Genomic DNA, 55,369 nt, shown 5'->3' on the forward strand with positions numbered 1-55,369 from the left:
AAAACCCGCAGCCGCGGGCGATGATCTTCAATCATGTCGGCCTCCAAATCACCGACACACTTGAATCAGACTCGTGAAATTTCCGAAATACCCGTTAACCCGAGTTCAGGGCCGTGGGACGTATATGGAAAAATCGGCCAGGATATTTCCCGCCGTTTTGTCTGTACTCCTGTCAGGCGGCAAACGTGTCCCATGCCCATAACAGCACCGCGTAACGCGCTGCCTTGCCGATCGTCACATAGATGAGGAAGACGGTGAAAGGCGTGCGCAACAGGCCGGCCACCAGCGTCAGCGGGTCGCCGACTATTGGCAGCCATGAGAACAACAGGATAGGCCGGCCATAACGCCCAAATAGCGCCTCCGCCCGTTTCCGGTTCAGGGGGCTGACCGGAAACCAGCGACTGTTTTCGAAACGAAGGAGAAAGCGGCCGAGCACGAAATTGACGATTGCGCCCAGCACATTGCCCGCCGTCGCGGCCAGAAAAAGGGCAATGAGTTGCGCATCCGGTTGCCTGGAGGCAAGGATCAATGCGGCTTCCGAGACGCCGACCAGCAACGTGGCCGAAAGGAAAGCGGCGCTGAAAACGCCGAAAAGCAGGCTTATGGTCAAGGCATCAGGTCCGGTCGGTGTGGCCGAGATCACGCGCAGGTTCGATCACGTCGCGGACACGCTGCTTCAATTCCTTCGGCCCCGGGAAACCGCCGTCACGCTTGCGCTCCCAGATCAGCGTCTCGCCGGCATGGATTTCAAAGTTGCCGCCGGTGCCGGGAATGAGGGCGACTTCGCCCAGGCTGTCGCCAAATGTGGAGAGCAGTTCCTGTGCCATCCAGGCAGCCCGCAGCAGCCAGTTGCACTGGGTGCAATAGAGAATAGCGATGCGCGGCTTATGAGACATGTCGGTTCCGTGATGGTTTGGGTTGGCGCGGACGTTATCCACCGACGGGCCGGGCCGCAACACCACACAATCAAGAATATCTCACGAAATTGTTAACTCAGTTTATCAGGTTTTAGCGGGGGCATCCCTTGATCGTCGTGATTTTCGCAGCAACAGAATGCTGCGTTGCAAAAATCAAGAGGAGCCAACATGACTGACCTTACATCGACGCGGCCGCCAGCGATGCTGCCTGCACTGCAGCGGTTCTACCTGCCGCTCGATACGACGGCCGAAACGCTGCTGCGGGTGGTTGCCGGCGTTCTGCTCGTCACCCACGGCTATGGCAAGATCATCAATCCCTTTGGCGCTGCCGGCATGGTGGAAAGCCTTGGGTTCTATCCCGGCGTCTTCTGGTCGCCGCTTCTGGCGGCTACGGAATTCTTCGGTGGCATCCTGATTGCAATCGGCCTGTTCACCCGCCCCGCATCTTTTGCCGCCATGATCGTTCTGCTTGTCACGGTCTATTTCCACGGCATCGTTAAGGGCGAAGGTCTGGCTGGCGCCGAAAAGTCGATCCTCTGGGCCGCGATCTTCTTTTTCTTTGCCATTCGCGGATCGAATTCCCAGTCCGTCGACGCCAAGATCGGCCGCCAGATTTGACAGCAAGCGCTGCGGCCGAAAGCTGGCTGCAGCGCTATTTCCCGATCTTCAGATTCAGCGGCTTGTAGGTGTCGATCTCGACGCGCTCCGCTGCGATGAGGTCCAGTGCCACCCCCTTCGCCGTCCCCGTGGCAGCGACAATATCGAACCCCTCGACATTGCAGTCGGTCTCGATCTTCGCCGTATTTCCCGCATTGACGGCCGATCCGCCCAGAACATCGAACGTGATGGTTTCATCCGGCAATGGCGTGTTGCCGGTCGCGGTGTTCTCAGGGTCGAATTGCGGCCGCAGCGTCAGCGAAATATCCGTCAGTTCTTCGCCGCTTTCCAGAACGGCAAAGTCATAGGCGCAATAGCCTTGCCCGCCGAACCAGGTGAATGTGTTGATCAGGGTGATGGCGAGGAATTGCGCGAGCATGTGAACCTTCCGAACGGTTGAACTCCAGCAAGGTAGGCGCTGCCACCCGCCGCCGCCATATCCATTTTCAGGTGGATCGCCCTGTGGGAGTGCTTTTCGCCCAATGTTGGATCCCAGACAGCAAAATGGCGGCCGGAGCCGCCATTTTCATTAGTGTCTTTATCAGACCGGAAGCGCTTACAGCGTGCGGGTAATGTGCTCGACGCGGAAGCACTCGATCGTGTCGCCGGCGCGGATGTCTTCGTAATTCTCGAAGGCCATACCGCATTCCTGGCCCATCGGCACTTCGGAGACTTCGTCCTTGAAGCGCTTGAGGGTCTTGAGCTTGCCTTCGTGGATAACGACGTTGTCGCGAACCAGACGCACCCCTGCACCACGTTCGACCTTGCCTTCGATGACGCGGCAACCCGCGACCTTGCCGGTCTTGGTGATGTTGAACACTTCCAGGATTTCGGCATTGCCGAGGAAGGTTTCGCGGCGTTCCGGCGAAAGAAGACCCGACATCGCTGCCTTCACGTCATCCACCAGATCGTAGATGATGTTGTAGTAGCGGATCTCGATACCGGCGCGCTCTGCGGCGGTGCGGGCCTGGGCGTTGGCACGAACGTTGAAGCCGATGATGGCCGCGTTCGAGGCTTCCGCCAGAGAGATGTCGGACTCGGTGATACCACCGGCACCCGAATGGACGATGCGGGCACGAACCTCGTCGGTTCCCAGCTTGTCGAGTGCGCCGGCAATGGCTTCGATCGAGCCCTGCACGTCGCCCTTGATGACCAGCGGGAATTCCTTGAGGCCGGTATTCTGCAGCGTCATCATCATCTGTTCCAGCGAACCACGCTGGCCGGATGCACGGGCAACAGCCTTGTCGCGGGTCAGGCGCTGACGATATTCCGAGATTTCGCGGGCTCGGCTTTCGTTTTCGACGACGGCGAACTTGTCACCTGCCAGCGGCGTGCCGGAAAGACCGAGAATCTCGACCGGCATCGACGGAGGCGCTTCCTTGACGTGTTCGCCCTTGTCGTTGACGAGGGCGCGGACACGGCCCCACTGATCGCCGGCGACGATGATCTGGCCAGGCTTCAATGTACCCTTCTGAACGAGAACGGTGGCAACTGCACCACGGCCGCGATCAAGCTGGGCTTCAACGACGGTACCTTCTGCCGTGCGGTCTGCATCGGCGCGCAGGTCGAGAATTTCGGCCTGCAGCAGGATGGCTTCGAGCAGCTTATCGATACCGAGACCGGTCTTGGCCGAGACTTCGACGTCGAGCACTTCACCGCCCATGGTTTCCACGAACACTTCATGCTGAAGCAGCTGGTTGCGCACCTTCTGCGGATCGGCTTCGTGCTTGTCGACCTTGTTGATCGCCACGATGATCGGAACGCCGGCAGCCTTTGCGTGGCTGATGGATTCGATCGTCTGCGGCATGACGCTGTCGTCGGCCGCAACCACGAGGATCGCAATGTCGGTCGCCTGGGCGCCACGGGCACGCATCGCCGTAAAGGCGGCGTGACCGGGGGTGTCGATGAAGGTGATCTTGTTGCCGTTCTGCTCGACCTGGTAGGCGCCGATATGCTGGGTGATGCCACCGGCTTCGCCCGAAACGACATGGGTCTTGCGGATGGCGTCGAGCAGCGAGGTCTTGCCGTGGTCGACGTGACCCATGATGGTCACGATCGGCGGACGCGGCTGCAAATCGCCATCGTCCTTGCCGTTGAACAGGCCTTCTTCGACGTCGGATTCCGAAACGCGCTTGACGGTATGGCCGAATTCGCCGGCGATGAGTTCTGCAAGGTCGGCGTCGATGACGTCGCCCGGCTTCATCATCTGGCCTTCCTTCATCAGATACTTGATCACATCGACGGCCCGTTCGGCCATACGCTGCGACAGTTCCTGAATGGTGATGGTTTCCGGCAGGATCACTTCGCGCATGACCTTTTCGCGGGTTTCCTGCATCTGGCTGCGCCGAAACTTTTCCTGCCGGCGGCGCATGGCAGCCATCGAGCGGCCGCGCGGATTGCCGTCGTCGTCGAGAGCGGCAGTCAGCGTCAGCTTGCCCTTGCGGCGTTCCTCTTCCGTCTTCGGACGGGCAGGGGCCTTGGCAGGTTCCGGGCGAACGACCTTGCCGCGAACCGGTGCGGTGGCGCCGCGGTTCGGACGGGCCTCTGTCTCTTCGCCTTCCGCCTTGCGGCGGGCGGCGAGTGCCGGGGTAATTGTCGAAGGTGTCGTTGCAGGCTTTGCGGCCTCGGCGCGCGCCTGATCTTCCGCCTTGCGGGCGGCAACGGCTGCTGCCTCCGCTTCGGCGGCAAGCGCTGCCTCTGCGGCTGCCTTTTCGGCGGCGCGTTCCGCAGGCGTCCGGGCTGCCTCCTCGGCGGCGAGACGGGCTGCTTCAGCCTGTTCGGCCTTCAGACGTTCGGCCTCGGCGGCCTGACGGAGTGCCTCATCGGCAGCGCGGCGCTTGGCGTCTTCGGCGTCGCGGATCTGGGCTTCGGCAAGCGCGCGGCGGCGTGCGTCGATCTCACCAGCGGAGAGCTGATTGAGAACCACACCGACCCGCGGCCGGTTGTTGTTGTCCTGGCGATTATCCTGCTGGCGCGGCTGCTGTTGCTGAGGAGCCGGACGCGCAGGCTGTTGCTGCTGCACGGGCGCCGGCCGCTGTGGTTCGACCACGCGCGCTACAGGGGCCACTGGTGCGGCTGCAATCGGCATGACCGGCTTTTCGTCTTCCGGCCGCATCGGCCGCCGCTTGCGCGTTTCGACCACGACTGCCTTCGTCCGGCCGCGACCCATGTCCTGGCGAACAGTTCCCTGGCTCACCCCGGAAGGCTTCAGGGTCAGCGTCTTCTTGGCTCCGCCGAATGTCTTGTCGTCGTTGTTGTCGGTCATTCCGTTCCGTTCCTAAGATCAGGGCCGGATGCGTATCACCAGACCCCGCCGTTCAATTTCTGTTTTGCAATCGCGGTTGTGCCGGCCTTCGCCGGTGACCCGCGTCATTGTGTCGGCAAGCCAGATTCGGCGCCAACGGCTCGAGCGGGGACGGTTCCCCGGTATCTTTCGAGCATGTTTGCGCGCTTCACTACACCCTCACCCGCCTGCCCTGCAAGCGCTGCGGCATGGATAAAAGCATTCTGGCCTAAAAGCCCTTCCATTTGCGCCTCGGTGAAGAAGCGAAAGGAGGGTATTTCCTGTCCGTCATCGACGACAAAGCTCATCGCCTTGCGCGCCTGGTCTATCTTGCGCACCCCGTCCGCTGCGGCATCCACCGCATGGAAGGTGGCGAGCGCAGCCAGTCCACGGACGGCCTGCTCGACTTTCGAAGCGCCGCTGATGAACTGCGCGGCTTTTCGCGCCAGGTTCATCATGCCGCCCAGTTGCATTGACAGGAGCCGGTCGACCTCATCGGCAAGCTCCGGTCCGGCCGTCACATCCGTCCGCTTCAGTCCGCGGGCAAACAACTTCTTGGCGATCGCCTTCTCGACGATAGCCCGTTCGGCGCTTACCCAGCAGCCCCGGCCCGGTAGCTGTTTCTTCAGGTCGGGTACCACCCGGCCATCAGGCCCAGCAACAAAGCGGATCAGCGTTTCCGGAGTTCCGCTCTGCCGTGTCACGATGCACATGCGGCCGTTCACTGCTTCACCATCGATGTCCCCGGCAGGGTCCTTGTCTTCAATCAACATGGCGATTTTCAAGCAGCATCAGCTTGGATCACGGTCAGCAACGCCTTATCAGGCGTCCTGTTCCGCGCCTTCCACGACTTCGAGCGCTTCTTCTTCACGCGCCAGATCTTCCTCGGTGATCCAGCCCGCAGCAAGACGCGCCTGCAGGACCATGCGTTCGGCATCGACACGGGAGATTTCGAGCTTGGAAAACAGGCCTTCAAACTTCTTCGTCTCGCCGTCCTTGCGTTCCGACCAACCGACGAGATCGTCAGCGGCGCAGCCCGCAAAGTCTTCCATCGTCTTGATGCCGTCTTCACCGAGCGCAACCAGCATCTGGCTGGTCATGCCGTTGATCGTGCGCAGTTCGTCGGACACGCCGAGAGCAATACGCTTGGCATCCAATTCGCCTTCAAGCCGATCGAGATATTCGCGAGCGCGGGTCTGCAGTTCGCTGGCAGTGTCCTCGTCGAAGCCTTCGATCGAAGCAATTTCGTCAACCTCGACATAGGCAAGTTCTTCGACAGCGGCAAAGCCTTCCGATGCCAGAACCTGGCCAACCATTTCGTCGACGTCAAGGGCTTCCATGAACAGCGCCGTGCGTTCGTTGAATTCCTTCTGGCGGCGCTCGGATTCTTCCGCTTCCGTCATGATGTCGATATCCCAGCCGGTCAGCTGCGATGCGAGGCGAACGTTCTGGCCGCGGCGGCCGATGGCCAGCGACAGCTGTTCATCCGGAACCACCACTTCGATGCGCTCTGCGTCTTCGTCAAGAACGACCTTGGTGACTTCAGCCGGCTGCAGCGCGTTGACGATGAACGATGCGGGGTTCTCGTTCCAAGGGATGATGTCGATCTTCTCGCCCTGCAATTCGCCGACAACGGCCTGAACGCGCGAGCCGCGCATACCGACGCAGGCACCGACCGGGTCGATCGACGAATCGTTGGAGATCACGGCGATCTTGGCGCGGGAACCCGGGTCACGGGCAACCGAACGGATCTGGATGATGCCGTCGTAGATTTCCGGAACTTCCATGGTGAACAGCTTCACCATGAACTGGGGATGGGTACGCGACAGAAAAATCTGCGGGCCACGCTGTTCGCGGCGCACGTCGTAGACATACGAGCGGACGCGGTCACCGTAGCGCATGTTTTCCCGTGGGATCATTTCGTCGCGGCGGATGATGCCTTCGCCACGGCCGAGATCGACGATGACGTTGCCATATTCGACGCGCTTGACCGTGCCGTTGACGATTTCGCCGATGCGATCCTTGAATTCGTCGAACTGGCGGTCACGCTCGGCTTCGCGAACCTTCTGGACGATGACCTGCTTGGCCGACTGGGCGGCGATACGGCCGAAATCCATCGGCGGCAGCGGGTCGGCGATGAAGTCGCCGAGAATGGCGTCCGGGTTGCGGTCGCGGGCCAGCTCCAGCGGGATCTGGGTCGCGTAATCCTCGGCAACCTCGACGACTTCGAGCAGGCGCTGAAGCCGGATTTCACCGGTCTTGGAATTGATGTCGGCGCGGATGTTGCTTTCCGAACCGTAGCGCGAGCGGGCGGCCTTCTGGATCGCGTCGGCCATGGCGGCCAGAACGATTTCGCGGTCGATCACTTTTTCGCGCGCGACGGCATCCGCGATCTGCAGAAGTTCGAGCCTGTTAGCACTCACTGCCATATTAAAGTCTCCGTCTGATTGCCGGGGCCTCACTTGAAGGCGTCCCGCGCCCATGAACTCAATTGATCGGCGAATCTTCGTCTTCGAAGTTTTCGTTGGCAGCCACACCATGTTCGGCTTGGGCTGCCTTCGCCTTCTTGTCTGCTGTCAGCGCATCGCGGATCAGGTCGTCCGTGAGGATCAGCCTGCCTTCGGCCAGCGCCGTAAAGGGAATGACCACGCTCGGTTCTTCGCCGGCTGCCGGCTGATCGCGCTCGATCGTGAAACCTTCGTCGTCGGCGGAAATGATCTTGCCGCGGAAACGCTTGCGGCTATCGACCAGCACCGACGTTTCGAACTTGATCAGGTGACCAGTCCACCGGGTGAAATCCGACTTTCGCACCATCGGCCGGTCGATGCCCGGCGACGATACTTCCAGATGATACTCCCGATCGACCGGATCTTCCACGTCGAGCACCGGCGAGATCGCCGTCGAGATCGCTTCGCAGTCTTCCACGGTCATCGTGCCGTCAAGCCGCTCGGCCATGATCTGCAACGTCGCGCCGTTCTGCGAGGACAGGCGCACGCGCACCAATTGGTAGCCCATCGGAACGAGGACAGGTTCGATGATGTCGGCGATGCGCCGGTCGATGCCGGTTTCTGTGACCAGGCGCGGTTCCTGTGTGTTTTCTGCCGTTGTCGTATCGGACAAACGATGTTCTCCCAAAACATCGGTAACAAAAAAGAGCGGGTCCTGACGGGCCCACTCTTCATCAACCGATCAAGAATTTGAGGGTCATATACGCTCGATTATCCGCAAATGCAAGATATCCCGCTCACCGAGGCGCAAAAGGCCAATGCAGGCTGTTAAGTGGTGAAATCCTGCCAGTGGCGGTGCTTTTGCTTGCCCGGCCGGTCATCTGGCTTAGATTGGGCGTCAAAGACGATTCAATCACGCACAGGGTAGGAAAGCGCGTTGCCGCATCGATTATCGCCATTGGCGCCGTTCAAGCATGATACGTTCCGGGTCATCTGGGTGGCAAGCCTTGCGTCCAACTTCGGTGGGCTGATCCAAGCCGTCGGCGCCGCTTGGATGATGACCTCCATTACCGATTCGGTGAACATGGTGGCGCTGGTGCAGGCCTCGACCTCGCTGCCGATCATGCTGTTCTCGCTGATCTCCGGCGCTCTTGCCGATAATTTCGACCGCCGCCGCATCATGCTGATCGGTCAGTGTTTCATGCTCTGCGTCTCGGCGCTTCTGACGCTCTGCGCCTATTTCGGCTTTATCACCCCCTGGCTGCTTCTGCTGTTCACCTTCCTGATCGGCTGCGGCACGGCGCTGAACAATCCATCCTGGCAGGCTTCGGTCGGGGACATGGTGCCGCGCGACGTACTGCCGGCAGCAGTTGCGCTGAACAGCATGGGGTTCAACATCACCCGCTCGGTCGGTCCCGCCATCGGTGGCGTGATCGTTGCTGCAGCGGGGGCAGCCGCCGCTTTTGCTGCCAACACGCTCAGCTATTTCGCTATCATCTATGCGCTCTTGCGCTGGCGCCGGGAGGAGACGCTGTCGACGTTGCCGCGCGAATCGATGGGCCGGGCGATTTCCGCCGGTCTGCGCTATGTCGCGATGTCGCCGAATATCGGCAAGGTGCTGGTGCGCGGCTTCTTTTTCGGTCTTTCGGCCAGCGCCATCCTCGCCCTTCTGCCTCTGGTCGCCCGTGATCTGGTCGCCGGCGGCCCTCTCACCTACGGCATCATGCTCGGTGCCTTCGGCCTCGGTGCCATCGGTGGTGCGCTGCTCAGCGCCCGGCTGCGCGAACATATGTCCAGCGAATGGGTCGTGCGCATCGCCTTTGCCGGTTTTGCCGTCAGCAGTCTGGTCACGGCGATCAGCCCCTATGGCTGGCTGACCAGCCTTGCACTTCTTCTGTCGGGTGCCGGCTGGGTGCTGGCGCTGTCGCTGTTCAATACGACCGTGCAGCTTTCGACGCCGCGCTGGGTGGTCGGGCGGGCTCTGTCGCTCTACCAGACCACCACCTTTGGCGGCATTGCGGCAGGCAGTTGGATGTGGGGGCAGGCGGCAGAGAACTATGGCCCGGCCATTGCCCTGATTGCCTCGGCCCTGCTGATGGTCGTCGGCGCCGCGATCGGGCTGAAACTGCCGCTGCCGGAGTTTCAGTCGCTCAATCTCGACCCGCTCAACCGCTTTTCGGAACCTCTGCTGAAGCTTGACCTCAAACCCCGCAGCGGCCCGATCGTGGTGATGATCGATTACGAGATCGCCGATGACGACGTGCCGGAATTCCTCACCGCCATGGCCGAGCGCCGCCGTATCCGGATCAGGGATGGCGCGGGGCAATGGGGGCTGATGCGCGATCTGGAAAATCCGACGGTCTGGACCGAGACCTATCACGTGCCGACCTGGGTGGAATATGTGCGCCACAACCAGCGCCGCACACAGGCCGACGCGGAGATCGGCGACAGGTTGACGGCACTGCATCGGGGCGCTGCTGCTCCTCGCGTTCACCGGATGATCGAGCGCCAGACGATCCTTCCTTACGAGTATGAGCGCTACAAGCAGCAGATGGACATGCACTGAACACTGCTCCTCAGTTGCAATCTCTCGATGGGCCGGCTTTGCAATGCGCAATGCCGGCCTTTTCGTTGCCCGTCGCGCGGGTGCCTCAAAAAACCGGGGAGGGCAGAATTTGGCTGTTTGATAATATTCATCCATATGGTTGACTATCGCGGATGTTTTATATATTCAACTATTAGGGTGAATAAATGGACGAAGATGATTTGTCACGGGTTCTCAAGGCCGCCGGCGATACGACCCGGCGACGCATCCTGACGCTGCTTGTTCAGGAGGGTGCATTGAGAGTGACGGCACTGGCCGCCCATTTCGACATGTCGCTGAATTCCGTCTCCAAGCACATCAAGGTGCTGGAGGAGGCAGGACTTGTCACCCGCCGGACCTTGGGCCGCGAACATTTTATCGCAGCCGAGCTCGTTCCGCTGAAGCTGACCGAGGATTGGTTCGCGCAATTGAAGTCGATCTGGGAACTGCGCCTTGCGGCGCTGGAAAACTTACTCGTTTCAAAGGATGAAGACAATGAATGAGCTTGAACTCACAGTCAGCCGCACAATCGCGGCATCGCGCCAAAAAGTGTTCGACGCCTGGCTTTCGCCGGTGACGCTGGCAAAATTCATGGCCCCGCCGTTCGGCAGTTCGCAGCCGAGCAAGGTCAAGAACGATCCGGTAAAGGGCGGCCGGTTTTCGATCGTCATGGTGACGCCCGAAAAGGAAATTCCGCATGCGGGCACCTATCTTGCGATCGATCCGCATTCCCATCTGTCGTTCACCTGGGAATCGCCATATTCGCTTGACGACAGCGTCGTGACCATCGATCTGGCCACGGTCGATGCCGGCACCACGGAAATCACCCTGAAACAGGTGAAGTTCAAAACCGAGGAAGCACGCCAAGGCCACGAACAGGGCTGGACGGCGATCCTCAACCTGCTCGAAACCAGCCTTGCCGCCGCCTGACCATTAAGCCGGGCGAAATCGAAAGCGGTTTCGCCCGCTCTACAATTTTCCCAACAGGTTCTTCTGGGGGAAACATGTCGGCTCGATGCCGTTCTTTGCCTGCCATGCGCCGATCGATCGGCGGGTCTTGTAGCCCGCTAAGCCATCGGCCTTGCCGATATCGTAACCCTGTTTTTCCAGCGCCTTCTGCATCTTCAGGACGTCCGAGCGCAGCATCTTGCCGACATCGCCGAACTCGCGCTTGAACGCGCCGCCCCCTGAGGCAATCCGGTCGGCAAGGTTGCCGATGAATAGCGCATAGAGGTCGGAATTGTTGTATTCCTTGATGACGTAGAAATTCGGCGTGACTATGAATTCGGGCCCATTGCGGCCGGCGGGGACCAGCATCATGCCTTCGGCCTTGGCTTCGCTGGCTGGAAATGCCTTGCCGGACGCCCGTTCGATGCCATCGGATGCCCACTTCGAAATCGGCTTGGCGAGATCCGGGCCTTCCTGCGCGCAGGTCACGTTAGCGGGGATATAGACCTCGAAACCCCAGTCGCGGCCCCGCTGCCAGCCTTTCTTCGACAGGTAGTTGGCGATCGAGGCGAGCGTGTCGGGCGTCGATTTCCAGATGTCGCGCCGTCCGTCGCCATCGAAATCGACGGCATATTTGAGGAAACTGGTTGGCAGGAACTGCGGCTGGCCCATGGCCCCGGCCCAGGAGCCGCGCATATCGGCCTCCTTCACGTCGCCGCTGTCGAGGATGTGAAGGGCGGCGATCAGTTCGCGCGTGAAAAGATCGCCACGCGTCGACATGAAGGCCTTGGTGGCAAGTACGTCCATGACCGGATGCGGGATCTTTGCCCGGCCAAAACCGGATTCGCGGCCCCAGATGGCAATGATGACCGGACCTGGAACGCCGTAGGTCTTCTCGATCCGCTTGAGCGTCGCGGCGTTCTCCTTGGCCAGGCTGCGGCCCGTTGCCGCCAGGCCCTGCAGCCGCTGTTCGGAGAAATAGGCGCCGGGTGAAGAGAATTCGGCCTGGCTCTGCTTCTGTTCGCCGGGCGGCTTGCTGCCCGGGGGCACCAGATCCGGCAGGTCCCAGTTGAGTTTCACATCGGCAAAGGCAGCCTTGAAGGCGCTAGCGGTAATGCCGGATTTCTGCGCCTGCGGCCAGAGGTCGGTTTGCAGCCATTGGCGGAATTGCGCTTCGGTCTCGGCCTTGGAGGCGGCAAGCGCGGGGATCGGAGCAAGGGCGATGAGGGCGGCTGCGATCAGCGACAGTATGCGCCGCGCCTTGCCCCCCTCTGTCGGCGACGCCGACATCTCCCCCACAAGGGGGGAGATTGACCGAAACTGCCTCACCCAGCTTACACAAGCTGAAAAGACAAAACGGGAGACGGAAGAGGCGAGGGAAAAGAATGATCTCCCCCCTTGAGGGGGAGATGTCACGCAGTGACAGAGGGGGGTAGGGTTCGGCATATTCAAACGCGTCCTCAAATCGCCGTCCTCGCCCTCAGTGCCGCCGTCAGCGTGCCTTCGTCCAGATAATCCAGTTCGCCACCCACCGGCACGCCATGCGCCAGCCGGGTGATCTTGACGCCGAGGCCGTCGAGCTGGTCGGTGATGTAGTGGGCCGTCGTCTGGCCCTCGACGGTGGCGTTGACGGCGATGATCAGTTCGCGCACGCCGCCTTTCGCCACCCGTTCGATGAGGCCCTTGATATTCAGATCGTCAGGCCCGACGCCATCGAGCGGCGACAAGGTGCCGCCGAGCACATGATAGGCCGTGTTCATGGCGCTTGCCCGCTCCAGCGCCCAGAGGTCGGAAACGTCCTCGACGACGATGATCACCGAATTGTCGCGCCGTTCGTCGGAACAGACGCTGCACGGATCGATCGTATCGACATTGCCGCAGCACGAGCAGATGCGGACCTTGCGGTGCGCTTCGCCCATGGCGTCGGCCAGAGGGCCAAGCAGCTGGTCCTTCTTCTTGACCAGGTGAAGGGCGGCGCGCCGGGCCGAACGCGGCCCGAGCCCGGGCACCTTTGCCAAGAGCTGGATGAGTTTTTCAATTTCAGGACCGGTGACTCGCTTTGCCATGCGGGGTTTCTACTCCATATCTCCACAGAACGGAATCGCTGAAAAGAAAGTGCCGCCCATGAAAATCCGCGCCGTCTGCACCGGCAACGCCGAAATGCTGCCCGGCAAATCCTACAAAACCGGCATCTTCAAGCATCCGGTCGATGCCGGAGTGATGATCGACCGCGAAGGGCTGATCGGCGACAAGATCTGCAACCGCAAACACCATGGCGGCGTCGATCAGGCGGTTTATGCGCTCGGTTCGGTCGATCTCGACTGGTGGTCGAAGGAGCTCGGCCGCGATCTGGAGCGGGGTATTTTCGGGGAAAATCTGGTGATCGAGGGCGCCGACAGCCGCAAAATCTCCGTCGGCGACCGGTTCGAGACGGAGACGGTCGAACTCGAGGTCACGTCGGCCCGCATCCCCTGCGCCACATTGGCTGTTCGCATGGACGACCCCAGTTTTGCAAAGCGCTTTGCCAGTGCCGGACGGCCGGGTTTTTACTGCCGCGTGCTGAAGGATGGTGTCGTCCAGGCTGGCGATGCCATCAACTATCACGCCTATTCCGGCTCTCCCGTTCTGATGCCGGAGCTGCTGCAAACCTATGGCAAGAACCTCTCTGACGAGGACCGCGCCCGCTATATCGCAGCGCCCATCCACCACAAGCTGAGAGCCAAGCTCAGCGGCTGATCGCGGAACAAATTCTCCAGAAGCCGCGTGCAGGGCCCACGCCTAGAAAGGCAGCTTCATGCCGGGCGGGATCGGCAGGCCGGCGGTCAGTTCGCGGGTCTTTTCGGCGGTGATGGCTTCGGCCTTGTCCTTGCCGTCCTTGTGAGCGGCAACGATCAGGTCCTCGAGGATTTCGACATCGTCTTCCTTGAACAGCGACGGGTCGATCTTCAGGCCCTTGAGGTTGCCCTTGCCGTCCATACGCACGGTGACAAGACCGCCGCCGGAGGCGCCGTCGACTTCGAGCGCAGAAATCTCTTCCTGCATCTTCTCCATCTTGGCCTGCATTTCCTTGACCTTGCCCATCATGCCCATGATGTCGCGCATCGTCATGTCCTCTTCTGAATGTCTCGATAATCTTAAACTAGTGCTCGATATCGTCGCCGGGAAGGATGTCGCCCTCTTCGGATTCGGCGGCGGCCACGGCCACCGGCTCGTTTTCCCCTTCCAGCTCCGGTCCCTTGATCCGCACGTCGGTGATCTTGGCGCCCGGGAACTTGGCGAGAATGGCAGCAACGTCCGGATCCTGGCGCGCGTCGCTGACGCGCTTTTCCTGCGCCTGCGTCTCGGCTTCGAGCAGTGTCGGGGCTCCGGGCTCTCGGCTGAGGATGACCATCCAGCGGATGCCGGTCCAGTCCTCAAGCTTCTTCTGCAGCTCGGCGACCAGTGTCTTCGGCGCATCCTCCGGCAGGTTGATTTCCAGCCGTCCGGGCTCAAGGTTCACCAGCCGCACGAAACCGCGCACCAGTGTCTTCAGTTTGATATCGCGGTTGGTGCCGCAAAGTTCGGCAAGGTCGCTGACCGAGCGCACCGGAACTTTAGGCTCAGCCTTGGCCACCGGTACTTCGAACGGCCGTTCCTCGATCTTTCCGACAGGCATGGCCGCAGACGGTGCCACGTCCGGCACGGCGCGCAGCATGGTCGCGCCATTTCCGGTCGCCCGCTGGGCCGGCGGCATGTCGTTGCCGCGCGCCTGGACGGATCCACCCATGGAGGCCTGCGCGCCACCGCCATTGCCACCGTTCGGGACGGACGGCTGGCGCGGCGCGTCGCCGCTGGAGAGTTCGAGCAAACGCCGGGCGGCATCTTCGGGGGAGGGAAGGTGAGCGGCATGGGCAAGGCGGATCAGCACCATTTCGGCTGCACCGGCCGGGCGCGAGGAGCTTTCCGTTTCCGGAATGCCCTTCAAAAGCATCTGCCAGATGCGCGACAGCGTCGTCACGGCAATGCTGGACGAAAATTCGGCGCCACGGGTGCGCTCGATTTCGCTCAGAGACTGGTCGTTGGAGGCATCCGGCACGTATTTCAGCCGGGTGACGAGATGGGTGAAATCGGCAAGATCGGTCAGCACCACCGATGGGCTGGCGCCGGCCTCGTATTGACCGGCGAACTCGTCGAGGGCCGCGGCTACGTCGCCTTTGACGATGTGCTGGAACAGATCGACGATGCGGGCGCGATCGGCAAGGCCGAGCATCGAGCGCACGGCTTCGACTTCGACCACGCCGCCGCCATGGGCGATCGCCTGGTCGAGCAGCGACAGGCCGTCCCGTGCCGAGCCTTCGGCCGCGCGCGCGATCATCGCCATGGCATCCGGATCGGCCGAGATGCCTTCCTTGCCGAGAATGGTGGTGAACAGGCCGACCAGATCGGACGCGCCGATGCGGCGCAGGTCGAAGCGCTGGCAGCGCGACAGCACCGTGATCGGAACCTTGCGGATTTCAGTGGTGGCGAAGATGAACTTCACATGTTCCGGCGGCTCTTCGAGCGTCTTCAACAGGCCGTTGAAGGCCTGGGTCGAGAGCATGTGCACTTCGTCGATGATATAGACTTTATAGCGGGCCGACACCGGACGGTAGCGCACCTGCTCGATGATCTCGCGGATGTCATCGATACCGGTATGCGAGGCGGCGTCCATCTCGATCACATCGACATGGCGGCCTTCCATGATCGCCTGGCAATGTTCACCGGGAATGCGAAGGTCGATCGTCGGCTTGTCGATCTCGGCTGTCTTGTAATTCAGCGCGCGGGCGAGAATGCGGGCGGTGGTGGTCTTGCCGACTCCGCGAACGCCGGTCAGCATATAGGCCTGGGCGATACGGCCGGTCTCGAACGCATTGGTGAGCGTACGCACCATCGGTTCCTGGCCAACCATCAGGTCGGAGAAATCCTTCGGCCGGTATTTGCGCGCAAGCACGCGGTAGGCGGCGGGTTTTTCGGATGTCGGGATCAGACTATCTTCGCTCATCGCCCTTTTTTCCCCAAGACGGGGCCGCTTGGCTGCAAATCATGTCCGGAAAGGACAGAAGGAAAAGGGTGGGAGGCTGGCACGATGACCCGTGCCTGGCTCGTTGGGGCTGCTTCCTTCCGGACCTGACCCGGTTGGCGAGTGGCTCGTCCACCACCAACCTCCCGGCTCTCATATCGGCAATATCGAAACCAAATGCAAGCCACGCCTTTAAAAAACTGCTATCGTTGTTGAAACAAAACAAAAATCACTGTTTCCGGGGAGATCCGCTTGCCTGCCTTCGAGATTGATGAACGCCTTCAACGTGATGGATTGCTGATCTCCACGCTCGGCCTTTGCCAGCTTCGGATCAACAATGACCGCCGCTGGCCGTGGCTTGTGCTGATCCCGCAGCGCAATGGCGTGTCGGAAGTCTTCGATCTGACGCCTCTCGACCAGGCCATGCTGACATTCGAAACCAACATGGTGGCGGCCGCATTGAAAAAAGCGACAGGGGCGACGAAGATCAATGTGGGTGCTCTTGGCAATATCGTCCGCCAGCTTCATGTTCATGTCATCGCCCGCAGCGAGGGTGATGCCAACTGGCCGGGGCCGGTCTGGGGTTTTGGTTCCGCCGAGCCCTGGGACGACGACGCGCGCAAGGCATTCGCAGCACGGATAGTGGAAAATCTCTGACCATGACGAAATCGATCTTCGACCTGCACAGCCCGCATCCCGAGCCGAGCACGCTCGTCGCCTTTTCCGAAAACCACCTGGACAGACAGTCGGAACATCGTCCCGACGATTGCGTCGAAGTCGCTTTCCGCAAGGAAGGCGCGCATGTCTTCGCTTTCTCCGGCGGCAAGCTGGTGGTCAAGCATGACGAGAAAATCATCGACCCGTTGTTTGCGCCTTATGAGCTGGCCGGCCTCGAACCGTTGCTCGACGACGTCATCCTGCTCGGCTTTCTGACGAATGGCGAACCACGCCTGGCTGTCCCCATCGGCATGACCGAGGAAACGTTGCCGGAACCGTTCAAACTGGCCGATGGCCGCACGCTCTATCGCCAGCAGATGTTGACGGACGAACTGCTCGGCCAGTTTGCGCAGGCCTCCAGCCTGATCTCCTGGAACGCCACCAACCGCTTTTGCGGCAAATGCGGTTCAGTCATGGAAAGCAAAGGCGGCGGCTACCGTCGCATCTGCTCAGCCTGCGGCCACATGGTCTTTCCGCGCACCGATCCCGTCGTCATCATGCTGACGATCGATCTGGATCGCGACCTCTGCCTGCTCGGCCGCAGCCCGCATTTCCCCGAAGGCATGTATTCCTGTCTCGCAGGCTTCGTCGAACCGGGCGAAACCATGGAAAATGCCGTCCGGCGTGAAACGCTCGAGGAATCCGGCATCCGCGTCGGCCGCGTCCGTTATCATGCCTCGCAGCCCTGGCCGATGCCGCACACGCTGATGATCGGCTGCTATGCGGAGGCGAAGTCCCGGGACATTCATCGCGACGAGCAGGAGCTGGAAGATTGCCGGTGGTTCACCCGCGAGGAAACCGCAGCGATGCTGGCGCGCAACACCGGCGTGACGCTGGCTGCCGGTGAACTCGGGCCGCCACCCAAGGGTGCCATCGCCCATCAGCTGATGCGTGACTGGCTGGACTGGACAAAATAGACGAAATCGGCGCTCGCTAAAGCGGACGCCGATCGATGCCAGCCGATCGCCGGTTCAGAAATTGCGCTGCAGGCGAATGGTGCCACCGATGGCGCTGCCATTGCCGCGCAGGCCATCGAACTCCGTGTAGTTGATTTCGGGCTGGAACTTCAGCATGTCGGTGACCATGTATTCGACATTGAGGGCGGCGGCGAATGTGCCGTCCTCCTCGTAGGCGGCCTGGGCGTTGAGAGACGTCTTCTCATTGACCTTGATGGCAAACCCGCCCCACGCGGCCCAGTCGCCGAGCCACGGGCCGTAATAATTCCGCCGCCGCGTGCCGCCTGGACCGTCGTCATTGTCCCAATCCGACTGGTAACCGCCCATAACCCAGGCAGAAAACACGTCGTTGAAGGCGGCGTCGATACGGATCTTGCCGCCGAAAGCCTCGGCGTTGGTGTCATAACCGCCAATAAAGGCAATACCCGTGCCTTCTTCCTGATAGTACCTCAAGCCGCCGATCACATGCGGAAAGTCGTTGCCGTGATAGGAGACTGACGGCACCGGCGCAAACCCGGTATCGTAGTTTCCCGCACCTTCTTCAAGGCCAATCAAAGCCGAAAATCCGACATCGCCGCCATAGACGTAGCTGACCTGGCTGGTCCGGTCGCCGGTATAGTCGATGACGTCGTCGTTGATGATGTTGCCGGCCGAGTTGAGCCACGTGTCGTAGCGAGAATCGGCATAACCGGCACGAAAGCCGGCGATCTCGATATAGGCGGCATTGAGATAGGTGTCGGTATCGGTGATGTTGTTCACATCGCTGCGCAATTCAATGAAGCTGCGCAGTGCTCCATACTCCGTGTCCGACCGGGCATCGAGCGTAATGGTGCCGCGGGTAAACGCATCCCAGCCGTTGCTTTCGCCCGAATAGGGGCTCTCGCCATAGTTTGAATCGAACCGGACATAACCGCCGATCTTCAGGCAGGTTTCGGTTCCGGGAATATAGAAGTAGCCCTTTCCGAACGCATCGCAGACGCGAACATATTCCATTGGCTCAGGTTCGGCAGCGACGATCGCATCGGCGGCGCGCACCCCGGTGGAGACCATCAAGGCGGCGGTGGAGCAGAGAAAGAGCGTTCTGATTGCCATGTATCGACCTTTGCCGCGCCCCTGAGATTGCAGGCGCCTGTCGTTGCCGGGGAAAGCACTGCGCGCTGCGAATCAGGCCGCACGCAATGCGACGCACAAACGGGTTCGACACGAAACAATCATCTTTTCGCTTTTATTTCCAGCCGCTAATTTTTGTAGGTTTTGGCTGCGGTATTTTGGCTACAGAACCAACCGCATCGGATGGGCGGTATAGGAGCCCAGGATACGGACTTTTTCGGAAAAATAGCGCAGTTCATCCAGCGCCTGGCGCACATGCGCGTCGTCCGGATGGCCCTCGATATCGGCATAGAACTGCGTGGCAATGAACTTGCCGCCGAGCTGGTAGCTTTCCAGCTTGGTCATGTTGATGCTGTTGGTAGCAAAGCCGCCGAGTGCCTTGTAGAGAGCTGCCGGGATATTGCGGACGTTGAAGACGAATGTGGTGACGATGATGTCATTGTCCGCCTGCCGCTTGATGTTCTTCGGCTCACGCGACAGAACCACGAAGCGCGTGACGTTGTTTTCCGTATCCTCGACATTCTCGGCGACGATCTCGAGCTTGTAGAGATCGGCGGCAAGCCTTGGAGCAAGCGCTGCCATCGAGCGGTCGCCCATTTCCGCCACGAGCTTGGCGGCTCCTGCAGTATCGCCCGCGACCACCGGTTTCCAGCCATTGGCCCGGACGATCTTGCGGCACTGGCCAAGCGCGTGGATATGGCTGTGCACGGTGCGGATCTCGTCGCGCGAAACGCCTGGAAGCACCATCAGCTGAAAGCGGATCGGCATGAAATATTCGCCGATAATGTGCAGCCGCGACTCGGGCAACAGGTGATGGATATCGGCGACGCGGCCGGCAATGGTGTTTTCGATCGGGATCATCGCCAGATCCGCCTCGCCATTTTCGACGGCCAGGAAGGCGTCCTCGAAGGTCTGGCAGGGCAGCGGCTCCATGTCCGGAAACATGTCGCGGCAGGCCATGTCGGAATTGGCGCCGTAGTCGCCCTGAAAGGAAATCCGGTTTGTCTTGGTGATCATGGTGCTGTCCGATCAGGCTTTGGCGGCAAGAAAGCGCCGGGCTTTTTCAAGGTCTGCCGGGGTGTCGACACCGACCGGGACCGATTTGACGATTTCCACGTCGATGCGCATGCCGGCTTCAAGCGCCCGCAACTGCTCCAGCGATTCGCGCTTTTCCAGCACCGAAGGCGGCAGCGAAACGAATTTTTCGAGCGCTGCCCGACGGTAGGCGTAGAGACCGATGTGATGATAGAGCGGACCGTTGCCGTATGGCGCGGTGGTTCGGGTGAAATAGAGTGCCTTCAGCCGGGTTTCCGACAGCGGCGAACCGATAACCTTTGGAACGTTGGGATTGGTCTTTTCCGTCTCTTCCTCTATCTCGACGGTGAGGGTGGCGATATCGACATCGGGGTTTTCCAGCGGCCGAAGTGCAGCCCGGATGGTTTCCGGATCGATGGTCGGCAGATCGCCCTGCACATTGATGATGATCTCGGCCTTGCGCTGCGGGTCGCTCTTCAAAAGCGCCTCGTAGATGCGGTCGGAGCCGGATTGATGGTCTACCCGCGTCATCACAGCCTCGAAACCTGCAGCAGTAACGGCATCGAACGTGTCCTGATGATCGACAGCAACGACGATCCGTCCGGCCTGCGCCTCCCTTGCCCGCAGGGCGACCTGGACGATCATCGGCAGGCCGCAGATGTCGGCCAGCGGCTTGCCGGGCAGCCGCGTCGAGGCCATGCGCGCAGGGATCAGAATCAGGGTTTTGTCCAAATTGTCGCTATTCATGCTTAGGCCTTCAAAACGCGCCGGAAAAGTGTCAAAAGGTCTCAGACCGGGGCTTATAATGTCTGTTGCAACACAAAGCCAAAAGACATAGGTTCCGCGCGATTTCAAGATAGGCTGGCGTTTTGTTCGCGCCGGTTGCAAGGGGAGCATTTGCGGATGAACTCATATGTAAACATGGGCGTGGGTGCCTTCCTCGGTACGGTCTTTGTTTTGATGTCCGTATCGATTGCGTCGGAAGGCATCTTCCATTCGGAAGTTCCCGAAAAGGAAGGCTTTGCCATTATCGCCGAAGAGGGCGCTTCGGATGCCGGCGCCGGCGCCACGGCAGAGGTCGAAGTCGATATCAAGCCGCTTCTGGCATCGGCTGATGCGTCGGCCGGCGAGACCGTATTCAAGAAATGCGCGAGCTGTCATACCGTAGATAAGGGAGGGGCCAACAAGGTTGGTCCTAACCTCTGGGGCCTTGTCGAGCGTCCGATCGCTTCGCATGAAGGTTTTGCCTATTCGGCCGGCATGAAGACATTCGCCGAAGCCAACAAGACCTGGACCTACGATCACCTGAGCTTCTTCATCGAAGCGCCGAAGAAGCACGTTCCCGGTACCGCAATGGGCTTTGCCGGCGTCAAGAAGCCGGATGAGCGCGCCAACCTGATTGCCTGGCTGCGCGAACATGCCGATACGCCGGTGGCACTGCCGTCCGCAACTGCTGCTGCGGCGCCTGCCGCTGAAGGTGAAACTGCAAAGCCTGCTGCCGAGGCCGAAGCTGCCAAGCCTGCTACGGAAGGCGAGGCTGCAAAGCCGGCGACAGAAGGCGAAGCAACGAAGCCTGCCACGGAGGCGGCACCTGCTCCGTAAGGTCAACCGTCCAGAGCAGCGACAGAATGAACAGAGCCCGGCCGATGTGCCGGGCTTTTTCGTGTCTGGGGTTCTGTCGTTTCTGCTAAAGCAGGATATAGGCCCAGGCGGACACCGAGACGACGCCGAGTGCGGTAGTGATGGTGATCGTCGATGACGCGAGACCGTGACCGACGTTGAAGTGGTTGGCGATCAGCCAGGCATTGACGCCGGTGGGAACCGACGACGTCAGCACCAGCGCTGCCGTCCAGTTGCTGTTCAGGCCAAGCAACTGGCAGGCGCCGTAGACGGTCGCCGGCAGGACGATCAATTTCAGCGCGCTGGTGACCGAGGCCAGGCCGGTATTGCCGGCAAGCCCATATTTATCGACCGCCATGCCGATCGAGATCAGAGCTGCCGGGGCTGCCACACCCGCCAATTGATCGACGACGACCTTGATGGGGCCGCCGAGAGGCATGCCGGTAAGGTGAACCAGCGCCCCAAGCGCCAGGCCGATGACCAGGGGATTGCGCACAAGGTTGCGCAGGATGCCCTTGAGGAGCTTGAACGGGCTCTGTCCGGGCTTGCCGCTGGTCTTGCGTTCGGCCCGCTCCATCAGGATCGTGCCGGCGATCATCATGACTGGCAGATGCACGGACAAGAGAATAGACAGCGCCACGACACCCTCTTCGCCGACGCTGCGCGACACCAGCGGCAGGCCGATGAAGACGGTATTGGCAAAAGCGGATGTAACTCCGGCCAGCACGCCGATCCGCGCATCCTTCTTGAAAAACAGCGTCGCGGCGAGATGCCCCAAGGTCCATGTCACACAGACACCGGAGAAATAGGCGACCCAGAGCGGCCAGGGCGAGCCATCCCTGAAATCCGCTTCGGCAATCGTGCGGAACAGAAGAACCGGCACTGCTACCCGGAAAACGAAATCGCCGAGCGCGTCTCCCACGGATGCCTTCAGATAATTCATCCGCACGATCAGCCAACCGAGCAGGATCAGGACGAAGATCGGCACGACATTCAGGAAGACATCGGACATCAGGCGCAGCCTCTTGGCAAAATGAACGTCCGCCATAGACCCATTCGCCCGGCTGTCGCAACCCGGTGCGCGCGCATATCGGATGCAGCGCATATTTCACGCAAGGCTCATATGCCAGATTGGGGAAGGGAGGTTGCCAGATGATCGAAAAATCGTGGCTGGAGCCCGTCGTCCTTGAACTCGACGGAATAGGAAGTTACCGCATGGTTCGCAACACCAGTGAAGCGGCTCAGTGTCTTATGGGCAGGTGGCCCGTTCAGGACGGCAGCGCCTACCAGGCGGCCATCCAGACATGCCGTTGTGTGTTGCGTGGCGAGCAGCCGGTAGACTATGCCCGTCAGGATTTTATTGCCGCTGCCGTTGAGGCTTTTATTCACGTGCAACCGGGCGCTTGAGGTCTCTTTGCAAACTCATTTTCAGAAGACCGGAACATTCGGGAAAAGCTTGCGTTGTCCCCCGGAAGGACAATTGCCATGCACAAACAGATTTACATTCACCAGGATGATCATTCGGACCTAACCGATGACGAACTGGCCAGCAAGGTCATGCGCTATATCCAGTATTCGGCGCTGATCGATACGTCCCGGCTGTCTGTCATGGCTATCGGTCGTACGGTTGTTTTAAGCGGGTACGTTGCTTGCGAGAGCGAAATTGGCTGCATTGAAGAGGCCGCTGCTTCGGTGATCGGCGTGCATCTCGTAGAAAACAAAGTAGAGGTATATTGTCACTGATCAAGCTTTTGCCTGTCTGATCAGTCGTTGCTGGGTGACGACAGTCTATATTCTTGGAATTTTCATCATCGGCAAATTCAAAAGTGCTTTTTCCGGTCCGCCTCAACGAGCGGGCCGAAACATTGCTTTAGGGACGCACAACGAGTCTCCGTCAAATCGCGCCGCCTGTAACAGGGTTGATTACCGGCTTCTCGCTATCGTCCTTGCCACCCGCAGGTTGGACCATGGGCGCTGCCTTTGACCGTTCGTCGGCATTCGAAGGCAGGCTCGGCGGCCGGTGGACGTCGAGGGGCTTCTTCTGTTCCGGCGTGGCGTTGCTATCATCGTTGGACATAAAAACCTCCTCAAGCCATTCCGGCCGGATCGCCGATCGGCAACAGCGCTGGTTCCAGCACAGGGTCGTTGGGGTTTTTGGTGTCGCCCTTGTCTATTACCGGTGGTATGGCAGGTTTTTCCTGCGACCGGTCAGGCAAACCGGGGCTGGATTGCGGTCCGCGCGGACCATCGTCCTGTGGGGTGGGGATTGTTGTGGGCATGATTGTTCTCCTTCTTCAGGAGTAAACGATGCTTGGTGGCGGATGGTTCCGGCGTCTCGTCGAGGCCGCAGTCCATATTCGACCTTCGCTTCAGCCTTCATCGGAAAATAACACGTCAAAGGCGCAGCTGTTTCCTAGTTCAAGGGAGCCTTTTCACTCTGTAATGTCCCACCGATGTCACCCTTTTTCTTCTTCTTCGGGAGTGGCGTCAGATTTCCGGAGAGGAGATCGACAGGTGTGGCAACGGTCGTTGCGGCGACTTTGCCGACGGTGTTTACCGTACCGGCAACGATGGCCGTAATGCCATCGCCAAGCCCGACATCGGAATCCGTCAGCGTCTGGCCGGTCACAAGCCGCTGGCCAATCAGTTGAACGATCTGAGGGCTCTCGGCAAACTTTCCATGATTGAGGCGATCGGTGGATTTTACCTTCGTCAGGTCAACCACCGTGATGCCGGCCTGTTCAAGCTTGGTCTTGAAAGGCTCTTCAGCCGGATTGATCTGCCCCAGCCGCTGCACATCGCCAGAGATGTAGCGCGACAGGGCCAGAGCCCGGTCGTCCTGCGAGACGAAGATGGTGAAATTCGGCTTCCTTGCGCCCAGCTCAGTCCATTGCCGCGCGAACACATCGACATCGATATCGGGCGATGCGAGGATGACGTTTTCAATCTTTTTCGGAAGGCCGCCGTCGCGGATCGCCATCTGGCGAACTGCCTCCATCGCCAGCCAGGTTCCCATCGAATGCGCAAGGATGGTTATGTCCTTGATATTTTTGTCCTCGACCAGCGCCTTCAGCGTGTTTTCCAGCGAGGTGCGCGAATAGTTGGTGCTTTCCTTGTCGTAATTATAGTCGAATACCTTGGCACGCGACGGCCATGTGAAAAGGACCGGCGTTACGTCGGCACCGGAATCATGGACGATCTGGGCAAAACGGAAGACCGAATCCTCATAGGTATTGTTAAAGCCGTGGATGAAGACCATCGCATGGCCGCCCTTGGAGTGCTTGCGCACCCATTCCCGCCCCTCCTGGATGGTTTCCAGCGGTTTGACACGTACGACGGCGAAATCAGTCTGCGGATTGGGCGGCAGCTTCTTTGGCCATTGCACCGTCCCGGATGCGCGGACCTTGTCTGACGGGATGGAAACGGCAACATCCGTAATTGACGGGTTTGCGCTGCGCTCGCCGGAAAACAATGTTGCCGGATCGTCGGAAGGCAGCCGGCTGGTTGCCACCAGCATATCCACGACGGCGTTGCTACCGGGCTCTGCAGCCAGATTTAGCGGCTGCATGACACCCTTGACATGGCCTCCGCAGGCCGTGAGCGCCAGGACGAGCGGTAAAATGATAGTCAAACGCCGGAAGTTACCCTGCGATGAAGACGGGAAAAGTCTGCCAATCGATGCTGAGGTCATGGATACGCTTCCGACAAAACACAAGTTTCACAAACAGCCCAGAATTGTGCACTGAACTCAGTCCACAGTCGGTTGTCACCGTCAAGTCCGTTCCGTCCAACTAGGCCGGCGTGGCTGATCCATGACACAGGGTCATATTGTATTTTTGACACAGCCACCGGTGGGACAGACCGTTTTTGCCGCACCACCTCGATCTCCAGTGCCTCATCACTCCACCTTCTGCACCGGAGGCTGACGACAGGGTAGACTTCACCGAGGCTATTCCCTGCGGCCGGCCCAATGGAGCTTGGTCGATGAAGACCCGTGAACCTATGTTGAGAGGCCCTGCAATCCCAAGGCCGCATTCCGGCGCAAGTCAGCGATCGCTATCCGCAATTCCGCCTCTTCCCATCCTGCTGCCATGCCGCCTTCCACAAGATTTGCCTCGACGTCTTCTTCCGTTAGAGCTTCCTCTTTCGACAGGTGCTCGAGCGCCACTTGCAGCACTTCTTCACAGTCGAGCGCGCGTTCCGGATGACCAATGGGGCGTTTGGGGGATGCGATGTAAGTCATGCTCATTTCTCCTTGGCGTTGGCATAGGGGCCGGACTGGAAATTCGCGTTAGAAGCAGACTGTCGATTGCACGATGGTGTAGCGCAGGCAGGCGCTTGCGCAAAGCTGAACTTGCTGCGAGGCGCAACGACGTTTGCCGCGATGCAACGCGAAAGGATGTCGGGTCGATAAACGCTGGGAAGGGTGAGGAATAATCAGGGGCAAGAGAATGGCGGACAGAGCGGGATTCGAACCCGCGATACGCTCTCACGTATACACACTTTCCAGGCGTGCGCCTTCAACCACTCGGCCACCTGTCCGTTTTGTCAATCGCACCGGCGGTTGGGGCCGGTGAATTAGAGACAAGCGCTTGCTTTCTCCTGAAAACCCCGTTCGACGATGCCAAACCGGGTGGGCCGCGGGCGAAAACCTGCGGACCGGCGCGATATATACCGAGGAACTCGGTGGGATCAACTGATTTCTGACAGTTTTTTGACTTCTTCCGATCCATACCTCTGAAAAGGTGGGATTGCACTTGCCCCAGCTGGTGCTTATTGCTTGCTGAACCCGGCAAATACGCCGGATGATGGAGATGGAATGCGGTTTTTGCTGCGGTTTGCGAGTTTTCTGGCGCTGGTCATGGGTGTGCTCGTCGCATCCGTCGATGCCATCCAGTCGTTCTCGGCATCGCAGCCGGTGTTGACGCCATTGGCCGCAGCGCTTGCAGCTGGAGGGCCCTCGACGCAGTCGCTCGCGCAAAGCCTGGAGCGTCCGCATGCGCATGGCGCCTTTCTGGATCCGGTGATCCGTTGGTCGTTGCAGCAGCCGGCTTGTGCCTTCTTCCTGCTGATCGCGCTGATCCTTTGGGTGATGGCCTATAAGCGCCCGCCCGCTGCAGGCCGGTTCTCGGCCTGAGCACAGGGGATGCCGACCTGGCTTAGCCGGTCCGGCATGGCGAAAAAGACACAACCCCTGACAAACAAGGGTTTCGCAGGCATTTCAGCAATTGCATAGATGCTGGATTAGCAATATAAACTTGATTATCAAAAGTAGGTTTATTCCAATCGGTTGAAACCGATTCCGCCGAGATGTCATGACTTTCCAGCCGCGCATGAACAACAGGATTTCCGGGTTCTCCGTCATTGGCGGGCTGAACCGGCGCGAGTGGAACGGGATCGTTGCCGATCTCTGGGATGTCGAATGCGCGCCCTTCGCCGGCGGATTTTACGTCGCGGATGATCCCCGGTTGTTCATCGTTCTCGACGCCAAGGGCGGCGGCCGGCGCAATATCCGGCTGCGGCAGACGCATCAAGCCGTCGCGGAAGACAGCCGCCGCCAGATCATCTCCTATATTCCGGCCGGCATGGAATTATGGGCTGAAATGATCGATGTGAACTATGTCCGCCATCTCGATCTGCATTTCAACACGGAGGTTCTCGGCCGCCGGCTGATGGAGGATCTCGATACGCGCAAGCTGGATACGCCGCGCCTGATGTTTTCCGAGCCGCGCTTCCTGGCTTTGGCCGAACTGATCGCGGCCGAATGCGCCAACCCGCAGCCGCTGCACGACCTCTATGGCGACGGACTGTCCGTGGCGCTGTTCGTCGATGTGATGAAGCTCGGCCCGGTGCGGACACGCAAGCGCAGCGAACTAGCGGCGTGGCAGCTGCGCCGCTCGATCGACTATATCGAGCAAAATTGCCTGCGCGGCATCCGGCTTGAAGAGCTTGCGACGCTCACCGGCCTGTCGCAGTCCTATTTCAGCCATGCCTTCAAGGCCTCGACCGGCCTGCCGCCGCATCAATGGCAGATGAAGGCGCGCATCGAGCGCGCCAAGCAACTGATGCTCAAGGGCGAAATCCCGATGAGCGTGGTCGCCGCCGAGACCGGTTTTGCCGATCAAGCACATTTCACCCGTGTCTTCCGCAAAACGGTTGGCGCGACGCCAGCCACCTGGTCGAAAAGTCAGCGGTTCTGAACATTTATGCTTTGCCTGGGCACAATGCCGAATATGGACCAGAATCGTTCAAGAACCGCACTCAGAGACAATCCGAACCCAGCATAGTTGAGCTAAAGACTCCTCTTATATTCATGGAAATTCCGGATTGCGTACCGCCGACGGGGGCGAAGGCGCCCGGTTCGAGCTGGGGTGACGAATTCATGCAGATCAAGGCGACGGGTCTCTACCGGGTATTGATGGCGAGCGCGGCAATTGCGGCAGGCACTGTCGTGCAGCCTGCCTATGGGCAGGATGCGGCAACGAACAATGCCACCACGCTGGAACGCCTGACCGTCGAAGGCGGCAAGGGCGGCAAGCCCAGCGAGAGCGACGCGACCGGTCCCGTCGATGGCTACGTGCCGAAGGCGACGGGAACCGGATCGAAGACCGCGACGCCGGTTTCGGAAATTCCACAGTCCGTTTCGGTGATTGGCCGCAAGGAACTAGACGATCGCGGCGTCGTCACCAAGATCGACGAGGCGCTGCGTTACACCGCCGGCGTCTCGACCGAGCCTTTCGGCAATGATCCGGATACGGACTGGTTCTACATCCGCGGTTTCGACGCGACGCAGACCGGCGTCTTCCTCGATGGTCTCAACCTCTATTCCTACGGCTTTGGCGGCTTCCAGACAGACGCCTATATGATGGAGCGCGTCGAGGTGCTGAAAGGACCGGCCTCGGTACTTTATGGCGGCTCGAACCCCGGCGGCATCGTCGATCTCGTGCGCAAGCGCCCGCAAGCTGCGCCTGCCTATTCCACCGAGATCGGCATCAACAATTTCGGCAATGCCTTCTTCGGTTTCGACGCCAATGACAAGCTGAATGCCGATGGCACGATCACCTACCGCATCACCGGCAAGGTCGCCGGCGGCGACAATTATTCTGACTATTCGGAGGATTTGCGCGGTTTCATCATGCCGCAGATCACCTACGCGCCGGATGATGCGACGTCGCTGACAGTCTATGCGATCGCGTCGGCATTCGACCAGACCCATGTCGGCAACGGTTTCCTGCCTTACGAAGGAACGGTGACCAATGCGCCGTTCGGCAAGATCGATCGCGACCTGTTTACTGGCGAGCCGGATCACGATTTTGGCCGCTACGACCAGCAGATGTTCGGTTACGAATTCTCGCACGAGTTCGATAACGGCTGGAAGGTCTCGCAGAACCTGCGCTACAGCCATCTCGATAAGGCTGAAGAACTGGTCTACCCCTATGCCTACACCGCCACCTATGATCTGGCTCGCCTCGGCTTCAAGCATGATACGTCCGTCGATAGCTTCAGCATCGACAACCGGGCGGAAAAGGAATTCTCGACCGGGCCTCTCGATCATTCGCTGTTGCTTGGCCTCGATTACAAGAACTTCAAGATCGATCAGACCCAGGCCTCGGCATTCCCAGCTCCAGATTTGGATCCAACGAACCCGATTTACGGCGGCGGTCCGCTGATTTACAATGCCCCCTATCTTGACGGTATCACGCGGATGAAGCAGACCGGCGTCTATGCGCAGGATCAGATCCGGTTTGGCGATGGCTGGCTGGTGACGCTGAACGGCCGTTACGACTATGTCGACATCGACAACGCTTCCCGGCTTGCGACAGGCTCCTACAGCACAACCGACAGCGCAGTGAGCGGCCGTGCTGGCCTTGCCTATGAATTCGACAATGGCCTGACGCCCTATGTTTCGGCAGCCACTTTCTTCAATCCTCTGGTCGGTACGTCCTTCACGGGCGGCGCGCTGGAGCCGGAAGATGGTCATCAGATCGAAGGCGGCATCAAATACGAGCCGGCGTTCATCGACGGCCTGTTCACGGCCTCCGTCTATCATATCGTCAAGAGGAATGTGGCGCTCACCCGCCCTGACTTCCTGCAGGAACAGCTCGGCGAAGTGACCTCCACGGGTCTGGAGCTGGAAGGCAAGGTCAACCTGAACCAGAACTGGAAGTTGATCGGCTCTTATACCTATAACGATCTCGAGGTCACCGAAGACCTCAATCCCGCACGGGTCGGCAACCGGCCCTATCTGATCCCCGAACATCAGGCCGCTTTGTGGGTTGAGTATCTGGTAACCGATGGCGCGCTGGAAGGTGTCAGCCTGGGCGGCGGTCTGCGCTATCAGGGCGAATCCTTTGCCGATATGGCAAACACCGCCAAGGTTCCAGACGCCGTGGTGGCCGATGCGGCGATCCGTTACGAAAAGAACGGCTGGGGTGCCGCGCTTAACGTCACCAACCTCTTCGATAAAGAATACGTCAAGGGTTGCCAGGGCCTCTTTACCTGCGGCTACGGCGACCAGCGGACGGTGACGCTGAAGCTCAGCAAGTCCTGGTAGGTTTAGACGGACTAAAAGATTTGAGGGTCGCGGCGCATCGGTGCCGCGACCCTTTCTTTGTTTGGCGTTGATGGTGCCTACACAAACAGTGGTACCCTTTGCCTGTAAAACCGATGATTTTGCCGGTTTTTTGAGCTATTTACCTTTTTTTACCAATTGAAAAATTTCGGGTGAATTTTGATTTGAGGCATGTAAGGATGCGCGCCAGCCAGACATCCCAAAAAAGGGAGTGGTGGTTCCGCAGACATGCTCCCGAAAGAGGAGCTTGCGGGAGGACCCAACAAGATCAATAGCAACAACAGGGCTGCACAATGAAAAAAACCCTCCTCGGTCTCTTTGCCTTATCGATGATGTCGGCCACGGCGCTCGCCGCCGACGTCAAGCCGGCGCTCATCTTCGATCTCGGCGGCAAGTTCGACAAATCCTTCAACGAAGCGGCCTTCAACGGCGCGGAAAAGTTCAAGACCGAAACCGGTGTTGAGTATCGCGAGTTCGAAATCAGCAACGACGCCCAGCGCGAACAGGCGCTGCGCCGTTTTGCCGGCGACGGCAACAACCCGATCGTGGTTGTCGGCTTCAACTGGGCGCCGCCGCTCGAAAAGCTGTCGGCTGAATATCCGGATACCAAATTCGCCATCATCGACATGGTCGTCGACAAGCCGAACGTCAAGTCGATCGTCTTCAAGGAACAGGAAGGCTCGTATCTCGTCGGCGTTCTCGCCGGTCTCGCTTCCAAGTCGAAGACCGTCAGCTTTGTCGGCGGCATGGACATTCCGCTGATCCACAAGTTTGCCTGTGGCTACATCGGTGGCGCCAAGTCCACCGGCGCCGATGTCAAGGTTCTCGAAGCCTATACCGGCACAACACCGGATGCCTGGAACGACCCGGTCAAGGGCGGCGAAATTGCCAAGTCGCAGATGGACCAGGGCTCTGACGTCGTTTATCACGCTGCCGGCGGTACCGGTGTTGGCGTGCTCCAGGCGGCGGCAGATGCCGGCAAGCTCGGCATTGGTGTCGACTCCAACCAGAACATGCTGCAGCCCGGCAAGGTCCTGACCTCGATGCTGAAGCGCGTCGATGTTGCCGTTTATGAAGCCTTCTCGGCTGCCAAGAACGACAAGTTCGAATTTGGTATCTCCAATCTCGGCCTGAAGGAAGATGGCGTCGGCTTCGCGCTCGACGACAACAACAAGGCGCTGATCACCCCGGAAATGATGGCTGCCGTCGATAAGGCCAAGGCCGATATCATTGCCGGCACGGTTCAGGTTCACGACTATATGTCGGATGAAGCCTGCCCCTATTGATCCCAAGGGATTGAATTGAAGACGCCGCCGGTCCTTTGGATCGGCGGCTTTTTTGTGGCATTCGAGGATGGATAAATATCCGGCTCAGTAATGCGGCGGTCTGGTATTTGCCGGCGCTTCGGTGCTTTGTTCCTCAAGGCTGAGGAAGCGCTCGGTCAGCCGGTCCAGCTTGGCCCGGACCTGCTCGACCACCGTCCATTGTTGCGTCAATTGATCGGACAGTTCCTCGATGGTCTTTGCCTGATGGGCGATCGTTTCCTCGAGCCGGATGATACGCTCGCTGTCGTTGTTCATGGTTCTTCCTCAGGGCAGTCGTTCGTGTGCCATGCCATCCCCTATCATATCCACATGATCGATAAAGTATGCGCTGCCGCAGTATTGCGTTTCGCCCGGAAGTGCGTAAATCGCGCTGGACTCTCCGCAATGATCTGGGAAGAGTGGATGAGCTTTTGATTTTCTGACTTACGCGTCCGGGATTCGATGCTAAACTTATACCAACTGGTAAAAAAATCGATGCCTGGGCTGCCGCTGGCAAAGCGGAGAAAACCGGGCCGGCTTGGGGAACATGGGTCAATATGAGCGATATTGCCATCGAGTTGCGTGGCATCGACAAGAGCTTCGGCCTTGTCCATGCCAACAAGAATATCAACCTGACCGTCCGCAAGGGCACTATTCACGGCATTATCGGTGAAAACGGCGCCGGCAAATCGACGCTGATGTCGATCCTCTACGGCTTCTACCAGGCCGACAGAGGCGACATCGTCATCGACGGCAAGACCGTGACGATCAAGGATCCCAATGCGGCAATCGCCAGCGGCATCGGCATGGTGCATCAGCATTTCATGCTGGTCGAAAATTTCACCGTGCTGGAGAATGTCATGCTCGGCGCCGAAGAAAGCCAGATTCTCAATACCAGTATTTCCAAGGCCCGCGTCGAGCTGAAGCGGCTGGAAAAGGAATATGCGCTGGAGGTCAATCCCGATGCGCTGATCGAGGAATTGCCGGTCGGCCTGCAACAACGCGTCGAAATCCTGAAAGCGCTTTACCGGAAGGCCGACATCCTCATTCTCGACGAACCGACGGGCGTTCTGACGCCGCCTGAAGCTGATCACCTGTTCCGCATCCTTGGCCAGCTCAAGGATCAGGGCAAGACGATCATCTTCATCACGCACAAGCTGCGCGAGATCATGGCGATCACCGACGAGGTCTCCGTCATGCGCCGCGGCGAGATGGTGGCGACGCGCAAGACCAAGGAAACCTCGGTCGAGGAACTGGCCGAACTGATGGTCGGGCGCCGCGTGCTGCTGCGGGTTGAAAAGGGTGCTGCCAATCCGGGCGAGGTGAAGCTCGCGGTGGAAAACCTGACGGTGCGCGATGGCCGCGGCGTTACCATGGTCGACAATGTTTCCTTCAACTTGCGTGCAGGCGAAATCGTCGGCATTGCGGGTGTGGCTGGCAATGGCCAGTCGGAGCTTCTGGAAGCAATCTCCGGCATCCGCAAGGCGGTCGGCGGCAGGGTGCTTCTGAATGGCCAGCCTATCGATGTCACGGCCCATGTCGATCCGCGTGACCTGCGCGACAGGGGGCTTGCCCATGTGCCGGAGGACCGCCACCATGTCGGGCTGGTGCTGAAATTCGAGGAGGCCGAAAACGGGATCCTCGGCTATCACCACGACAAGCGTTATCTCAACGGCGTCTTCCTCAATACCAAGGCGATCCAGGCGGATGCCGAGGAAAAGATCCAAAAATACGATATCAGACCGCCCAATCCACGGCTGAAGACCGCCAATTTCTCCGGCGGCAACCAACAGAAGATCGTTCTGGCGCGCGAAATGGAGCGTGGGCCGGACGTTTTGATCATCGGCCAGCCGACGCGCGGCGTCGATGTCGGCGCCATCGAATTCATCCACAAGCGGATCATCGAGATGCGGGACCAGGGCAAGGCCGTCCTGCTGGTCTCCGTCGAACTCGATGAAATCCGCGCCCTGTCCGATCGTATCATCGTCATGTTCGCCGGCCGTGTCGTCGGTGAGCGCGATCCTGATGCGACCGAAGGGGAACTGGGCCTGTTGATGGCCGGTGTCGAAGGCCGCAAGGAGGCCGCCGAATGAGCAATCCGTACGCAAAACTGCCGGCCTGGGCCGAATATATCCTGATCCCGCTGCTCAATCTGGTCGTCGCCTTCCTTGTTGCCGGGCTTGTCGTGCTGCTCGTTGGCGAAAATCCGCTGGATGCCGCCTATTACATGATCACCGGCGCCTTCGGCCGCGGCGAATATATCGGCTTCACGCTCTATTACGCTACGACCTTCATCTTCACCGGGCTCTCGGTCGCGGTTGCCTTCCATGCCGGCCTGTTCAACATCGGCAGCGAAGGCCAGGCCTATATCGGTGGCATCGGCGTGGCGCTCGCCTGTCTCTGGCTCGACAAGACCATGCCCTGGTTCGTGGTCTTTCCGCTGGCAATCATCGGTTCGGCCGCTTTTGGCGCGCTGTGGGCCTTCCTGCCCGGCTGGCTGCAGGCCAAGCGCGGCAGCCATGTCGTCATCACCACCATCATGTTCAATTTCATCGCCTCCAGCCTGATGGTCTATCTCTTGACCAAGGTGCTGAAGCCGCTCGGCCAGATGGCGCCGCAGACCCGCACTTTCGAGGCGGGCGGGCAGCTGCCGAAGCTGGACTGGCTGATGTCGATCTTCGGGCTCAATCTCGGCAATTCGCCGTTCAACGTCTCTTTTCTCTTGGCGCTTCTCGCCGCCTTCGGCGTCTGGGTACTGATCTGGCGCACCAAGCTTGGCTACGAGATGCGTACCATGGGCCACAGCCCTTCGGCAGCACGCTATGCCGGTATTGGCGAGGCGCGTATCACCATAATAGTAATGATGATTTCTGGCGGTCTGGCCGGCATGATGGCGCTGAACCCGATCATGGGCGAGCAATACCGCATGCAGCTGGATTTTGTGCAAGGGGCCGGTTTCGTCGGCATCGCTGTGGCACTGATGGGCCGGTCGCATCCGGCCGGCATCATTCCGGCGGCGATCCTGTTCGGCATGCTCTATCAGGGCGGCGCCGAGATCGCATTCGAAATGCCGTCCATCTCGCGTGACATGATCGTCATCATCCAGGGCCTGGTCATCCTCTTTGCCGGGGCGCTCGAAAACATGTTCCGCCCCGCCATCGGCCGCGCCTTTGCAAGTATCGGACGCCGCTCCGTAGCCGCCGCGCAGACAAGGGGAGCCTGAGTCATGGATCTTTTCCACACGATCATCGCGATCCTTGAGTCGACCATCCGCGTTTCCGTACCCTTGATCTTTGCCGCACTTGCCGGTCTGTTCACCGAGCGGGCAGGGGTGTTCGACATCGGCCTTGAAGGCAAGATGCTCGGCGCCGCCTTTGCCGCCGGTGCTGTCGCTGCCGTCACCGGCAATGTGATGATGGGCCTTCTGGCCGCCGTCCTCATCTCCGTGCTGCTGTCATTGGTGCATGGTTATGCCTCGATCACCCAGCGCGGCAGCCAGATCGTTTCCGGCGTTGCCATTAACTTCATCGTTGCAGGGTCGACCGTCATTCTCGGCGAAGCCTGGTTCCACCAGGGCGGTCGCACGCCGGCCCTCTCCGGCGATGCCCGCTTCCAGACGGTGACCCTGCCGTTTGCGGATGCAGTCAGGGACGTGCCGTTTCTCGGGCCGATCTATTCCGAATTGCTGTCCGGCCATTTCATCCTGACCTATGTCGCCTTCGCGCTGGTGCCGTTCAGCTGGTGGATCCTTTACCGCACCCGCTTCGGCCTGCGCCTTCGCGCCGTCGGGGAAAACCCGAGCGCTGTCGATACGGCGGGTATTTCGGTGATCTGGCTGCGCTACCGGGCGGTGATCTGCTGCGGCATTCTCTGCGGCTTTGCCGGAGCCTATCTGTCGCTCGCCATGAGTGCCGGGTTCGTCAAGGGCATGACGGCCGGCAAGGGCTATATCGCGCTTGCCGCATTGATTTTTGCCAAATGGCGCCCGGTGAATATCATGCTGGCCTGCCTGCTGTTTGGTTTCCTGGATGCGCTTGCCATTCGCCTGCAGGGCAATCCGTTGCCGCTGATCGGCCAGGTGCCGGTACAATTGATGCAGGCACTGCCCTATATCCTCACGGTCATCCTGCTTGCTGGCTTTATCGGCAAGGCGATCCCGCCCAAGGCAGGTGGCGTACCCTATGTGAAGGAGCGCTGACCATGGAAAACGAACTTTTCGAGGCGGCTCGCGAGGCCATGGCGAAAGCCCATGCGCCCTATTCTAAATTCCCCGTCGGCGCGGCCATCCGCGCCGAGGATGGCAAGATCTACACCGGCGCCAATATCGAGAACCTGTCCTTTCCGGAGGGCTGGTGTGCTGAGACGACTGCGATCAGCCACATGGTTATGGCCGGTCAGCGCAAGATCGTCGAGGTTGCCGTCATTGCCGAGAAACTGGCGCTCTGCCCGCCCTGCGGCGGCTGTCGCCAACGGCTTGCCGAGTTTTCCGGCGCCAGCACCCGCATTTTCCTCTGCGACGAAAGCGGTGTGAAGAAGACGCTGTCGATGTCAGACCTGCTGCCGCACTCCTTCGAAACGGATATCCTCGGATGACGGCCGCCGCTGATATGCTGAAGGCCAAGCTTGCCGGCCTGCCGCCCCGTTACGGCATCGTGCTCGGCTCCGGCCTCGGATCGCTGGTCGAGGCCGTGGCTGATCCCTTGCGGATTTCCTATGCGGACATTCCAGGCTTTCCGGTCAGCGCCGTGTCAGGCCATGCCGGTGAACTGGTCGCGGGAAGGATTGGTGGCGTCCCGGTCATCGTCCTGTCCGGCCGGGTGCATTTTTATGAACGTGGCGATGCCAATGCGATGCGCACGCCGATCGAAACGCTGAAAGCGCTGGGCGTCGAAACGCTGATCCTCACCAATTCGGCCGGTTCGCTGCGCGAAGACCTGCCGCCGGGCTCGGTAATGCAGATCACCGATCACATCAATTTCTCCGGCACCAGCCCGCTGATCGGCGTCGATAGCGACGACCGTTTCGTCGGCCTGACATCGGCCTATGATCCGGAATTGACGGAGCGCATGCGCGCTGCGGCGATCAAGCTGGATATCCCGCTCGGTTCCGGCGTCTATATGTGGTTCTCCGGCCCGAATTTCGAAACGCCGGCCGAAATCCGCATGGCCCGCATTCTCGGTGCCGATGCGGTTGGCATGTCGACCGTGCCGGAAGTCATTCTCGCCCGGTTCTTCGGCTTGAAGGTTGCGGCCGCCTCCGTCATCACCAACTTTGGCGCGGGCATGACGGGTGGCGAACTCAGCCATCACGAAACCAAGGACATGGCCCCGATCGGCGGCCGTCGGCTGGCTTCAATCCTTGCGGAAATGATCTCAGTATAGCTCGATCGGGCTTCGCGCCATTGCCAGCGCCCAAGACGGGTTTGCGCGACCGTCTCAAGCGTATAGAACAACCGTTCGTGACCGGCCGCAGCTCCGCTCACGATTGATCGCGATCTAGAAATGGACGGACCCCATGATGCTCGAAGCTTCCAATCGTCAGATAGCCTCACTTGCGCTATCACTGCTCGATCTCACCGACCTGACGGACGACTGCACATCTGAGGCCATTGAGAAACTCTGCGCGTCCGCCCGCACGCCGCATGGACATACTGCGGCCATCTGCATCTGGCCGCGTTTTGTGGCTCAGGCCCGCGAAATTCTTGGACCTAACAGCGCGGTCAAGATCGCAACGGTCGTCAATTTCCCCTCAGGTGAATTGCCGGTCGAAACCGTCGTCGCTGAAACGCAGCAGGCGATTGCCGATGGCGCCGACGAGATCGACCTGGTCATCCCCTATCGCGCCTTCATGGCCGGCGACGAGCAGGCTGTTCGCACGATGATCTCCGCCGTCCGGCAGGCTTTCCCGGCGCCCGTCCTGCTCAAGACCATTCTGGAGACCGGTGAAATGAAGGATCGCGGCCTGATCCGCAGCGCCTCCCATATCGCCATTCAGGAAGGCGCCGATTTCATCAAGACATCGACCGGCAAGGTCGCTGTCAACGCGACGCTGGAGGCGGCGGATATCATGCTGACCTGCATTCGCGAAAGCGGCCGCAAGGTTGGCTTCAAGCCGGCCGGTGGCGTTCGTACCGTCGGCGATGCCCGCCTGTATCTCACTCTCGCCGCCACCATCCACAGTCCTGACTGGCCGATGCCCTCGACGTTCCGCTTCGGCGCCTCCGGCCTGCTGGGCGACATTCTCTCGGTGCTCGACGGCCGCGAACCCGTCGCCGGCGCGACGGCCTATTGATCATGATCCCGCAGGAGGCCATCCGGCGAAAGCGGAACGGCGAAGCGCTGGAGAGTGTGGACATCGCCGGTTTCATCCGTGGCCTGACCGATGGATCGATCTCCGAAGGGCAGGTGGCGGCCTTTGCCATGGCCGTGTGGTTCTCCGGAATGAGCCTTGAGGAAACCGTGGCGCTGACGCTTGCCATGCGCGACAGCGGCGATGTGCTGTCCTGGGCGGATATCGGCCATCCCATCGCCGACAAGCACTCGACCGGCGGGGTCGGCGACAATGTTTCCCTGATGCTTGCACCGATCGTCGCCGCATGCGGGCTTGCGGTGCCGATGATTTCCGGCCGCGGCCTTGGCCATACCGGTGGCACGCTCGACAAGCTGGAAGCAATCCCAGGCTACGATATCAAGCCTTCCGAAGCGCTGTTTCGCCGGACCGTTCAGGAAGCCGGCTGTGCCATCATCGGCCAGACTGCCGATCTCGCACCTGCCGACCGGCGGCTTTACGCCATTCGTGACGTGACGGCGACGGTCGATTCCGTGCCGCTGATCACCGCCTCGATCCTGTCGAAGAAACTCGCCGCTGGCCTGCAGTCGCTGGTGCTCGACGTCAAGATCGGCAACGGTGCCTTCATGGTCGGGCTGGAGGAGGCGGAGACGCTGGCCCGCTCGCTGGTTGGCGTCGCCAATGGCGCCGGTGTCAAGACGACGGCGCTGATCACCGATATGAACGAACCTCTGGCCGATGCTGCCGGCAATGCCGTCGAAATCGAAAACTGCATCGCCTTCCTGCGCGGAGAAAAAGCCGGAACCCGCCTGGAAGCGGTGGTGATGACCTTTGCCGCCGAAATGCTGATGACTTCCGGCGTTGCTGCCAGCCCCACCGAGGGCGCCGATCTTGCCCGGCGAGCATTGCTATCGGGTGCTGCACTGGAGCGCTTTGGCCGCATGGTCCATATGCTGGGCGGGCCTGCCGATTTCATCGATCGGCCCCAGGCCTATCTGGTCAAGGCGCCGGTTATTCTCCCCGTCGAAGCGCCACGTGATGGTTATCTTCAATCCTGCAATGCCCGCGATGTCGGGATGGAAGTCATTGCGCTCGGGGGTGGCCGCACAAGGCCGGACGAAGCGATCGATCACAGGGTCGGTTTCAGCGGCCTGAAGCAGCTTGGGAGCAAGGTCGAAAAGGGCGAGCCCTTCGCATTCGTCCATGCCTCCAGCGAAGATCAGGCATTGAAGGCGCGTGCCCGGCTGCAGGATATCTATGCGATCGGTAACGACACATTGCCTGAGCGGCCGGTGATCGTTTCCAAAATCAGCGGGTAAGGTGCAATGCGCCGTTCTCGACCCGGTAGGACGAGAGCTTGTTGAGAAAACTCATGCCGACCAGCATGCCCGACAGCGATTTGTCGGGCAAAACCATCGCCTCGACGTCCTTGACCGTGATCGTGCCGATCTCGACACGGTCCAGCATGACGGAAGCCCCCTTGACGATGCCGTTTGCGGTATTGGCTCTGGCGGTGAAGGAGAGTGACCCTGTCGAGATGCCCAGTTTTCGCGCCGTCGATATGTTGATGGCGATCATGCTGGCGCCGGTATCGACCATACCGTCGGCCTTGCGTCCGTTGATGGTAAATGTACCAAGGAAATGTCCGCCTGGACCCGGCTGCATGATGACGCCGTTGCCGCCCGCATATTTTGCCGCGCTAGTCTGGGCCGGTTTGGCAGCAGTGTCGGCCTGCGGGCGCTCAAGATAGGAGGTCGCAAGCCCTGGCAGCACCATGGCAGCGGCAACGATGCCTCCGGCGAAGACAGCCATGCGAACCAGCATTGATCAACTCCACACCCAAAACCTCTCCGCAGCTAAGCACGACACCCGCTAACGGGGTGCAAAAAGCCGCCGGATTTTCCGGCGGCCGCGTGTCGAATTGTGAAACTGGTTAAGGAACCGGCAAGACGTGTCTGGTCGGCGGCCCGCCGGGAATGGCCAGCCGTTTGGCTTACTTCGTCCCATACATCCGGTCGCCGGCATCGCCGAGGCCGGGCACGATATAGCCCTGCTCGTTGAGATGGCTATCGATCGAAGCGGTAAAGATCGGCACGTCCGGATGTGCGGCCTGAAAATTCTTGATGCCTTCGGGCGCGGCCAGCAGGCAGAGGAAACGCAGGTTCTTTGCGCCCCGCTCCTTCAGCTTGTCGATGGCTGCGATCGAGGAATTTCCGGTCGCCAGCATCGGATCGACGACGATGACGAGTCGTTCGGACATGGCTTCCGGTGCCTTGAAATAATACTCGACGGCTTCCAATGTTTCATGATCCCGGTAGACTCCGACATGCGAGACGCGGGCGGAAGGAACCAGTTCCAGCATCCCCTCCAGCAAGCCGTTGCCGGCACGCAGGATGGAGGCGAAAACCAGCTTCTTGCCCTCGAGCACCGGCGCCTGGATCGTCTGCATCGGCGTTTCGATGGTTTCCATCGTCAGTTCGAGGTCGCGGGTGACCTCGTAGCAGAGCAATGTCGAGATTTCGCGCAGCAAGCGGCGAAACCCCGCTGTCGAGGTCTCCTTCTTGCGCATGATGGTCAGCTTGTGCTGAACAAGCGGGTGATTGATGACTGTAACGCCGTCCATGGCCAAGCCCTCCTGCGGGATCTGGATTTGAAATCCTTTTTTCACGGAAAGGCGAGATGCCGCAAGGCCCGAGCGTCGCTTTCCGGTGTCATCCCCAGTAGAGCGGCCTCTAAAGAGAAGCCAGGAGGCGCGTGCGCGTCGGCTCATCGACAAAGGCAGCCTCGATCGCTGTGCGCGTCATGCCGTTGATCTCGTCGTCGGAAAAACCCATTACCTGTGAGGCGATCTCGTATTCCTGTTTCAGCGACGTATGGAAGAACGGCGGGTCGTCCGAATTGAGCGTCACCCGGCAGCCGGCTTCGTAGAGCGCGCGCAGCGGATGCGAGGCAAAGTCCGGAAAGACCTGCAGCGACACGTTGGAGCCAGGGCAGGTTTCGAGCACCACGCCTTCATCGGCGATCCGCCTGACGAGATCCGCGTCCTCGATGGCACGGACGCCGTGGCTGATCCGCGAGGGGCGCACATGATCGAGCGCATCGCGCACGCTGAAGGCACCGGCCATCTCGCCGGCATGGATGGTCAGGCCAAGACCGCAATCCCGGGCGATATCGAAAGCACGGGAGAAGTCGGCGACCGTATGCATGCGTTCGTCGCCCGCAAGGTTGAAGCCGGTGACCAGCGGATGGTCGCGCTTGGCTGCGTAGAGCGCGGTGCGCTCCGCCGCTTCCGGTCCCATATGCCGGATAATGGTGATGATCATCCGGCCTTCGATGCCGGTCTTTTGCTTGGCAGCCTCGATACCGGCAGCAAGCCCACGGATGTAGGCGTCGCTGCCGATGCCGATCGTATTGCCGTGGTCAGGGGAAACGATGATTTCGCTGTAGATCGTGCCTGCGGCTGCCAGTTCCGTCAGATAGGTTTCGGCCAGAAGCGCATAGTCCTCTTCGCTACGAAAAAGCTCGGCAACGGCGTCATAGCATTTGAGGAACTGGGTGAAGTCCGCCCAGAGGTATGCCCCGTCCTTGATGATGCCACTGATATCGACATTGTATTTTCGTGCCAGGATCAGGGCGAGCCCCGGTTGGGCCGCACCTTCGATATGGCAATGCAGCTCGGCCTTCTTCAGATATGCGGTCACAGAAAACTTCTCCCATGGAGGCCTGGTGCAAGGCCCAGATGCTTGGCAATCGTTTCGCCGATATCGGCAAAGCTTGGCAGCACGCCGATCGAGCGGGTGCGGATGCCCGGACCGAAGACAAGGATGGGCACGCGTTCGCGCGTGTGGTCGGTGCCGCGCCAGGTCGGATCGCAGCCATGGTCGGCGGTCAATATGACGATGTCGCCGGGTTTCAGCTTGCGATCCAGATCGGGAAGGCGCTGGTCGAAGGCCTCAAGGGCGGCGGCATAACCCGGCACGTCACGGCGATGGCCGAAGAGCATGTCGAAATCGACAAAGTTGGTGAAAACCAGATCACCGTCCTCGGCTTCGTCCATGGCTTTCAGCGTCGCCTCGAACAGCTCCATATTGCCATTCGCCTTGATCATCCGGCCGATCCCCTGATGGGCGAAGATATCGGCGATCTTGCCGACGGCGTGAACGGTTCGGCCCGCCTCTTTCAGCCTGTCCAGCAGCGTCGGTTCCGGCGGCAGGACGGAATAGTCGCGGCGGTTTCCGGTGCGGGCAAAATCTCTGGGCGTCGTGCCGACGAACGGCCGCGCGATGACGCGACCGATATTGTAGTCGTCGAGCAAACGCCGCACCGTCTGGCAAAATTCAAGCAGCCGTTCCAGTCCGAAGGACTGTTCGTGTGCCGCGATCTGAAAAACCGAATCCGACGAGGTGTAGCAGATCGGCTTGCCGGTCCGCATATGTTCCTCGCCATATCGGGCGATGATGTCGGTGCCCGAAGCATGGCAATTGCCGAGGATGCCCGGAACGTCGCCTTCACGGCAGATCGCTTCGACCAGTTCCGGTGGAAAGGCGTCGCCCTCGGCGGGGAAGTAACCCCAATCGAAAGTGACCGGCGTTCCAGCGATCTCCCAGTGTCCGGAGGGCGTGTCCTTACCGCGCGAGACTTCGCTGGCGGCCCCATAGAGCCCGAAGACCCGTTCCGGCAGCGGCATGCCGGCGGGCAGGCGTTTGTTGGCAAGTTTTGCAGCATGCAGCAGGCCAAGCGCCGACATGTTGGGAAGCGTTAGCGGTCCTTCGCGCAAGCCTTCCCGGTCACCCGCGCCAGCCGCACAGAATTCGGCGATATGGCCGAGCGTGTCGGCGCCATCATCGCCAAATTCGGCAGCGTCCGGCGCCCCGCCGATGCCGAAGGAATCAAGAACGAACAGAAAGGCACGCGCCATGAACCACCCAGTAATGCTGCCGGAGCGACAGAACAAATATAGTTTTCATCTCACACGGTCACAGCGGAGATGAAAGCGCGCAGAAATACGCCGAGGCCGTGCATATTGCAAATGGCCAGATGTTTGCCGGATGTCCGCTCAGGCGGTGGTGGCAGAATTTTACTTAAACGCAGGGCAATCGCTGCATTTTATCTCGGTACCGACACGCTGGCGGAAATAGGAGGTTTTGGAGATATCGACGGTGTTCAAAGTGTTTTTAGAGAGCCCCGGTGCAAAGAGCAGTATTTCGTGTGGAACAACCAGCTCCGACCGGACGATGAAGGTGTTAACGGCTGAGATATCGCTTGGCATTATGACGGTCGAGCCGGCCTTGTAGGGGGCAGTGCCTGCTTGGTCATAGGACCAGTTCACGACGCCGACGCCTGGCGCCGTCATCTGGATGCCGGTCATCTTCAGCGTGTATGTTTTATCGTTTAACTCGAATGGTGACATGACGCTTTTGGCGACGGCTTTCATGCCGTCGAGACTGGCCTTATCGACACTTTGCATTTGTGTCAGCACGTCCGCCACCGTGCTTGAGGCGCGGGAGACTTTTCGGGAGACGTTGAAGCCGACCGAGATTTCGAAACAACCGATATAGGCCATGATCAGCAACGGGGCGATGATCGCGAATTCGATCGCACCCGTTCCCTTCCGGTCGCGCCAAAAAGCCCTGAAAGCCTCCAGCTTCCAGGAGAGCAATGCTCTATGATAACCCATGGCCTTCATAGCCTGCTCCTCAGTAGCTTTCTGTGCGGAAGGCGGCCGTTGCCACCATCAGGTAGTCTTTCGGCATGCTGCTCCCAGCCGGGCGCAAATTGGTAATGTAGGGGCGTACAAGGTCGGTGATGACTTCCCAGCGATAGTAGGCGCGCACTATGGTGATCGTCGTCGGCCCACCTGGGTTGAACTGGAAGCTGTCTGTATCAAGATCGCCATTTTTTCGTGGGAGAGTGCTTGGAATTTTGGAGAAATCCGCGAAGCTCCGCACGTCGATAAACAGTTTCGACGGTGTTTTGGCTTCGGTTGCAGAGCAGGTCATGAGAACGGAAATCTCGGCGCAAAAAGCTCGGCGAAAGTCTTCCTGGGTCATCGACGAGGTGATCTGGCCGGTTCGCACCTTGCGAGCCATCGTTTCCGTGGCGTTGGCGAGAAGTTGCTCTCCCGTGAATGCCGCAAACGTTTCAAGAGAGGCGAAAACGATGACCATGAAAGGCAAAGCGAGAAGCGCGAATTCAATCGCCGATGTTCCGGATTTGTCTTTGAACAGACGCCGCAACAGGCCCCGATTGCGTTTACTGTGCGCAGGCCCGTCAATCTGACCGGCCGTGACGTCTTCATCATGGTTGTTGAACATTTCGCCATTCCGCAATGCGCCATACGATGAGGCACATTAGGAAGCGACTGTTGATATTTCGTATGCAAGGACGATGATAATTTGAATGGAAACACTTACCGGATGATAAGAATTGGTGGCCAGATCTTGCCTCCCATCCGAATTACATGCCGTCGTTTCCGCTACTCACAACTGGTCCGTTCGGTGACGCAGTCCCTCAGTTTGCAGTGGCTGTCTTTTGGGTTGCGTGCTCTTCGCAATTGGGGGTGCATGAAAGCACGGAGCGGACCGTCTGGCGGAAGACGCGTACGGTGTTTCCTTCATCGATCGAGACCAGAATGCGCTCGTCAACGATGGCATTTCCATCGGTATCGAGAATGACGAGGTTCGTGGTTCCGAAGGAACGCCCGGTCAGAACGATTGTTTTTGCATCGGCAACAGTGGCGTCGGCGACGTCGGAATTGCCGATGATCACCTTGCTTACGGGCCGGTCAAGCTTGAGCACCCGCGCCTGGTTCATGAAAACGTTGAGCATTTCGTCGGCAGCAACGGCCGGGCGCACCAATAACGAATGGGTAAAAACCAGAATTGCGAAGGCCGTTGTCAGCGACCGGGCGCCGATGGCTGTGTTTTGCAAATTCATGGCGGTTTCCTGATGATGCGATGCCCCAGCATCCACTGTTTTGGTGAATGAAGCGTTAAATCCGTGCCTTCCTTGGCGCTCCAAGGTCGTTCAGCGTGCACGTATCCGTCAGACATCGCGACTCCCGGACGGAAATAGCATTTTATACTTTGCGTTACCGTTGTTTTTACCATGAAATATGGTGTCAACCGTTAACATGTCGGTAACTCTTTTCTTTAAGCCAATTGAAATTCACCCTCTGTAGGGTTTGCTCATCCGATCAACGGAAACAGTTGGCGGAAGTGCTGAACAAACAAGTGAAGTAGGAGAGATACCATGACCAAGATTTTTGCACGTTTCATGAAGGATGAGTCCGGCGCTACCGCGATCGAATACGGCCTGATTGCCGCTCTCATCTCCGTTGCCCTGATCACCGGCGCCACGGCGCTCGGTACCCATCTTAATACGCAGTTCACGAATCTTTCGACGCACTTGGACGCTGCTGCCAAGTAGTAGTCAGGTACAGATCGCTCAATAATCTATGTCAGAAACCGCCTTCTCCAAAAGGCGGTTTCTTTGTCTTAGCCCACGCTTGGCGCCAATTCGATGACTGATATGTCTTTAAGTCGATCAATTAAGGTATTTGACGAAGCCTGCAATGTTGAAGGTTAGATCGTCAAAAAAATAGAAAACCGGATATGCGTACATGACCGTAGCCGCCATTTTTGTCATATTCCCGCTGTGCCTGGCGATCGCTGCGTTCTCCGATCTTTTTACGATGACCATCCCGAACCGCGTATCGGCCATTTTACTGGGTGCATTTATCCTGATAGCTCCTGCGGCTGGTTTCAGCTTATCGATCATTGGCCTACACCTTGCCATGGGCCTGATCGTCTTTGCTGGGTGTTTTACACTTTTCGCGCTGAACGTCATGGGTGGCGGTGATGCCAAACTGTTGACGGCCAGCGCCGTCTGGTTTGGATTTAACAGTTCATTGATTGAGTTTCTCATCTACGTGTCGTTCTTCGGCGGCGTCCTGACTATCCTGATCCTGATGCTGCGCAAGCAAGAAAACACCATTCTCGCTGCCGGTCTTCCGGTACCGCACCTTCTGTTCACAGCCAATAAAATTCCCTACGGCATTGCTATTGGGCTTGGCGGCTTCCTCGCCTATCCTTCCTCGCCGCTGATGATGGCCGCGCTCGCGCAGCTGCGTTAATCTCTTCGTACCATCCTGACGCTTTACTGTCCGTCTTGTGACACAAGAGGCGCGACCGACGTGCCTTTCTGGCGCAAATCATTTGTTAACCACGAATGTAAGTGGTCCGTTAACTATAATTACACCAATTCCTGATCAATCTGCAGCGGGCATATTCTGGGCCGCAGGGAAAGATCATGAAACCGGTGCGCGTTATTATTCTGGCAGTGGCTGTCGCATCGGCGGGACTGGCCGGGTTCCTGGCACTCAAGCTGACCAGCGGCAAGACCGTGATCAGCACAGCCCAGCCGGTGATCGAGCGTGAACCGACCGTCAACGTTTTGGTCGCCAGCAAGAGCTTGCCGGTGGGATCGAGGCTCAGTCCTGATGCCGTGCACTGGATCTCCTGGCCCAAGGATGGTGTCGTCGAGGGCCTGATCACCGAAGAACTCCGTCCGAATGCCGTCGCCGATCTCCAGGGTGTCGTCGTTCGCCTGCCCATTTTCAACGGTGAACCGCTGCGTCAGGAAAAAATCGCCGATTCGTCGAGCCGCATCATGTCGTCGCTATTGCCGGCCGGCAAGCGCGCTGTCGCCACCGAAATTACCGTTGCCACCGGCGCCGGCGGGTTCATCCTTCCGAACGACCGCGTTGACGTCATCATGGTTCGCAAGGACCAGGACAATTTCCTGACCGAAACCGTTCTCAGCAACGTCCGCGTACTCGCCATCGACCAGCAGGTCGAAGAAAAGGAAGACGGGTCCAAGTCGGTGGTTGGAACGACCGCCACACTCGAGCTGACGCCGGATCAGTCGAAGGTGATGACGGTTGCCCAGCAAATGGCCGAACGCCTGTCGCTGGTCCTGCGTAGCGTTGCCGACGCACAGGAGCCGGATACGATCGGGGCCGATTATCTGCTGAGCGGCGATGGGCGGCCGTCAATTCAGGTCATCAAGTCGGGCTCTATCGTCAAGAGCGATGACAGCTCATCCATGGGGCAAGCGAAATGATATGTGAGCGGGAGCGGAACGTGAAGCGGATCGACAACAAGTTTCGGAGCTCTGTCGCCGGCGGACTGGTCTTTTGCCTGGCTTTTTCGGGTTTGCCGGCCGGGGTCTTTGTCGCCGAAGCCGCGTCACAGTCGCTGGTGCGCATCGTCGATAGCGGACCGGGCGTCAAGAAAACCATCAAGCTGGGACTTAACAAGGCCGTGGTTATCGATCTGCCGAGGGACGCGCACGATATCCTTGTTGCCGATCCGGCGCTTGCGGATGCCGTTACACGAACCTCCCGCCGGATCTACCTGTTCGGAAAAGCGGTTGGCCAGACCAATATCTTCGTGTTCGGACCGGGCGGCGAGGAAATCGTCAGCCTCGATCTGGAGATCGAGCGCGATATTTCCGGCCTCGAAGCCAATCTCAGGCGTTTTCTACCCGATTCCGATATCAAAGTTGAAATCATCTCGGACAACATCGTTCTGACGGGTACCGTTCGTACACCCTTGGACTCCACCCGTGTCGAGGAACTCGCCAGCGCCTTTATCAAGGGCGGTGAGGCCACCACGCGCAATATTACCGCACAAGGCAATAACGGCGACGCGGACATCTTTGCCGAGCGCCGTCAGGTTTCGCAGATCGTCAATCTTCTCCGGATCGACGGTGAGGACCAGGTGATGCTCAAGGTGACGGTGGCCGAGGTCTCGCGCCAGGTGCTCAAGCAGCTTGGCTTTAGCGGCTCGATCAAAAGCTCGACCAGCGGTAACGGTATCACCTTCCGCAATCCGGCAAACCTCGGCAATGCAGTCAATGCTTTCGCCTCCCAGATCAGTGGCGCCATCGGTTCGGGTTCGATGGGCTTCGCCAGCTATTTCAACGCCATGGAGCAGGCCGGCGTGATGCGCACGCTGGCGGAGCCCAGCCTAACGGCGATTTCCGGCAAGAAGGCCAGCTTCTCCGTCGGCGGCGAGTATCGTCTGCCATCCGAGCAGGAAATCGACGAAAAGGGTGTGTTGAAGAGAACCGTGGAAACCGTCGAGTATGGCATCGGGCTGGATTTCACGCCGGTTGTGCTCGGGCCAGGCCGTATCAGCCTGGAAATCGCGACGGAGGTTTCCGAGCCCACATTCGAGGGATCGGTCGTCAACGGCAACGCAGTCAATGTCCCCGGCCAGACCTATATGTCGATCCGCCGCCGCAAGGCCTCGACCAGCGTTGAGCTTCCGTCCGGCGGCTCTATCGTGATCGGCGGTCTGGTACAGGACGATATCCGCCAGGCGATGTCCGGTCTTCCCGGCGCCTCGAAAATTCCGATTTTCGGTACGCTGTTCCGCTCGAAAGATTTCATTCGCAACGAGACCGAATTGGTCATCATCGCGACGCCTTACCTGGTTCAGCCGGTAGCGCGCGGCGACCTGTCGCGTCCGGATGACAATTTCAATCCGACCGACGATCTGTCCAGCGCATTTCTCGGCGAAGTCAATCGCATCTACGGCACCCGTCAGGCCGCCCCCACCGGGCAGTATCACGGCAATGTCGGCTTCATTTACAAGTAGGCGGGAGCGGACATGACAACGACGATCATCCTGAACCGCGATATGAAAAGGCACACGATCATGCGGCCAAACACGTTTGCAGGCCCGATCCGATTTGCGCGCCTGCTGGCGTTTGGCGCCTTGCTGGTCGCGGGTACGAGTCTTGCCGGCTGCGCCAACCGGGACGGCATGTCCACGGGTGCCTTGCCTGACGATTACCGGACGCGCCACCCGATCGTGATCGCCGAATCCGAACACGCAATCGATGTACCGGTGGGGTCCAGCGACAGGCGACTGACGAAGGGCGCGCGTGACGTCATCCGCGGTTTCGCGCAGAGCTATACCAATTCCGCCACCGGCACGGTTCAGATTCTGCTGCCGCGCGGGTCCGCCAACGCCCAGGCCGCGTCTTCACTGCGCAAGGACATCCGTGGTGTTCTGGTCGGAGCCGGAATACCGGCGAGCCGGTTGGTCGAGGTCAGTTATCAGGCCGATCCCTATGGCGACGCAGCGCCCGTGCGGCTAAGCTATACGGCAATCACTGCCAAGACCGGCCCTTGCGGCAACTGGCCAAAGGATCTCGTTTCCAACACGATCCAGAACAAGAATTACGAAAATTTCGGCTGCTCCAGCCAGGCTAACCTTGCAGCACAGATCTCCAATCCGTTGGATCTGCTCGGGCCTCGCGCGATGTCGCCGATCGATGCCGTCCAGCGCGGCAAGGTGATCAGCGACTACCGCGGAATAGACTCTGGTGGCGATCCCGATAGCACCACATTCAACTTCAACTGACACATCCGGGCGGTTTGAAGGGATAACACCATGAGCACGATTGACTACAAGATAGAGACACCAACCAGCGATCGTGACGGTATTTCCGATGCCGTTCGCCCAAGCGAAGTCGATCATTTGCGGCCGCTTCCGCGGATCTCCGTGCATGCCTTCTGCGAAACGGAAGCCTTACAGCGGGTAATGGAGCGGTGCGGCCAAGACCGGCGAATGAGCAAGGTGACCTTCAGGGTCAACAGCGGCTCGATCGCCGCTGCCGCCAACATGTTCTCTACAACACCGACGCCCAATCTGATCATCATTGAAACGGCAACGGAACCACGTTCGCTGATGCAGGAACTGGCGCCGCTGGCCGCCGTCTGCGATCCCAGCACCAAAGTCATCATCATCGGCCGTTACAACGATATCCCGCTCTATCGCGACCTGATCCGCAACGGCATCTCCGAATATATGGTGGCTCCGGTCGCCATGTCCGACGTGCTTGGCGCCATCGCCACGATCTTCGTCGATCCGGAGGCCGAACCGCTTGGACGCAGCATCGCCTTCATCGGTGCCAAGGGGGGCGTCGGCTCTTCGACGCTGGCCCATAACTGCGCCTGGGGCATCTCCAACCTGTTTTCAACCGAAGTGGTGCTGGCCGATCTCGACCTGCCTTATGGCACCGCCAACATCAATTTCGACCAAGACCCGCCGCAGGGCATATCCGAGGCGGTTTTTTCCCCGGAACGTCTCGACGAGGTTTTCCTTGATCGGCTTTTGACGAAATGCTCCGAGCATCTTTCGTTGCTGGCCGCGCCATCGATGCTCGATCGGCCCTATGACTTCGACGCAACGGCCTTCCAGCCGCTGATGGAAATCCTGTTGCGCAATGCCCCGGTTTCCGTGCTCGATGTGCCGCATCAATGGTCTGACTGGACCCGTACGGTGCTGGCGGAGGCGGACGAGGTCGTGATCACAGCCGTGCCCGATCTGGCCAACCTGCGCAATGCCAAGAACCTGTTTGATTCGCTGAAGAATATCCGGCCGAACGACAAGATGCCGCATCTGGTGCTCAATCAGGTCGGGTTGCCGAAACGGCCTGAAATCTCACCCAGCGATTTCTGCGATTCTCTGGGGGTCGAGCCCGTCGCCATCATTCCATTCGACGTCGTTCTTTTTGGAAATGCGGCAAATAGCGGCCGGATGATCGCGGAGATCGACAAAAAGGCGCCGACGGCCGAGACCTTCTCGCAACTGGCCCATCTCCTGACCGGTCGGGCAACAGACAAGAAGGCAAAGAGCGGCGGCCTCGGCAAAATTCTTGGGATGCTTGGCCGCAAGTAACTGACAGTCAAACGAAAACCGGATTGAGCGCATGTTTGGTAAACGAGGAAACGACGGCTTCGGAAAGGGCGGGTCTATCAGCTCCGCCATGCACCCGCCCACGTCCGTGGCGGTTGCCGAACGCCCGAGCGCGCCGGTCCTTGCCGAACCGGTTCGCGAAACGATTCCTGTAACCCGGGCGCAACCCGCTCCTCCGCCGGTTCGCAAGAAGGCTGCCCGTACCGAGGATTATTACGATACCAAGTCCCAGGTATTTTCTGCGTTGATCGATACGATTGACCTTTCGCAGCTCGCCAAGCTCGACAACGAGAGCGCGCGCGAGGAAATTCGCGATATCGTCAATGACATCATCACGATCAAGAATTTCGCAATGTCGATCTCCGAGCAGGAAGAGCTGCTCGAGGATATCTGCAACGACGTTCTCGGCTACGGTCCGCTGGAACCGCTTCTGGCACGCGACGACATCGCCGATATCATGGTCAACGGCGCGGGCCAGACCTTCATCGAAGTGAACGGCAAGACGATTGAATCCGAAGTGCGGTTTCGCGACAATGCCCAGCTGCTGTCGATCTGCCAGCGTATCGTCTCGCAGGTCGGCCGCCGCGTCGATGAATCCTCGCCTATCTGCGACGCCCGTCTCCCCGACGGCTCCCGTGTCAACGTCATCGCACCGCCGCTCGCCATCGATGGCACGGCACTGACCATTCGTAAGTTCAAGAAGGACAAGCTGAAGCTCGACCAGTTGGTCAAGTTCGGCGCCATCACGCCGGAAGGTGCTGTCCTTCTCCAGATCATCGGCCGGGTGCGTTGCAACATCGTCATCTCCGGCGGCACCGGATCCGGCAAGACGACACTCCTCAACTGCCTGACCGGGTACATAGATGCCGAAGAACGCGTCATCACCTGCGAGGACACGGCCGAGCTTCAACTGCAGCAGCCGCATGTGGTTCGTCTTGAAACCCGCCCGCCAAACATTGAAGGTGAGGGCGAGATCACCATGCGCGATCTCATCAAGAACTGCCTGCGTATGCGGCCTGAACGCATCATCGTCGGCGAAGTCCGTGGACCGGAAGTGTTCGACCTGTTGCAGGCAATGAACACCGGTCACGACGGGTCGATGGGAACCATCCACGCCAACACGCCGCGCGAATGCCTGAGCCGAATGGAATCGATGATCGCCATGGGCGGCTTTACGCTTCCGGCAAAGACCGTACGCGAAATCATCGCCGGTTCGATCGACGTCATCATCCAGGCCGCCCGTCTGCGCGATGGTTCGCGTCGCATCACCCACATCACCGAGGTGATCGGTATGGAAGGCGACGTTATCATCACCCAAGACCTGATGCGTTACGAACTGGAAGGCGAAGATGCCAACGGCAAGATCATCGGCCGGCACAAATCGACGGGTATTGGCCGGCCGCATTTTTGGGATCGCGCCCGCTACTTCAACGAAGACAAACGGCTGGCCGCGACGCTTGATGCGATGGAAAAGGACTGAGGGTCTTCATGTTCGGAATAGACATCACCATTCTGGCGATCGTTGCTCTCGTCGCGCTTTCGACGGCTGGGCTGGCCTATGGAATTCTGTTCACGCGTATCGAAACTGAAAAGAAAGCCGAAAGCCGCGTCCGCAAGGTCAAATCCGCCGAGGCCGACAGGGTCCAGGTCAAGGCTGCGCGCGACCGCATGAATGAGATGTCCAAACGGCGGAAATCGGTCCAGGATTCGCTGAAGGATCTCGAGAAGAAGCAGCAGGAAAAGTCTGCCAAGGCGAAGCCGAGTATGAAGGTCAGGCTAAGTCAGGCCGGCCTCAATATCTCGATCTCGCAGTTTTACATCGCCAGTGTGGTCTTCGGCTGCGTAGCCAGCTTCCTCGCGCTGATTGCCGGGATGCAGCTGCCGGTGATCGCCGGAATTTTTCTGGTCGGCAGTACCGGCATTCCGCGCTGGTTTATCAATTTCATGGTCAAGCGGCGCGCCAAAGCGTTTCTGAATGAGTTTCCGAATGCACTCGACATCATGGTGCGCTCGATCAAATCGGGCCTGCCGCTGAATGATGCCATCCGGCTGATTGCCAGCGATGGCATGGAGCCGGTCAAGACGGAGTTCAAGCGCATCATCGAGGCACAGCAGATCGGCCTGAATATTCCGGAAGCATGCGCGCGCATGATCAACACCATCCCGCTGCCGGAGGTTAATTTCTTCGCCATTGTCATCGCCATCCAGGCGCAGGCCGGCGGCAATCTTTCCGAGGCACTCGGCAACCTTTCCAAGGTGCTGCGTGAACGCAAGAAGATGAAGGCCAAGGTTCAGGCGTTGTCCATGGAGGCAAAAGCTTCGGCCTGCATCATCGGTGCACTGCCGTTCATCGTTGCGTTTCTGGTTTACACGACCTCGCCGGACTACATGATGATCCTGTTCACGGACCCGCGCGGCCACCTCATCATGGCCTGTTCGGCGGTGTGGATGTCCATCGGGATCTGGGTCATGCGCAATATGATCAACTTCGACATCTAGGAAAGGGTCCGGCATGAACGAGGGCATGATCAGTACCCTGACAAATCCGAACGTTATCGTTGCCTTCCTGGTGGCGGTGGCGGTGCTGGCGACCTTCTATTCACTGGCCGCCCCCTTCCTGGAGCGCGGCAATCTGGAAAAGCGGATGAAGTCCGTTGCCACGGAGCGGGATGTGATCCGGGCACGCGAGCGTGTCCGTCTGAACGCTGAGATCAGCGGCGGCAAGGCATCGTTGCGGAGCCAGAACAATACCTCGGCCCGCCAGCTTGTCGAGCGGTTGAACCTGCGCAAGGCCCTTGTCGATGATAAAACGGTCAATCGCCTGAAATCGGCTGGCTATCGTTCCCAAAACGCGCTCAACATGTTTCTGGTCGCTCGTTTTTGCTTGCCGTTCCTCTTTCTTGCTGTCGGCGCCTTCTACATCTTCTTTCTGGGTTATCTTGCTGAAAAGCCGTTTATGATGAGGGTTCTGGCGGTTATCGGCAGTGCTTATCTCGGCTTTTATGCGCCCAACATTTTCATCTCCAATGCCGTAACCAAGCGGCAGGTTTCGATCCGCAGGGCATGGCCGAACGCGCTCGACCTGCTGTTGATCTGCGTGGAATCGGGTGTTTCGATGGAACTCGCGATGCGGCGCGTGGCCGACGAAATCGCTGAACAGTCGGCGCCGCTCGCGGAAGAATTGGTTCTGACCACCGCAGAACTGTCGTTTCTGCCAGATCGGCGCGTTGCTCTGGAAAATCTCGGCACCCGGACGGGGCTCGACGATGTGAAATCGGTGATGCAAGCTCTGATCCAGGCCGACCGTTATGGTACGCCCGTCGCGCAGGCCCTGCGTGTGCTGGCCCAGGAAAGCCGCGACCAGCGCATGAACGAGGCGGAAAAGAAGGCTGCGGCTTTGCCGCCGAAGCTCACTGTGCCGATGATCCTGTTCTTTCTGCCGGTTCTGATCGCCGTCATCCTCGGCCCGGCTGGCATCCAGGTCTCCGACAAATTCTGATCAGGGTTTCGACAGGATTACAAAGCACGACAGGAATTGCGCATGCGCATCTTCCGCGTGGTCATTCTGCATCGATTGCGTTGCTGAAGCCGGTTCGGCTGAGTGGAGCACGTCAGCATTTCGCGTTATGAACGCGTGGCCGGTGGGATGCCGGGTACAACGCTATCGCGTTGATACGGCAGCTTGTTTCTGCCGAAAGGTAGCCAGCCTGCTCTCAGTTCGTGCCCTTGTCATCCTTGGCCAGTTTCTGCCAGGCGTTTTGCTGCGACATGATCGAGCGCAGATATTTGACATTGGCTTCGGCCTGATCCGGCGAAAGCTCTTGGCGAGCTATCTGTTCGGCCTCGGCAAACCGTCCCTGCAAGCCGACGGCAAGCGCCAGGTTCTGCCGGACGCTGCTGTCGGCGCCAGGCTGGCTGACGGCTGATTTCAGGTAGGTTTCCGCCGTCTTCAAATCCTTGTTCAGCAGATAGGACATGCCGAGATTGGACAACACCGTCGGTTCGTTCGGCTGGATATCGAGGGCCTCGCGGTACCGCTGGCGTGCTTCGCCGGCGCGGCCGAGTTGATCGAGGATCGCGCCTTCGGCTGATTTCAGTTTCCAATCCGGGCGGTCAGGCGTCTGGGCACGGGTAATCGTGTTCAGAGCCTGCTCCAGCTGGCCTGCTGCGGCTTGCGATTTTCCATAGGCGGCAAGAACCTCGCGGTCGGTTGGGAAATTGATCGCCACCTGCTGCATCACGGCCAGTGCCTGCTCGTTTCGGCCGGTCATGCGCAGCATGTTGGCATAGTTCAGGCCGGCCGCGCGATCTTTCGGATTGCGCTCATAGGCCTTGCCGATGCTTTCCGCTGCGGCTGCAAGCTCGGTTGCGTTCATCGACTGGACGGGTTTGGAAAAACTGGCGGAGGGGATAGAGCCTGTCGTCAGCTCCTTCTTCTGCGTGCCGCAACTGGCCAGCGTCACCGCGAGGAGCACCATTGCGGTTCCCCGCAGGAGCCGGTTACTCGAAAAAGACGTCTGTCCGTATGAATTCATCGCCAATGCCCCTCAGCATTTTCTCAAGCACCGGAAAAATCCCCAACTATCGGCGCAATCTTCACTCCAGCAATAATCTGTTAACCCTAACAGAGCGTTAATCGGGTGATTCTGCACCATTCCTTCCGAAGGATTTTCATGGCCTCCTATCAATTCATCGACCGTCCATCGCCGTTCAATACCAGCGGAGGCAAAACCCTGCCGATTTTCGCGGTAACGCCGGCCCATATCGATATCGGCGCCATAGATCCGATCGCGCTCGACTGGGCCCGTAAGGCTGGCTTCAAGGCCGAGCCCGGCGCGGTCCTGCTGATCCCCTCGGAGGACGGTCATCTCGGCGGCACGCTGTTCGGGCTCGGCGCCAATCCCTCGGAAGCACCGTTCCTGACGGGTAAGCTGGCACGCACGTTGCCGGCCGGAAAATGGCATATCGAGACTGCACCGCTGACGGCAAACCGGTTAGCGTTGGGTTACGGCCTCGGCTCCTACAGTTTCGACCGCTATAAGGCGGCGGTCAAGGAAGCTCCAACCCTGATGATCCCGGCCGATGCCGATGCCGCCGATATCAAACGGCAGCTCGCAGGC

Annotated in this window: 59 protein-coding genes, 1 tRNA gene and 1 other RNA gene (1 of these 61 cut by a window edge); 31 read left to right on the forward strand and 30 right to left on the reverse strand. The window is 59.5% G+C overall.

Annotated elements, in window-relative coordinates:
• Positions 1–172 precede the first annotated feature (172 nt).
• The gene (locus ACP7BS_RS26770) at positions 173–553 is read right to left on the reverse strand and encodes a YqaA family protein (protein WP_426240587.1); all 381 of its coding nucleotides are present in this window, start codon (positions 551–553) and stop codon (positions 173–175) included.
• Positions 554–614: 61 nt separating this feature from the next.
• Positions 615–896, reverse strand: coding sequence for a SelT/SelW/SelH family protein (locus tag ACP7BS_RS26775; protein ID WP_426240521.1), 282 nt, complete (start codon positions 894–896; stop codon positions 615–617).
• A gap of 189 nt (positions 897–1,085) precedes the next feature.
• Here ACP7BS_RS26775 and ACP7BS_RS26780 point away from each other — a divergent pair, with 189 nt between their 5' ends.
• Positions 1,086–1,535: a DoxX family protein gene (locus tag ACP7BS_RS26780; RefSeq protein ID WP_426230967.1), complete on the forward strand. Its 450-nt coding sequence runs from the start codon at positions 1,086–1,088 to the stop codon at positions 1,533–1,535.
• Positions 1,536–1,569: 34 nt separating this feature from the next.
• Here the strand turns inward: ACP7BS_RS26780 and ACP7BS_RS26785 are convergent, their stop codons facing one another.
• From ACP7BS_RS26785 to rimP, 5 genes are all read right to left on the reverse strand, one after another.
• Positions 1,570–1,953 carry a hypothetical protein gene (locus ACP7BS_RS26785; RefSeq protein WP_426240522.1) on the reverse strand — a complete coding sequence of 128 codons (384 nt, stop codon included), beginning with the start codon at positions 1,951–1,953 and terminating at the stop codon, positions 1,570–1,572.
• A 177-nt stretch (positions 1,954–2,130) separates the two neighbouring features.
• Positions 2,131–4,839, reverse strand: a complete 2,709-nt coding sequence (gene infB, locus ACP7BS_RS26790; protein WP_426240523.1) for a translation initiation factor IF-2 — start codon at positions 4,837–4,839, stop codon at positions 2,131–2,133.
• A gap of 104 nt (positions 4,840–4,943) precedes the next feature.
• Positions 4,944–5,630: an RNA-binding protein gene (locus tag ACP7BS_RS26795; protein ID WP_426230970.1), complete on the reverse strand. Its 687-nt coding sequence runs from the start codon at positions 5,628–5,630 to the stop codon at positions 4,944–4,946.
• A 48-nt stretch (positions 5,631–5,678) separates the two neighbouring features.
• Entirely contained in the window at positions 5,679–7,286 is a 1,608-nt protein-coding gene (gene nusA / locus ACP7BS_RS26800; RefSeq protein WP_426230971.1) for a transcription termination factor NusA, read from the reverse strand.
• 58 nt (positions 7,287–7,344) lie between these two features.
• Entirely contained in the window at positions 7,345–7,977 is a 633-nt protein-coding gene (gene rimP, locus ACP7BS_RS26805) for a ribosome maturation factor RimP (RefSeq protein WP_426230972.1), read from the reverse strand.
• Between the two features lie 264 nt (positions 7,978–8,241).
• Between rimP and ACP7BS_RS26810 the strand changes: the two genes are divergently transcribed.
• From ACP7BS_RS26810 to ACP7BS_RS26820, 3 genes are all read left to right on the forward strand, one after another.
• Positions 8,242–9,870, forward strand: coding sequence for an MFS transporter (locus ACP7BS_RS26810; RefSeq protein WP_426240524.1), 1,629 nt, complete (start codon positions 8,242–8,244; stop codon positions 9,868–9,870).
• A gap of 185 nt (positions 9,871–10,055) precedes the next feature.
• Entirely contained in the window at positions 10,056–10,391 is a 336-nt protein-coding gene (locus ACP7BS_RS26815) for an ArsR/SmtB family transcription factor (RefSeq protein ID WP_426240526.1), read from the forward strand.
• On the forward strand, positions 10,384–10,818 hold the full coding sequence (locus ACP7BS_RS26820; RefSeq protein ID WP_426240527.1) for an SRPBCC family protein: 435 nt from the start codon (positions 10,384–10,386) through the stop codon (positions 10,816–10,818). Before ACP7BS_RS26815 ends, ACP7BS_RS26820 begins: the two co-directional genes overlap by 8 nt.
• A gap of 39 nt (positions 10,819–10,857) precedes the next feature.
• Here ACP7BS_RS26820 and ACP7BS_RS26825 read toward each other — a convergent pair whose 3' ends face one another.
• Together ACP7BS_RS26825 and recR are read right to left on the reverse strand one after the other, a co-directional pair.
• Entirely contained in the window at positions 10,858–12,126 is a 1,269-nt protein-coding gene (locus ACP7BS_RS26825) for a lytic murein transglycosylase (protein ID WP_426240528.1), read from the reverse strand.
• Between the two features lie 170 nt (positions 12,127–12,296).
• Positions 12,297–12,902: a recombination mediator RecR gene (gene recR / locus ACP7BS_RS26830; protein ID WP_426230976.1), complete on the reverse strand. Its 606-nt coding sequence runs from the start codon at positions 12,900–12,902 to the stop codon at positions 12,297–12,299.
• Positions 12,903–12,960: 58 nt separating this feature from the next.
• On the opposite strand from recR, the gene ACP7BS_RS26835 reads away from it, so the two are divergent.
• On the forward strand, positions 12,961–13,572 hold the full coding sequence (locus tag ACP7BS_RS26835) for an MOSC domain-containing protein (RefSeq protein WP_426240529.1): 612 nt from the start codon (positions 12,961–12,963) through the stop codon (positions 13,570–13,572).
• A 42-nt stretch (positions 13,573–13,614) separates the two neighbouring features.
• Here ACP7BS_RS26835 and ACP7BS_RS26840 read toward each other — a convergent pair whose 3' ends face one another.
• The 3 genes from ACP7BS_RS26840 to ffs form a co-directional block, all read right to left on the reverse strand.
• Complete coding sequence (locus tag ACP7BS_RS26840; protein ID WP_113313667.1) at positions 13,615–13,938, reverse strand: YbaB/EbfC family nucleoid-associated protein; 324 nt, start codon at positions 13,936–13,938, stop codon at positions 13,615–13,617.
• 37 nt (positions 13,939–13,975) lie between these two features.
• On the reverse strand, positions 13,976–15,856 hold the full coding sequence (locus ACP7BS_RS26845; protein WP_426240530.1) for a DNA polymerase III subunit gamma/tau: 1,881 nt from the start codon (positions 15,854–15,856) through the stop codon (positions 13,976–13,978).
• Between the two features lie 68 nt (positions 15,857–15,924).
• An RNA gene (ffs, locus tag ACP7BS_RS26850) (signal recognition particle sRNA small type) lies at positions 15,925–16,021 on the reverse strand.
• Between the two features lie 105 nt (positions 16,022–16,126).
• Here ffs and ACP7BS_RS26855 point away from each other — a divergent pair.
• Entirely contained in the window at positions 16,127–16,531 is a 405-nt protein-coding gene (locus tag ACP7BS_RS26855) for an HIT family protein (protein WP_426240531.1), read from the forward strand.
• 2 nt (positions 16,532–16,533) lie between these two features.
• Positions 16,534–17,508 (forward strand): NAD(+) diphosphatase, encoded by a 975-nt coding sequence (nudC, locus tag ACP7BS_RS26860; RefSeq protein WP_426240532.1) that lies wholly within the window; start codon positions 16,534–16,536, stop codon positions 17,506–17,508.
• 54 nt (positions 17,509–17,562) lie between these two features.
• Here the strand turns inward: nudC and ACP7BS_RS26865 are convergent, their stop codons facing one another.
• The 3 genes from ACP7BS_RS26865 to ACP7BS_RS26875 form a co-directional block, all read right to left on the reverse strand.
• Complete coding sequence (locus tag ACP7BS_RS26865) at positions 17,563–18,639, reverse strand: porin (protein WP_426240533.1); 1,077 nt, start codon at positions 18,637–18,639, stop codon at positions 17,563–17,565.
• A gap of 180 nt (positions 18,640–18,819) precedes the next feature.
• A complete protein-coding gene (locus ACP7BS_RS26870; protein ID WP_426240534.1) occupies positions 18,820–19,674 on the reverse strand; it encodes a prephenate dehydratase in 855 nt (284 codons plus the stop codon).
• Between the two features lie 12 nt (positions 19,675–19,686).
• Positions 19,687–20,439: a 3-deoxy-manno-octulosonate cytidylyltransferase gene (locus ACP7BS_RS26875; protein WP_426240536.1), complete on the reverse strand. Its 753-nt coding sequence runs from the start codon at positions 20,437–20,439 to the stop codon at positions 19,687–19,689.
• A 156-nt stretch (positions 20,440–20,595) separates the two neighbouring features.
• Here ACP7BS_RS26875 and ACP7BS_RS26880 point away from each other — a divergent pair, with 156 nt between their 5' ends.
• The gene (locus tag ACP7BS_RS26880; RefSeq protein WP_426240537.1) at positions 20,596–21,294 is read left to right on the forward strand and encodes a c-type cytochrome; all 699 of its coding nucleotides are present in this window, start codon (positions 20,596–20,598) and stop codon (positions 21,292–21,294) included.
• Between the two features lie 85 nt (positions 21,295–21,379).
• Here the strand turns inward: ACP7BS_RS26880 and ACP7BS_RS26885 are convergent, their stop codons facing one another.
• Complete coding sequence (locus ACP7BS_RS26885; protein ID WP_426240588.1) at positions 21,380–22,324, reverse strand: AEC family transporter; 945 nt, start codon at positions 22,322–22,324, stop codon at positions 21,380–21,382.
• 140 nt (positions 22,325–22,464) lie between these two features.
• Here ACP7BS_RS26885 and ACP7BS_RS26890 point away from each other — a divergent pair, with 140 nt between their 5' ends.
• Both ACP7BS_RS26890 and ACP7BS_RS26895 read left to right on the forward strand, forming a co-directional pair.
• The gene (locus ACP7BS_RS26890) at positions 22,465–22,719 is read left to right on the forward strand and encodes a DUF982 domain-containing protein (protein ID WP_426240538.1); all 255 of its coding nucleotides are present in this window, start codon (positions 22,465–22,467) and stop codon (positions 22,717–22,719) included.
• A gap of 78 nt (positions 22,720–22,797) precedes the next feature.
• Positions 22,798–23,055 (forward strand): BON domain-containing protein, encoded by a 258-nt coding sequence (locus ACP7BS_RS26895; protein ID WP_426240539.1) that lies wholly within the window; start codon positions 22,798–22,800, stop codon positions 23,053–23,055.
• A 151-nt stretch (positions 23,056–23,206) separates the two neighbouring features.
• Here the strand turns inward: ACP7BS_RS26895 and ACP7BS_RS26900 are convergent, their stop codons facing one another.
• From ACP7BS_RS26900 to ACP7BS_RS26920, 5 genes are all read right to left on the reverse strand, one after another.
• Positions 23,207–23,389 (reverse strand): hypothetical protein, encoded by a 183-nt coding sequence (locus tag ACP7BS_RS26900; protein WP_426240540.1) that lies wholly within the window; start codon positions 23,387–23,389, stop codon positions 23,207–23,209.
• Between the two features lie 10 nt (positions 23,390–23,399).
• Positions 23,400–23,591, reverse strand: coding sequence for a hypothetical protein (locus ACP7BS_RS26905; protein WP_426230989.1), 192 nt, complete (start codon positions 23,589–23,591; stop codon positions 23,400–23,402).
• Positions 23,592–23,725: 134 nt separating this feature from the next.
• On the reverse strand, positions 23,726–25,003 hold the full coding sequence (locus ACP7BS_RS26910) for an alpha/beta hydrolase (protein WP_426240541.1): 1,278 nt from the start codon (positions 25,001–25,003) through the stop codon (positions 23,726–23,728).
• 309 nt (positions 25,004–25,312) lie between these two features.
• The gene (locus ACP7BS_RS26915; RefSeq protein ID WP_426230991.1) at positions 25,313–25,555 is read right to left on the reverse strand and encodes a hypothetical protein; all 243 of its coding nucleotides are present in this window, start codon (positions 25,553–25,555) and stop codon (positions 25,313–25,315) included.
• 209 nt (positions 25,556–25,764) lie between these two features.
• Positions 25,765–25,854: transfer RNA gene (locus tag ACP7BS_RS26920), tRNA-Ser, on the reverse strand.
• 277 nt (positions 25,855–26,131) lie between these two features.
• Here ACP7BS_RS26920 and ACP7BS_RS26925 point away from each other — a divergent pair.
• The 4 genes from ACP7BS_RS26925 (at position 26,132) to ACP7BS_RS26940 (ending at position 31,170) form a co-directional block, all read left to right on the forward strand.
• Positions 26,132–26,449 (forward strand): hypothetical protein, encoded by a 318-nt coding sequence (locus tag ACP7BS_RS26925; RefSeq protein WP_426240542.1) that lies wholly within the window; start codon positions 26,132–26,134, stop codon positions 26,447–26,449.
• A 178-nt stretch (positions 26,450–26,627) separates the two neighbouring features.
• Positions 26,628–27,512: a helix-turn-helix domain-containing protein gene (locus ACP7BS_RS26930; RefSeq protein ID WP_426240543.1), complete on the forward strand. Its 885-nt coding sequence runs from the start codon at positions 26,628–26,630 to the stop codon at positions 27,510–27,512.
• 182 nt (positions 27,513–27,694) lie between these two features.
• The gene (locus tag ACP7BS_RS26935) at positions 27,695–29,866 is read left to right on the forward strand and encodes a TonB-dependent siderophore receptor (protein WP_426240544.1); all 2,172 of its coding nucleotides are present in this window, start codon (positions 27,695–27,697) and stop codon (positions 29,864–29,866) included.
• Positions 29,867–30,177: 311 nt separating this feature from the next.
• Entirely contained in the window at positions 30,178–31,170 is a 993-nt protein-coding gene (locus ACP7BS_RS26940; protein WP_426230994.1) for a BMP family lipoprotein, read from the forward strand.
• Between the two features lie 84 nt (positions 31,171–31,254).
• Here ACP7BS_RS26940 and ACP7BS_RS26945 read toward each other — a convergent pair whose 3' ends face one another.
• Positions 31,255–31,464, reverse strand: coding sequence for a SlyX family protein (locus tag ACP7BS_RS26945; RefSeq protein WP_426240545.1), 210 nt, complete (start codon positions 31,462–31,464; stop codon positions 31,255–31,257).
• Positions 31,465–31,745: 281 nt separating this feature from the next.
• On the opposite strand from ACP7BS_RS26945, the gene ACP7BS_RS26950 reads away from it, so the two are divergent.
• The 7 genes from ACP7BS_RS26950 (at position 31,746) to deoA (ending at position 38,795) form a co-directional block, all read left to right on the forward strand.
• Positions 31,746–33,281 (forward strand): ABC transporter ATP-binding protein, encoded by a 1,536-nt coding sequence (locus ACP7BS_RS26950; protein WP_426240546.1) that lies wholly within the window; start codon positions 31,746–31,748, stop codon positions 33,279–33,281.
• Positions 33,278–34,411: an ABC transporter permease gene (locus tag ACP7BS_RS26955; RefSeq protein ID WP_426240547.1), complete on the forward strand. Its 1,134-nt coding sequence runs from the start codon at positions 33,278–33,280 to the stop codon at positions 34,409–34,411. The genes ACP7BS_RS26950 and ACP7BS_RS26955 overlap by 4 nt, the downstream gene beginning before the upstream one ends.
• A gap of 3 nt (positions 34,412–34,414) precedes the next feature.
• Positions 34,415–35,386 carry an ABC transporter permease gene (locus ACP7BS_RS26960; RefSeq protein WP_426240548.1) on the forward strand — a complete coding sequence of 324 codons (972 nt, stop codon included), beginning with the start codon at positions 34,415–34,417 and terminating at the stop codon, positions 35,384–35,386.
• Between the two features lie 2 nt (positions 35,387–35,388).
• Positions 35,389–35,781 (forward strand): cytidine deaminase, encoded by a 393-nt coding sequence (locus tag ACP7BS_RS26965; protein WP_318415669.1) that lies wholly within the window; start codon positions 35,389–35,391, stop codon positions 35,779–35,781.
• The gene (locus ACP7BS_RS26970; RefSeq protein WP_426240549.1) at positions 35,778–36,569 is read left to right on the forward strand and encodes a purine-nucleoside phosphorylase; all 792 of its coding nucleotides are present in this window, start codon (positions 35,778–35,780) and stop codon (positions 36,567–36,569) included. The genes ACP7BS_RS26965 and ACP7BS_RS26970 overlap by 4 nt, the downstream gene beginning before the upstream one ends.
• A gap of 136 nt (positions 36,570–36,705) precedes the next feature.
• Positions 36,706–37,479: a deoxyribose-phosphate aldolase gene (gene deoC, locus ACP7BS_RS26975; RefSeq protein ID WP_426240589.1), complete on the forward strand. Its 774-nt coding sequence runs from the start codon at positions 36,706–36,708 to the stop codon at positions 37,477–37,479.
• Positions 37,476–38,795: a thymidine phosphorylase gene (deoA, locus tag ACP7BS_RS26980; RefSeq protein WP_426240550.1), complete on the forward strand. Its 1,320-nt coding sequence runs from the start codon at positions 37,476–37,478 to the stop codon at positions 38,793–38,795. Before deoC ends, deoA begins: the two co-directional genes overlap by 4 nt.
• On the opposite strand, the gene ACP7BS_RS26985 is transcribed toward deoA, so the two are convergent.
• From ACP7BS_RS26985 to ACP7BS_RS27015, 7 genes are all read right to left on the reverse strand, one after another.
• Entirely contained in the window at positions 38,785–39,300 is a 516-nt protein-coding gene (locus tag ACP7BS_RS26985) for a retropepsin-like aspartic protease family protein (RefSeq protein WP_426240551.1), read from the reverse strand. The two genes, deoA and ACP7BS_RS26985, sit on opposite strands and share 11 nt — an antisense overlap.
• A 169-nt stretch (positions 39,301–39,469) precedes the next feature.
• On the reverse strand, positions 39,470–40,099 hold the full coding sequence (gene upp / locus ACP7BS_RS26990; RefSeq protein WP_037104170.1) for a uracil phosphoribosyltransferase: 630 nt from the start codon (positions 40,097–40,099) through the stop codon (positions 39,470–39,472).
• Positions 40,100–40,208: 109 nt separating this feature from the next.
• Positions 40,209–41,177 carry an adenosine deaminase gene (locus ACP7BS_RS26995; RefSeq protein ID WP_426240552.1) on the reverse strand — a complete coding sequence of 323 codons (969 nt, stop codon included), beginning with the start codon at positions 41,175–41,177 and terminating at the stop codon, positions 40,209–40,211.
• Positions 41,174–42,394 (reverse strand): phosphopentomutase, encoded by a 1,221-nt coding sequence (locus ACP7BS_RS27000; protein ID WP_426231004.1) that lies wholly within the window; start codon positions 42,392–42,394, stop codon positions 41,174–41,176. The genes ACP7BS_RS26995 and ACP7BS_RS27000 overlap by 4 nt, the downstream gene beginning before the upstream one ends.
• A gap of 159 nt (positions 42,395–42,553) precedes the next feature.
• Positions 42,554–43,153 carry a TadE/TadG family type IV pilus assembly protein gene (locus ACP7BS_RS27005; protein ID WP_426231183.1) on the reverse strand — a complete coding sequence of 200 codons (600 nt, stop codon included), beginning with the start codon at positions 43,151–43,153 and terminating at the stop codon, positions 42,554–42,556.
• A gap of 19 nt (positions 43,154–43,172) precedes the next feature.
• A complete protein-coding gene (locus ACP7BS_RS27010) occupies positions 43,173–43,790 on the reverse strand; it encodes a TadE/TadG family type IV pilus assembly protein (RefSeq protein WP_426240553.1) in 618 nt (205 codons plus the stop codon).
• A 196-nt stretch (positions 43,791–43,986) separates the two neighbouring features.
• Positions 43,987–44,412, reverse strand: coding sequence for a pilus assembly protein N-terminal domain-containing protein (locus tag ACP7BS_RS27015; protein WP_426231006.1), 426 nt, complete (start codon positions 44,410–44,412; stop codon positions 43,987–43,989).
• Between the two features lie 315 nt (positions 44,413–44,727).
• Here ACP7BS_RS27015 and ACP7BS_RS27020 point away from each other — a divergent pair, with 315 nt between their 5' ends.
• The 9 genes from ACP7BS_RS27020 to ACP7BS_RS27060 all read left to right on the forward strand — a co-directional run bounded on the left by ACP7BS_RS27020 (position 44,728) and on the right by ACP7BS_RS27060 (position 53,748).
• Positions 44,728–44,904: a Flp family type IVb pilin gene (locus tag ACP7BS_RS27020; RefSeq protein WP_426240554.1), complete on the forward strand. Its 177-nt coding sequence runs from the start codon at positions 44,728–44,730 to the stop codon at positions 44,902–44,904.
• Between the two features lie 193 nt (positions 44,905–45,097).
• Positions 45,098–45,610 carry an A24 family peptidase gene (locus ACP7BS_RS27025; protein ID WP_426240555.1) on the forward strand — a complete coding sequence of 171 codons (513 nt, stop codon included), beginning with the start codon at positions 45,098–45,100 and terminating at the stop codon, positions 45,608–45,610.
• 176 nt (positions 45,611–45,786) lie between these two features.
• Positions 45,787–46,599 carry a Flp pilus assembly protein CpaB gene (gene cpaB, locus ACP7BS_RS27030; protein ID WP_426231009.1) on the forward strand — a complete coding sequence of 271 codons (813 nt, stop codon included), beginning with the start codon at positions 45,787–45,789 and terminating at the stop codon, positions 46,597–46,599.
• Between the two features lie 20 nt (positions 46,600–46,619).
• Positions 46,620–48,140 carry a type II and III secretion system protein family protein gene (locus ACP7BS_RS27035; RefSeq protein ID WP_426240556.1) on the forward strand — a complete coding sequence of 507 codons (1,521 nt, stop codon included), beginning with the start codon at positions 46,620–46,622 and terminating at the stop codon, positions 48,138–48,140.
• 12 nt (positions 48,141–48,152) lie between these two features.
• Positions 48,153–48,911 carry a CpaD family pilus assembly protein gene (locus tag ACP7BS_RS27040; protein WP_426240557.1) on the forward strand — a complete coding sequence of 253 codons (759 nt, stop codon included), beginning with the start codon at positions 48,153–48,155 and terminating at the stop codon, positions 48,909–48,911.
• 30 nt (positions 48,912–48,941) lie between these two features.
• Entirely contained in the window at positions 48,942–50,231 is a 1,290-nt protein-coding gene (locus ACP7BS_RS27045; protein ID WP_426240558.1) for an AAA family ATPase, read from the forward strand.
• A 31-nt stretch (positions 50,232–50,262) separates the two neighbouring features.
• On the forward strand, positions 50,263–51,729 hold the full coding sequence (locus ACP7BS_RS27050) for a CpaF family protein (RefSeq protein ID WP_426240559.1): 1,467 nt from the start codon (positions 50,263–50,265) through the stop codon (positions 51,727–51,729).
• A gap of 8 nt (positions 51,730–51,737) precedes the next feature.
• Positions 51,738–52,748, forward strand: coding sequence for a type II secretion system F family protein (locus tag ACP7BS_RS27055; RefSeq protein ID WP_426240560.1), 1,011 nt, complete (start codon positions 51,738–51,740; stop codon positions 52,746–52,748).
• A 13-nt stretch (positions 52,749–52,761) separates the two neighbouring features.
• Positions 52,762–53,748 (forward strand): type II secretion system F family protein, encoded by a 987-nt coding sequence (locus ACP7BS_RS27060; RefSeq protein ID WP_426231015.1) that lies wholly within the window; start codon positions 52,762–52,764, stop codon positions 53,746–53,748.
• 214 nt (positions 53,749–53,962) lie between these two features.
• Here the strand turns inward: ACP7BS_RS27060 and ACP7BS_RS27065 are convergent, their stop codons facing one another.
• The gene (locus ACP7BS_RS27065) at positions 53,963–54,727 is read right to left on the reverse strand and encodes a tetratricopeptide repeat protein (RefSeq protein ID WP_426240561.1); all 765 of its coding nucleotides are present in this window, start codon (positions 54,725–54,727) and stop codon (positions 53,963–53,965) included.
• Positions 54,728–54,922: 195 nt separating this feature from the next.
• On the opposite strand from ACP7BS_RS27065, the gene ACP7BS_RS27070 reads away from it, so the two are divergent.
• Positions 54,923–55,369: the 5' end (the start) of a leucyl aminopeptidase family protein gene (locus ACP7BS_RS27070; RefSeq protein ID WP_426240562.1), read on the forward strand. It continues 945 nt past the right edge of the window; the window shows 447 of its 1,392 coding nt (coding positions 1–447); its start codon is at positions 54,923–54,925; the stop codon falls past the right edge of the window.

The organism is Pararhizobium sp. DWP1-1-3 (genome assembly GCF_049896125.1).
GTDB lineage: Bacteria > Pseudomonadota > Alphaproteobacteria > Rhizobiales > Rhizobiaceae > Pararhizobium.

Bases quoted from the DNA above. Each gene is read 5' to 3' on its own strand.
- ACP7BS_RS26840 (WP_113313667.1), bottom strand. From the start codon at position 13,938: ATGCGCGACATCATGGGCATGATGGGCAAGGTCAAGGAAATGCAGGCC.
- ACP7BS_RS27025 (WP_426240555.1), top strand. From the start codon at position 45,098: ATGACCGTAGCCGCCATTTTTGTCATATTCCCGCTGTGCCTGGCGATC.
- ACP7BS_RS26915 (WP_426230991.1), bottom strand. From the start codon at position 25,555: ATGACTTACATCGCATCCCCCAAACGCCCCATTGGTCATCCGGAACGC.
- ACP7BS_RS27060 (WP_426231015.1), top strand. From the start codon at position 52,762: ATGAACGAGGGCATGATCAGTACCCTGACAAATCCGAACGTTATCGTT.
- ACP7BS_RS27000 (WP_426231004.1), bottom strand. From the start codon at position 42,394: ATGGCGCGTGCCTTTCTGTTCGTTCTTGATTCCTTCGGCATCGGCGGG.
- ACP7BS_RS27065 (WP_426240561.1), bottom strand. From the start codon at position 54,727: ATGGTGCTCCTCGCGGTGACGCTGGCCAGTTGCGGCACGCAGAAGAAG.
- ACP7BS_RS26905 (WP_426230989.1), bottom strand. From the start codon at position 23,591: ATGCCCACAACAATCCCCACCCCACAGGACGATGGTCCGCGCGGACCG.
- ACP7BS_RS26875 (WP_426240536.1), bottom strand. From the start codon at position 20,439: ATGAATAGCGACAATTTGGACAAAACCCTGATTCTGATCCCTGCGCGC.
- nusA (WP_426230971.1), bottom strand. From the start codon at position 7,286: ATGGCAGTGAGTGCTAACAGGCTCGAACTTCTGCAGATCGCGGATGCC.
- ACP7BS_RS26955 (WP_426240547.1), top strand. From the start codon at position 33,278: ATGAGCAATCCGTACGCAAAACTGCCGGCCTGGGCCGAATATATCCTG.
- ACP7BS_RS26870 (WP_426240534.1), bottom strand. From the start codon at position 19,674: ATGATCACCAAGACAAACCGGATTTCCTTTCAGGGCGACTACGGCGCC.
- ACP7BS_RS26890 (WP_426240538.1), top strand. From the start codon at position 22,465: ATGATCGAAAAATCGTGGCTGGAGCCCGTCGTCCTTGAACTCGACGGA.
- ACP7BS_RS26900 (WP_426240540.1), bottom strand. From the start codon at position 23,389: ATGTCCAACGATGATAGCAACGCCACGCCGGAACAGAAGAAGCCCCTC.
- ACP7BS_RS27005 (WP_426231183.1), bottom strand. From the start codon at position 43,153: ATGGGTTATCATAGAGCATTGCTCTCCTGGAAGCTGGAGGCTTTCAGG.
- ACP7BS_RS26775 (WP_426240521.1), bottom strand. From the start codon at position 896: ATGTCTCATAAGCCGCGCATCGCTATTCTCTATTGCACCCAGTGCAAC.
- ACP7BS_RS26930 (WP_426240543.1), top strand. From the start codon at position 26,628: ATGACTTTCCAGCCGCGCATGAACAACAGGATTTCCGGGTTCTCCGTC.
- nudC (WP_426240532.1), top strand. From the start codon at position 16,534: ATGACGAAATCGATCTTCGACCTGCACAGCCCGCATCCCGAGCCGAGC.
- ACP7BS_RS26785 (WP_426240522.1), bottom strand. From the start codon at position 1,953: ATGCTCGCGCAATTCCTCGCCATCACCCTGATCAACACATTCACCTGG.
- ACP7BS_RS26880 (WP_426240537.1), top strand. From the start codon at position 20,596: ATGAACTCATATGTAAACATGGGCGTGGGTGCCTTCCTCGGTACGGTC.
- recR (WP_426230976.1), bottom strand. From the start codon at position 12,902: ATGGCAAAGCGAGTCACCGGTCCTGAAATTGAAAAACTCATCCAGCTC.
- ACP7BS_RS26780 (WP_426230967.1), top strand. From the start codon at position 1,086: ATGACTGACCTTACATCGACGCGGCCGCCAGCGATGCTGCCTGCACTG.
- cpaB (WP_426231009.1), top strand. From the start codon at position 45,787: ATGAAACCGGTGCGCGTTATTATTCTGGCAGTGGCTGTCGCATCGGCG.
- ACP7BS_RS27045 (WP_426240558.1), top strand. From the start codon at position 48,942: ATGAGCACGATTGACTACAAGATAGAGACACCAACCAGCGATCGTGAC.
- ACP7BS_RS26865 (WP_426240533.1), bottom strand. From the start codon at position 18,639: ATGGCAATCAGAACGCTCTTTCTCTGCTCCACCGCCGCCTTGATGGTC.
- ACP7BS_RS26845 (WP_426240530.1), bottom strand. From the start codon at position 15,856: ATGAGCGAAGATAGTCTGATCCCGACATCCGAAAAACCCGCCGCCTAC.
- infB (WP_426240523.1), bottom strand. From the start codon at position 4,839: ATGACCGACAACAACGACGACAAGACATTCGGCGGAGCCAAGAAGACG.
- ACP7BS_RS26835 (WP_426240529.1), top strand. From the start codon at position 12,961: ATGAAAATCCGCGCCGTCTGCACCGGCAACGCCGAAATGCTGCCCGGC.
- ACP7BS_RS26950 (WP_426240546.1), top strand. From the start codon at position 31,746: ATGAGCGATATTGCCATCGAGTTGCGTGGCATCGACAAGAGCTTCGGC.
- ACP7BS_RS26985 (WP_426240551.1), bottom strand. From the start codon at position 39,300: ATGCTGGTTCGCATGGCTGTCTTCGCCGGAGGCATCGTTGCCGCTGCC.
- ACP7BS_RS27020 (WP_426240554.1), top strand. From the start codon at position 44,728: ATGACCAAGATTTTTGCACGTTTCATGAAGGATGAGTCCGGCGCTACC.
- ACP7BS_RS27055 (WP_426240560.1), top strand. From the start codon at position 51,738: ATGTTCGGAATAGACATCACCATTCTGGCGATCGTTGCTCTCGTCGCG.
- ACP7BS_RS26960 (WP_426240548.1), top strand. From the start codon at position 34,415: ATGGATCTTTTCCACACGATCATCGCGATCCTTGAGTCGACCATCCGC.
- ACP7BS_RS26970 (WP_426240549.1), top strand. From the start codon at position 35,778: ATGACGGCCGCCGCTGATATGCTGAAGGCCAAGCTTGCCGGCCTGCCG.
- ACP7BS_RS26910 (WP_426240541.1), bottom strand. From the start codon at position 25,003: ATGACCTCAGCATCGATTGGCAGACTTTTCCCGTCTTCATCGCAGGGT.
- ACP7BS_RS26795 (WP_426230970.1), bottom strand. From the start codon at position 5,630: ATGTTGATTGAAGACAAGGACCCTGCCGGGGACATCGATGGTGAAGCA.
- ACP7BS_RS26935 (WP_426240544.1), top strand. From the start codon at position 27,695: ATGCAGATCAAGGCGACGGGTCTCTACCGGGTATTGATGGCGAGCGCG.
- upp (WP_037104170.1), bottom strand. From the start codon at position 40,099: ATGGACGGCGTTACAGTCATCAATCACCCGCTTGTTCAGCACAAGCTG.
- ACP7BS_RS26895 (WP_426240539.1), top strand. From the start codon at position 22,798: ATGCACAAACAGATTTACATTCACCAGGATGATCATTCGGACCTAACC.
- ACP7BS_RS26820 (WP_426240527.1), top strand. From the start codon at position 10,384: ATGAATGAGCTTGAACTCACAGTCAGCCGCACAATCGCGGCATCGCGC.
- ACP7BS_RS27040 (WP_426240557.1), top strand. From the start codon at position 48,153: ATGACAACGACGATCATCCTGAACCGCGATATGAAAAGGCACACGATC.
- ACP7BS_RS26815 (WP_426240526.1), top strand. From the start codon at position 10,056: ATGGACGAAGATGATTTGTCACGGGTTCTCAAGGCCGCCGGCGATACG.
- ACP7BS_RS27010 (WP_426240553.1), bottom strand. From the start codon at position 43,790: ATGTTCAACAACCATGATGAAGACGTCACGGCCGGTCAGATTGACGGG.
- ACP7BS_RS26885 (WP_426240588.1), bottom strand. From the start codon at position 22,324: ATGTCCGATGTCTTCCTGAATGTCGTGCCGATCTTCGTCCTGATCCTG.
- ACP7BS_RS26925 (WP_426240542.1), top strand. From the start codon at position 26,132: ATGCGGTTTTTGCTGCGGTTTGCGAGTTTTCTGGCGCTGGTCATGGGT.
- ACP7BS_RS26825 (WP_426240528.1), bottom strand. From the start codon at position 12,126: ATGTCGGCGTCGCCGACAGAGGGGGGCAAGGCGCGGCGCATACTGTCG.
- ACP7BS_RS26945 (WP_426240545.1), bottom strand. From the start codon at position 31,464: ATGAACAACGACAGCGAGCGTATCATCCGGCTCGAGGAAACGATCGCC.
- deoC (WP_426240589.1), top strand. From the start codon at position 36,706: ATGCTCGAAGCTTCCAATCGTCAGATAGCCTCACTTGCGCTATCACTG.
- ACP7BS_RS26940 (WP_426230994.1), top strand. From the start codon at position 30,178: ATGAAAAAAACCCTCCTCGGTCTCTTTGCCTTATCGATGATGTCGGCC.
- ACP7BS_RS27050 (WP_426240559.1), top strand. From the start codon at position 50,263: ATGTTTGGTAAACGAGGAAACGACGGCTTCGGAAAGGGCGGGTCTATC.
- ACP7BS_RS27015 (WP_426231006.1), bottom strand. From the start codon at position 44,412: ATGAATTTGCAAAACACAGCCATCGGCGCCCGGTCGCTGACAACGGCC.
- ACP7BS_RS26965 (WP_318415669.1), top strand. From the start codon at position 35,389: ATGGAAAACGAACTTTTCGAGGCGGCTCGCGAGGCCATGGCGAAAGCC.